Raw genomic sequence first — 52,673 nt, 5'->3', positions numbered from 1 at the left:
ACCACTTCCTCTGTTACCACACACCGCGCCACATTCTCTTCCGATGGCAAGGTAAACATCAGCTTGCGCAACAAGGTTTCCAGCACCCCGCGCAAACCGCGTGCCCCCGTGCCATGTGCAATCGCTTTCTGTGCAATTGCCCGCAGTGCATCGTTGGTGAATTCCAGCTCGGCATTATCCAGCGCGAACAGTTGCTGGTATTGCTTGGTCAGGGCGTTTTGCGGTTCGGTTAGGATGCGTACCAGCGCGTCTTCATCGAGTTCGTGCAGTGCGGTGATGACCGGAAAACGTCCGATGAATTCGGGGATCAGCCCGAAATGGCGCAAGTCTTCCGGTTGCACTTCGCTGAACAGGCGCAGCTTGTCGGCTTTGGGGTCATCCGGGGTGTGCGTGGAGTGGAAACCGATGCCTTTTGCGCCGGGTTTCAGGCGTTTTTCCAGCAGCTTTTCCAAACCGGAGAATGCGCCGCCGACGATGAACAGGATATTGCGTGTGTCGAGCATTACCGGAGCTTGGTCTTTGCGGCCTTTGGCGGGGACTTTGACGGTCGTGCCTTCCACCAGTTTGAGCAGGGCTTGTTGTACGCCTTCGCCGCCCACGTCGCGGGTTCCGTGCGAGTTTTCACCGCTGCGAGCAAGTTTGTCGATTTCGTCGATGTAGACGATGCCCCATTCCGCCAGTTCCTTATTGCCATCAGCACTGTCGAGCAGGCGGGCAATAATACTTTCCACATCTTCACCGACGTAACCCGCTTGCGTCAGGGTGGTGGCATCGGCGATGACGAACGGTACGCCGACGATCCGCGCCAAGGTGCTGGCCAGCAGGGTTTTGCCCGTGCCAGAAGGCCCCAGTAGCAGGATATTGGATTTGTCGAGTTCCACTACCGATTTGTCAGCACGAGTGCAGATGCGCGGCTTGTCGGTTTCCAGATTGAGGCGTTTGAAATGGTTGTAAACCGCGACGGCGAGGGTTTCTTTGGCGGTGTCTTGCCCGATTACGTAGCCGTCGAGGATGGCTTTGATTTGCAGCGGTTTCGGCGGGGTTTTGAGCGGTTCGCTCATGCTGCGCTTGCGGCTCCAGGTGCTGATGACTTGGTGGGCAAGGCGCACGCAGGCTTCGCAAATGTGTCCGTTCATCCCGGCAATCAGTGGAATGTGCGCGGTTTGCTCTTGTCCGCAGAAGGAACAGGCGGCTGTTTTATCGCTCATGAGGATACCTCCGGGGTAGTGGCTTGCAATTGCTTTAACCATTCTTTCTGGCAGTTGCGTTGGGCGCGTTCTTGCAACTGGGTACGGATTTGCGCTTTGGCTTTGGTCAGGGAAACTTGTTGCGCGGGGTAGATGTGTTCGCACAGCAATAGGTGGAAACCGAGTTCGGTTTCAATGGGGGCGCTGACTTGCCCCATGTTCAAAGCAAAGAGTGCCGCGTCGAGTTGTGGGTAGAGTTTGCCGTAGGGCAGGTTGCCGAGTTTGCCGCCTTCCATTGCGGTGGGGCATTCGGAATATTGGCGTGCCAGCTTGCCGAATTGTTTGGCATTGCCGGTGGCCTGTGCGGCAATGCTGCGGATGCGTTGCAGCACGGTATCGTACTGGTTTTCGGCGTAATCGTTGTTGACGGTGATGAGTATTTGCCGCACCAGCCGCGTTTCGGGCTGCATGAAACGTTCGCGGTTCATCTCGTAGTAAAGCTGTACGTCGATGTCGCCGATGGTGATGCTGCGAGCAGCGACTTTTTGCAGGATGCCGTCGAACAGTAATTCACGTTGCAAGGCTTGGCGCAGGGTGTCAGGCGTTAACCCGTTCTGGCTGAGGTCGATGGTGAAGTCTTCGTCGTTGGGGTAGCGGTCGGCGATTTCTTGCAGTGCCATGTCGACCCGTTCGGGTTGGATGATGATTTGGCTGGCTTCGGGGCTTTGTAAGGCGAGTGATTCGAGTTGGAAACTGCGGTCGGCACGTTGGCAGACACGGTTGAATTCCTTTTCGTCCAGATGCGGCAGGTTTTTCTGGAAGGCTTCCAGCGCGTTGCGCAGCAGGTGGTAGCGGTAGGCGGGCGGTTTGCCCATGATGGCGAAACTTAGGTTAGGCATCGGGGTCGTCCTCGCATGGAGAGAAACTCCCCCCCATCCCCAGCCCTAGGGGCGAAGAGGAGAGGTATTCATCTAACAGCTTTTCGGGGACTTGTAGCGTTCTACCGGGGAAGCGCACATGGTAGGCGAAGCCATTCGGCAAGCCACTGATCACTTTGAGGATTTCGCCGACATCGCCGGGGTTGGCGATGACTTCGCCCTCAATGGCGAGGGTGACTTTGGTGGTCACTTTGTCGCGGAATTCGTAGAGGCTGGGTTCCCACGGGTCGTCACCGCCGATCAGTTCTTCTTCGCGGCAACCGACGGTTTTTTGTTCGTCGAGGAAATGCACTGAGTAGATGATCTGGTCTTGCAGGAAGGTGCCGACATCGCGCACGTAGCCAACACTGCCGCGCCGCACCAGCATATTGCCGATGGCAGCGCCGTAAAATGTGCCGTCGTCACGCACGTTGCGGATCACGCGCACTTTCGCGCCGTATTCGTATTGGGGCATAGCGTTACCCCTTCCCGAACAGGCTTTCCAGCGTGACGAAAGCGGTTTGCGGTTCGTTCATACGGTAGACTTTCAGCACTTTTTCGGTCTTGGCATCGGAACCCACGAAGTCGGTATACGCTTTGCTCAGCAGGCGGGTGTATTGCTCGCGCAAGGCATCGTCGTCGCTGGCGACTGGCTCTTTCGTCAGGTAGTTGTGGAAGCGTTGCAGGATGTGCAGGCGGTTGACATGCACCACGGTCTGGTCAAACGCGATGTCGAAGTAGTTGAGGAAGTCTTCCGCGCTGACCAGTTCTTCGAGGTCGAGGGTGAGGTCGGTATCGGTCATGTCGTGCTCCTTGTGCCAAATGAGGAAGATCAAGCAAAGGGCGTGCCATGTTTTATAATTGCATATTATTCAATATATTGGGTGCTTGTTGTGTGGGGGTTGTAGGATTTGATACAGGAAAGACTAATGATGAATTGTGTGGAACGGGACATAATGAAACCGTCTCGCTTTTTACACTCACCTATACATTACCGAGCAAAAGCGTTAATATCTAACGGTCAGTAAGAATAGGGAAAAGCATGACTCCACAGCAGGCAAAAGCCATCTTGAAAGACCTTGCCAGCGATGGAAGCAGGGTGTTTTTTACCCGTCATGCCGAGGAGCGCATGGTAGAACGGGAGATTACACGGACACAAGTGTTGCGCTGCTTAGAACGTGGCAGTTTTGAGGAGAATCCGGCGCGGGATGTGCGGGGCAGTTGGGCAATGCGCTTGAAACTGTTTACAGCAGGCGAGTATATCCGCGTAGCTCTTGCCATTGACCAAGACAAGGACGGAAACCTTGCCGTGATTATTACCGTTATTTAGTGAGGTGTTTCATGTCTGATTTTTTCCATTACCAAAGCTGCGGGTTGGATAATGTTTGGCTGCGTAACGGCTTTGAAAGCCAGCAAACACCCTACGGTGAAGCGACTGCTATTGCCGATGTAAAGGGGCTGCACAAAACCATTGGCCTGTTCATCACCGACAATGAACCACTGTTAAGCGGAGTAGAAATCCGTTTTTTGCGAAAGGAACTCGACCTTTCCCAAACCATGCTGGCGGAAGTGGTCGGTGTCAGTGAACCTACGATCCGCAATTGGGAAACAGGGCGGCAACCTGTCACCGCGCCTGCGGATAGGTTCATTCGTCTGTTGTACCGGGAGCATGTAGATGGCAATGCTTATGTTAGGGCGATGGTTGATCGTTTGGCAAAACTGGATCATGCACGGCATATCCAACGGCTAGAGCTGGAGAGTACCGGACAGGGTTGGAAAGCCGCCGCGTGAGTGCTGATTAACCCGCCGCCTTGCGCAATACCGCTACCCCTTGCTGCTCATACAAATGCTCCTGCGCCAGTGTCAACAACGCCTTCGCGCCCAGCCGATCATTGCTATCAATGTCCACCAGCGTTTGCAGTCGCCCAACTGCATCCGCCAATTCACCCAGCCGCATTTCCAGATAGCCCGCGCCTTTGTGCGCCATCAGGTAGAAGCGCGTCAGGGTCATGGAAACCAGCACACCTTGCCCCAGATGCAAGCGGGTCAGATGCCGCCAATCTTCCGGCAGATGCAAACGTTTGCCGCTGACGGCAATGGCTTTGTGTGCCACGTTCAGCGCATCCGGCAGGCGATGTTGGTAGTAGAAATAGCGGTACAGCGCGACCAGTACGTTCAAATCTTCGGGGGCGAGGAAATAGGCGCGGAGTAGCAGGGTTTCGGCCTCCGGCTCTGGGTAGAGGCTAGAGGCTTCTTCTAACAGTGCGGCAACTTCGGGGTCGATTACGGCATTGAAGTAAAGGTCTTCGGCTTCAAAATCTTGTAAATCCATCGGGTTAAACTCCTCCTGTTTTGTAGAATGTGATTGGTTTTATGTTCAATTCTGGTTCGTCGTCGCACAGGTCGCGGGCATCGCAGTGATTGCATTCCGCGCTATCGTCGTCTTGTTCGGGTAAGCAGCCGCTCGTGCCCGTGGCTTCTTCGAGTAAACGGATGCGGTCAAGCAAGCACTGGATTGCGCCTGCTACGGGGTCGGGAATCAGGTGGTGGTTGAGGTCGATGCCTTCGGGGTTGTCGTTGCGGGCGACTTTGTTTTGCACGATTTTGCCGGGAATGCCCACCACGGTTTTGCCTGCCGGAATGTTTTTGACCACCACGGAATTGGAGCCAACCCGCACGTCATTGCCCAGCTCAATCGGGCCAAGGATTTTTGCGCCTGCCCCGACGACTACGCGATTGCCTAAGGTAGGGTGGCGTTTGCCCTTGTTCCAGGATACGCCGCCGAGGGTCACGCCGTGGTAGAGCGTTACATCGTCACCGATCTCGGCGGTTTCGCCTATCACTACGCAAGCCCCGTGGTCGATGAAAAAGCGCCTGCCGATTTTCGCACCGGGGTGGATGTCGATATTCGTCCAAAAGCGGGCAAAGTACGAAATGAAACGCGGGAAATAGCGCCAGTTGCGCTTCCACAGGCTATGGGCGATGCGTTGCAACATCACTGCATGGATGCCGGGGTAGAGCGTGGCGACTTCCAAGCGCGAACGCGCGGCGGGGTCGCGTTGGAACACACAGGTGATGTCTTCGCCAATTAATTGCCAAAGAGACCCCTCACCCCCCAGCCCCCTCTCCCTCAAGGGGCGAGGGGGAGCAAGAGAAGAGATTTCTTCGCCCCTCTCCCCTTGAGGGAGAGGGGTTGGGGTGAGGGGTACTCTTAATGACATATCCCCACCTCCGTCACACAAGTTTGTTGCAAAAACTGCTGCAAATCGTCCGCCGTCGGTGGGCGTTTGTGTTGGGTGGAAAAGCGCCGTACCAGCGCGAGAATCGCTTCCGCCTGTTCATGGTCAAGCTGTACGCCGAGCAGGGAATAAGCCCGTTGTACCCCGTGGCTGCCCGAATGTTTGCCCAGCACCAGTTGGTGATGCCGCCCCATCTCCGCCGGATCAACACCTTGGTAATTGCGTGAATCTTTCAGCAAACCGTCGACGTGAATGCCGGATTCGTGGGTGAACACGCCTTCGCCGACCAGACTTTTCTGCCAGCCGACCGAATGCCCCGAGGCTTTCTCAACCAGCAACGAGAGCTTGGGGAAGCGTTTCAGGTTGATGCCGCATTGCAGCCCGTAGAAGCGGCTCAATCCCATCGCCACTTCTTCCAGCGGGGCATTGCCAGCACGTTCGCCAAGGCCGTGGACGGTGGTATTGACGTGGGTAGCGCCTGCGCGGGCGGCGGCAAGCGAGTTGGCAGTGGCAAGACCGAGGTCGTCGTGCGCGTGCATTTCGATTTCCATGTCGGTATGCGCCCGCAATGAGGTCATCCAGTCGTGGGTGGCAAACGGTTCAAGAATTCCCACCGTGTCGGCGAAGCGGAAGCGTTGTGCGCCCGCCGCCTCTGCCGTTGCCAGCACTTGTAGCAGGAAATCGCGGTCAGCGCGGGAAGCGTCTTCCCCGCCAACACACACGCCAACGCCCAAGTCTTTGGCGATTTGTACGTGCGCCCAGATTTGCTGCAATACCCAAGCGCGGTCACGCTTGAGCTTGTGGGTGATTTGCTGGTCGGAAACCGAGATGGAAATGTCGATCATATCCACCCCCAAATCGCGGCACAGCAGGATGTCGTCGCGGCGCATCCTGCTCCACACCATCAGCCGCGCATTCAGACCGAGGCTGGCAACGGCGCGGATGGAATCACGCTCTTCCTCGCCCATCGCGGGGATGCCGACTTCGAGTTCGGGTACGCCCAACGCATCCAGCCCGCGTGCAATCGCCAGCTTTTCCGCGCGGGAAAAAGCCACCCCGGCGGACTGTTCGCCGTCGCGCAGGGTGGTGTCGTTGATGGTGATGAAACGCTTGCTGTGGTGCATGGTGTTCGCCTTGCTGATGATCTTTGCTTGATCTCAGCAAGACTTGTGCCATAGTTGTTAAGCCATTGTTTTTATTTGGCTATGTGCGGGTTTATGCGTTAGTTTTGTCGAGTTTGCGACACGCGCAAGCGGGTGGTGGCTTGTGTGGAAACCGACAGGCTTTACACCTGCTGTGATGGCGTCAAGGCCGCTTTCAACAGGAGTGCCAAGTGTTGCGCCCGTTCATCGCCATGCACCCGCATTTGGTGACGGCAGGAAAAGCCATTCGCTACCACCCGCGCCTGCGGTTTCTCGCGCAAGGCAGGGAGTAAGCCCTGTTCTGCCATTTCGCCCGCCATTGCCGCGTGTTCGGTTTCCAGCCCAAACGTACCTGCCATGCCGCAACACCCGGCTTCGATAATGGAAAACTCGTGGGCAGGAATCAGTTTCAGCACACGGCGCATGGCTTTCAACGCCCCGACCGCTTTTTGGTGGCAATGCCCGTGGATCAGGGTTTCGCCTCGTGGCAGGGCGTGCAGGGGCAGGTTCAGGCGTTTGGCGGTGCTTTCTTTGGCGAGGAATTCTTCCAGCAGCAAGATGCTTTTGCCCACGGTGGCAGCGGCTTCCCCCAAGCCCAGTGCTTGCGCATCATCACGTAAACCCAGTACGCACGAGGCTTCCAGCCCGACGATGACGCGCCCTGCTTGTACGTGCGGCAACAGGCTGTCGACTAGCCGTTGGGCTTCGGCGCGTGCTTGTTCGATCATGCCTTGCGCAAGGTAGGTGCGCCCGCAACACAAGGGACGTTCCGCATCCGGCACATCGGCGGCAGGTGCAGCAATGTGGACGCGATAGCCCGCTGCGTGCAATACGTCGATAGCGGCGGCAGGGATTTCCGGCTCGAAATAGCGGCTGAAGGTATCAACCAGCAACACCACTTCCGGCAAGCCAGCCATTGCTGTTGCTTCGGTTGTCGGTGTTTGGAAGGCTGTGGCGGCAGGTTGGGGCAAGGCATGTGCCGCACTTAAGCCGAGGAAGCGTTGCGATAAACCTGCCAGCAAAGGACTGGCGTTGCGCCATGTCACCAGCGTTTTGAGCCAGGGCGCACGGTGTAACCAACGCGGCGTATGCGCAAACAAGCGGCTACGCAGGCTCAAACCGTTACGGGCGGCGCGTTGGGCGAGGTATTCGGCTTTGATCAGCGGCATGTCCACGCTGGCCTCGCATTCGCGCTTGCAGCCTTTGCAACCTACGCACAAGTCCATCGCTTCTGCCAGCGTCGGGTCAGCCAGCGCGGCATCGACCAGTTCGCTGTTCAGCGCGGTTTTGAGCAAACGCACCCGCCCGCCCGTGGAAAAGTGGGTATTGCCACTAACACGGTAGCTGGGGCACATCACTTGCTTGCCGTCAGCTTCGCATTGGCGGCTATTGATGCACACTGCCACGGCTTTGGCGAAATCGCCGCCGGTTTTGGGGATGTCGGCGTAGGCATCGCCCATGCCTGCATCCTTGTAGGCTGACCAGTCGAGGAAGGTTTTCATGTTTGCTGCGCATCCCACAATTGTTTGAAACGCAAATCCAGCGCGGAGAGTTCCTCATCCACGCTTTCCAGTTCGCGGAAGCCTTGGCGAGGCGCGATATTGCCTGCATTCATGGCTTGTTTCAGTTGTTCGCGTTGGGCAAATACCGTTGCGATGCGGGCTTTCAGGTCGGCAAGTTCTTCGGCTGCGGTCATGGTTGGCGTTCTTCGGGTAGGTGGGAATAAGGGGGCAGCATTTCCAGCCGGGTGTCGATGGCGGGGCTGCCCACAGTGAAATGGTAGAGGCTTTGGAATTGCGTATCCTGCAAACCCAATACCTCGTGTACGCTGTCGTCGAAGAAGCAGCCGATGCCCGTGCCGCGTACTCCGGCGGCTTCGGCTTCAAGGTACAGCACTTGCCCGATTAAACCGGCTTCCCAGTAGAGGTGGCGGTAAACGTGTGCGCCTTCCGCCAAGCCTGCGTCGAATTCCGCCAACATACCGAGGCTGAAACTGCTGGTGGAGGCAATGTCCTGATGGCAGGAAAGCGTGCGGGCAGCTTTGCGGGCATCGGCTTCCAGCAGGTGGAACAGCGGCAATTCAGCGGGGCAATCTTCTGGTGTTTGCCAGAGGAAATCAGGGTTCATCGCCGTGCGCAAAGCTATTTCGGCTGCGGAATGGCGGGGCAGGGCATACAGGCCAGTGGGCAAACCTTCGACGCGATGCACGAATAATATCGGATGCAAGCGAATGGGCAGCGTCCACACATCCCACGGCACGGGATTGCTTGCAGGCAATAAGGCGGACAAGATCGCGTAGAACGTGTCGCGGGGCAGATTGCTGGTTTTACCGCTGAAGGCTTGGGCACTGCGGCGTTGGCGAATCAGCGGGATGAGGTCGGGTTGGGGTTCAGGAACGCCTGAAGAGGGCGTATGCGATACGCCCCTACGGGAATGGCAAATTGTGGCTTCGGTTACTTCGTCGATGACAGGCCATGTGTGTTTGGGGAGGCCGCCGAGGGCGTTGGCTGTGCCATACCATTGCGTGACTGCGGGGAGGCGGAAGGGAGCGGTTGAACCCGTGTGGATGCGTAGCAGCATGTCGGGGTCTTCAGCTTCTGCGCCCGTGAAATCGGCGATTCTGTCCAGCCCTAGCAAAGCGGCGATTTCAGCATCGGTGACAGGTAGCAACTCTACCTGCAAGCCTAGTGCGGCGGCTGTGTAACGGATTGCGCCAAGCGCGTGACCGGCATCGAGTTGCACGTAGCGGAAAGCGCGTTCGCCGTATTTCCAGGCTTCGCGCCACGCGATGCTACTCAGGCCAAGCAGGAGTTGCGGCGGGGAAGCGGTGGCTGCCAGTTTGCCGCGTAATTCCAGTGCGTGTTCGTGCGGGGCGTAGTGGTAAACACCATCGCCCAGCCCGTTGATACCGTTGGCGATAACGTAGCCTTCGGTGGGATGCAGGTTGCCGCTGGACGGGTTGCAACGCAATGCCCAGCGGTCAGGGCCGTATTGTTTCCACGCGGATAGGCCGAGCGAGAGTTCGAGCAGGGCGGCAATGCCTCCCTCCCCCTGCAACGGCAGCTCTACCACTTCCGCCCCCGCAAACCGCCGAAACGGGTTCGGCTGCTGATCCCAATCCAAATACTGCGGCCCTTGGGCGTAGGCATCCAGACGGTGTTTGGTGCGCTCGTGGTAGGCGCGGACTGTCAGACAGCACCCCAAACTTCACGTTTGACTTCGGTACGGTTGGAAATCGCCTCATCCAGCGTGGCGGCCTTGAATTTCGGCTTGTAGCTTTTCAGCGAATTGTAAGTTGTCACCACTTTGTCTTCGGTGGATTGCCCCTTGAGGTCGTGCTTGTCGAGGTAGCACAAATCCAGCAACTCGTTCCAAACCATGCCGGAAGGCAGCGGAATCAGGGTGTATTGGCGTCCATCCACATCTACCACCACGCTTTCTTTGAGGTTGTCGATGAAGAAAATCGGTTTGCACTCGGCAGCGAGGTCGGCGGTGAAACGGCTGATGAATTCCGGCAATTCGAGGATGTCGCTGAAGTTGCCGACCACCATCAACAGGCTGGTGTCATCGGCGAGGATTACCGCTTCCTTGATCACGGCTTCCGGCGGATTACGTTTGTTGGCGACTTCGTTGAATTCGCCGAGTTTGACGATCAGGTCGCCGCGAAACGCATTCATGCCATTCTTGGTTTTGCCATTGATAGTGGTGAGCCAGATGAGTTCTTGGGCTTTGTAGGTATCGAGCAGCATGGTGTCTCCTTGTCAGGTAAGCAAATGCCTACGTTACAGCAGGAAACGTGCCATTACCGTAAACCAATTTATTATCAAGCGCTTGCGGGATTTCCCAAAAAATCACAAAGCGACAAATGCAACACAGTTTGTCGGCTTTGTGACATTGGATTTGCGTGCTACGAATTAGTAGGGGACGCAGCTCACGACATTGTTTTCCGCTTCGGGTTTGAAATGCCAAGTGCAAGATTTAACGGGCGCTGCTGTTTTCTTGAATACGCCCATGTTGGAAGCTTCATAGTGGCAGACAATGTAGATCGGTTGTGTCTTTTGCGCATCCGCGTTGCTAAAAGACCACAATGCATCGCCTTCCTCTTCGCTCAGGGTATCGGCATTGTCCGGCACGAGGGCTGCTTGGTCTTTGGGTTCGCCGGAATAGAGCGAAACGTCTATCAATTTAACGGCGTCACTGATTTCAGTGCCATTGGTATAGGCAATTTCCCCCGATGCTTTCTCATACATGCCAAGCCACTCAGTTGATTCAGAAACCAATTTTTCCTTAATCTCCAGCGATGCTGGGCAGGTGTAGTCATCCGCAATAGCACCCTGTGAAAGTATTGATGCCACTACTAAAAAAAGCCATTTTGCTGTCATTTTCATAAACCTACAGTCAATATTATTTAAAAATAAAATGCATTTATTTTCTGCTCATAAGCTTTTTAACTAGCTTGGGATAATTATGACACACCCCGTTAGCACTATCTCGCCCAAATCATGCGTTTTACACAATTTTACATTTTAACCCTAACTTTATACGCTTAATGAACTAAGCTTGAAGAGAGGCTAAATATTTAATAATCAGTTAAAGGAGAATAATCATGAAAATACGTAATTTCATGGTAGCCGCAGTAGCGTCTGTATTTGTGGTCGCAACAATGGGGAATGCCGCTTTTGCGAAAGACCCTGACCCCATGCAGCAACAGCAACAGCAGCAAATGCAACAGCAAGTGCCTGTCAAAATGGCTCCACCGCCTCCGGGGATGCCGGGTATGGGGCAGCAAATGCCGGATAAGCCGGGGATGGGGATGCCATCTGCGCAGCACAAACCGGATCAGATGCAGCGGCAGCCACGGCATCATCAGAAAGCACGTTATATCCGCGTACACCGGGGTGACACGCTCAGCCGCATTGCTATCAGATACCACGTGCGGGTTATTCAGTTGAAACGGCTGAACCACCTGCGCGGTGACAAAATTTTTGTAGGCCAACGTTTGCGCGTCCGTTGAGCTACACTTAAAGCATAGGGAGAGGCAGGCTAATTCGGGTAAAACCGGGTTAGCCTGCTTTTTTTTTTGTGTTACATCCCCCATCCTGCTTTACCCATTGTCATGTTCCTTACAATCCAGTCATGCTGATAACCAATAAATAACAAATACTTAAGTGTCTGGCACAGCCTTTGCACTACCTCCCTTATAGACTGACCGAGGTACTGCCCCATGATGAAGTCCAAAGACATCGCCGCGCTGCTGGATGAACCAGCCTGTTCCCACAACAAAAAGGAAAAGTCCGGCTGCGCCCGCCCCAAACCCGGCGCATCAGCGGGTGGTTGCGCGTTTGATGGTGCACAAATCGCGCTGTTACCGATTGCGGATGTGGCGCACATTGTCCACGGCAGCATCGCTTGCGCAGGCAGTTCGTGGGATAACCGGGGAACCCGTTCCAGCGGTTCGCGCCTGTTCAAGATCGGCATGACTACCGACCTGACTGAGCAAGACGTGATCATGGGGCGTGGCGAAAAACGCCTGTTCCACTCCATCAAACAGGCCATCGACAACTATTCCCCGTCAGCCGTATTCGTTTACAACACTTGTATCCCCGCGCTGATCGGTGACGACATCGAAGCGGTCTGCAAATCCGCGCAAGAACGCTGGGGAACCCCGGTCGTGCCGATTGATTGCGCCGGATTTTACGGCACGAAAAACTTGGGCAACCGCATTGCTGGTGACGCGATGGTGAAACACGTGTGTGGAACCCGCGAACCCGACCCGCTGCCATACGGTGCTGAAAGTGACACTTTCAAAGTCCACGACGTAAATCTGGTCGGCGAATACAATATTGCGGGCGAACTCTGGCACGTATTGCCGCTGCTCGACCACCTCGGCATCCGTGTCCTTTGCACCTTGTCCGGCGATGCGCGTTTCCACGAAGTGCAGACCATGCACCGCGCCAAAGTGAACATGATGGTGTGTTCCAAAGCCATGCTCAATGTTGCCCGCAAGCTCGAAGACAGTTTCGGCAGCAAGTGGTTTGAAGGCAGCTTCTACGGCGTGGCGGATGTGAGCAAAGCCTTACGCGATTTCGCCCGCCTGATTGAAGACCCTTACCTCACCGCCCGTACCGAAGCCTTGATTGCCAGCGAAGAAACCCGCATCAATAAAGCCTTGGAGCCGTGGCGCAAACGTCTGCAAGGCAAGCGCGTGCTGCTGTATACCGGTGGGGTGAAGTCGTGGTCAATCGTTTCCGCCTTGCAAGATTTGGGCATGACCGTGGTCGCTACCGGCACGAAAAAATCCACCGAGGAAGACAAAGCCCGCATCCGCGAACTGATGGGTGAAAACACCAAGATGGTTGAAGACGGCAGCCCGCGTTCCTTGCTGAACATCGTGCGTGATTATAAGGCCGACATCCTGATCGCAGGTGGGCGCAATATGTACACCGCGCTCAAAGCCCGCATCCCCTTCCTCGACATCAATCAGGAGCGCGAATTCGGTTACGCGGGCTACGAAGGCATGTTGGAACTTGCCAAACAACTCGCCCTCACGGTCGAAAGCCCGATCTGGCAAGCCGTGCGTAAACCCGCACCGTGGGCAATATCCAAGGAGGCCGCTCATGGCTGAGATCACCAAACGCAACAAAGCCCTTTCGGTCAGCCCGCTGAAAGCTAGCCAAACTTTGGGTGCAGCACTCGCATTTCTCGGCTTCCACCGCGCCATCCCGATGTTGCACGGGGCGCAGGGTTGCACCGCTTTCGGCAAAGTATTTTTCGTGCGCCACTTCCGCGAACCGATCCCGCTGCAAACCAGCGCGATGGATCAAATCGCGGCAGTGATGGGTTCCGACGAAAATGTGGTGGAAGGGCTGAAAGCCATTTGCAGCAAAAACACCCCATCGCTGGTCGGCGTGCCCACTACCGGGCTTGCTGAAACACAGGGCAGCGATGTGGTCATGGCAGTGAAAGAATTCCGCCAGAAATACCCCGAATACAACGCCATTCCGGTCGTGCCGCTTTCCACGCCTGACTTCAGCGGTTGTTTGGAAAGCGGTTTCGCCAAAGCGGTGGAAGCGATCATTACCACGCTCGTGCCCGATGCGGAAAGCGCTGGCACGCAACCCGGCAAACGCCCGCGTCAGGTCAATGTGCTGGTCAATGCTTCGCTGACCCCCGGCGATTTGGAAGCCCTGAAAGACACTATTGAACTGTTCGGCCTGCGCCCAGTGGTGATCCCCGATTTGTCGGACTCGCTTGACGGGCATTTGCCGGATGAAGATTTCAGCCCGCTGACCATCGGCGGCACGCTGGTGTCTGAAATGGCAACGCTGGGGGATTCACTGGCAACGCTGGTTATCGGTGCATCGTTACACGCCGCTGCTGACGCTTTGCACAAGAAAACCGGCGTGCCGGATTACCGCTTCGAGCACCTGATGGGCTTGGAAGCCAACGACCAGTTCGTCCATACCCTGCACACGATTTCCGCTGAACCTGTGCCAGCCAAGCTGCAACGCCAGCGGGCGCAATTGCAGGATGCGATGCTGGATACGCACTTCATGCTCGGCCTGTCGCGCTTTGCGATTGCGGCTGACCCGGATTTGCTCAATGCCTTTTCGCAATTGCTGGCGGAAAACGGCGCGTATACCGTCGCGGCAGTTGCCCCTTCTAACGCTGCGGTGCTGGCGCGGGTAGCTACCGACAAGGTGCATATCGGCGACCTGGAAGATTTGGAAAAAGCCGCAGATGCCAACGAAGCCGAAGTGCTGATTTGCAATTCGCACGGGCAGGAAACGGCGTTGCGGCTGGGTATTCCGCTGTTACGTGCTGGCTTCCCACAATACGACTTGCTGGGCGGCTACCAACGCCAGTGGATTGGGTATACGGGAACGCGCCAGACCTTGTTTGATCTGGCGAATATTTTACTGTCGCTGGAGAAGGGCGAGATTCATCCGTATCAGTCGATTTATGCGCAGAAGCGGGATGGGGAAGTGACCCATACGCGGCATTAACTGCTTTTCATTTAGCAATTAACAGAACACGGCGGTGGGTTGTTTCCGGCAACCACCGCCGCTTTGTTGTGGTCAATGGCACTTAATGTCATCACCAAGATGGCAGATAGCAGCAAGCCAAAAGCGGGCAGTGACCAACGGTTTTTTTTCAGGTTCATCCTTTATCTCCTTATTGTAGTTATAAAAATTAGCAGTTCATGTCGCAGATCGCCCATACCTTTTGGGCTTTGTCGCATTGCCGACAATCACACCAGCATAACAAATCAACATTAACAACGACTTAGCAAACTGGCACAGGCATTGCAATACTCTTAAAAACTGGCGGGGATTCCCGCCCCCGATAAAGTCAGGATAACGAGGCAGGCAGATATGGCGGTTCTGACACGGCGGCTTACAGTACTCGGACAAGACACTGAGGAACATTGCATGGAAACAGCCATCAAGGTCGCGTTTGCGTCCACCGACATGAAACACATCGACCAGCATTTCGGCGCGGCGGAATCGTTTGCCATTTACGCCCTGACCCCGGAAGCCGTGCAACTGGTGGAAGCGACCCAGTTCGGCAAGCTGGCAATGGACGGCAATGAAGACAAGCTCGATACCAAGATTGCCGCGCTGGAAGGTTGCGTGGCGGTGTATTCGCAAGCGGTCGGTGCATCTGCTGTCGCCAAGCTCAAAGCTGCCAATATCCAGCCAGTGAAAGTCAGTGCGGGGGCGGAAATCAGCGGCCTGATCGAAGCCTTGCAGGAAGAGTTGCGCCAAGGCCCTAGCGCATGGCTGGCACAAGCGATCAAACGCCTGCAAGGCCCCAGTGCCCAACGCTTCGACAGTATGGAAGCCGAAGGCTGGGACGAATGAAGAACCCCCTCACCCCCAGCCCCTCTCCCTCAAGGGGCGAGGGGAGCAAGAATTTATTAAAGGAGATACCCCATGAGTGAAGCAAGCACGTTAATTGCCAGCGACGATCCCGTCCTTAACACCGATTTCGCCACCGAAATGTTGCGCCAGATGCGGGCGCTCGACAGCTACGGCGCGTATGACAATTACACCCCGGCTAAAATTCTGGAGCCTTTCGTTGTGACCAAGGCGATGAAACGCGAAATCCCGATCATTGGCGACCCGGATGAAATCATCGTTGCCCGCGTCAAAGTGTTTTACAACGCGATTGCTGCGCTGATCGAAAAAGAATGCGGGCTGATGGCAGTGCCGATGATGAATATTTCGCACGAAGGTTTCGGGCGGGTGCTGATCACGGTCGGTAAGCTGGTGGTGGTTGACCGCACTTTGCGTGACATTCACCGCTTTGGTTTCGAGTCGCTGTCCAAAATGAAGGATGAGGCTGACAAGCTGCTGTCTGTTGCCTTGAATCTGGTCGGGAAATATTCCGACGTTGCAGGCTTGTAAGGAGGCCGGAACATGACCCCGGAAGAACTCAAAGCCCTGCAAAAAGCGGTCAGCAAAGCCAAGCGGATTGCTACCGAACACGCCAGCGCCTTGCACGATCTGGTGGAAGACAAGCTGCCCGCTGGGTATCAAGAATTGCCTGCCATCGCGCAAGCTACCTACGACGCCTGCCTCGTGTGGGCAGAAGCCAACGCCAAATTACAGGCCGCTGAAGCTGCCAATTGAGGAACACACATGGAACCCATCACTGGCCTTACCCGTGGCGGCATCGCTTGGACACCCGCCTTCATCACCACCTTGAACCAAGGCAAATGCATCGGCTGCGGACGCTGCTATAAAGTTTGCCCGCGTGACGTATTTGAACTGGTGGAACGCGACGAACTGGAGCTGGAAGAAGACGATGACAGCGACGACAGTTACGACGATGACGACAACACGATGGTGATGAATTTGAAAAACGTGTTGGATTGCATCGGCTGCCAAGCCTGTTCAAAAGTCTGCCCGAAGAAGTGCATGAGCCACGCGCCGCAGACGCTGGAAGCCTGATACGTAGCCGAATGTAGTGGATATTTCTGTGTTGGTCGGTTAGCGTACCCGCATTAATTAAAACTTCGGTAGAAAATGTTATGGAATCTTCGCCTGCGATTGAGTTAGCCAAGCACATCCTGTTGTCGTTTGGTCTGATACTGGGGGTTGGCACGTTTTTCAGTATCGTCGCTAACAAGCTGAAAGTGCCCGATGTGGTGGTGTTTTTGTTGGTTGGGATGTGCTTGGGGCCTGCGATGCTGGGCTTGGTGGACATCAAGGCCGATTCGACCATGAACCAACTTATCCTGATTTTTGGTTCGTGCTACATCCTCTTCGATGGGGGCGCGTCGATCCGCCTTAAAGTGTTGAAAGAGGTGTGGATTACGCTGGTGGTGATTGCCACGGTCGGGGTGCTGATCACGGCGGCGATTACCGGCGTAGCGGCCTATTACATTCTGGGGCTTGCGCCGATGGTGGCCTTGCTGCTGGGGGCAACCATTGCTTCCACCGACCCTGCCACACTGGTTCCGGTGTTCCGTCAGGTCAAAATTAAAGATCGGGTGGCGCAGACGGTCATGAGCGAATCGGCTTTCAACGATGCGATGGGGGCGATCATCGTCTTCGTGATTTTGGGGTTGGCGACAGGGCAAAGCGAGTTTTCACTCAGCCACGTGCTGATGGAGCTGGCTTGGGAATCAGTCTTGGGCATTATGGTTGGCGGGGCGCTGGGCTATCTGGCGGCGCTGCTGATTGCGCATGAAAAAATGAACTTCCTGACTGAATATGCACCGATTGTCAGCCTAATGGCAGTGATTGGAGCGTACATGGGGGCGGATGGCGCACATGCCTCCGGCTTCATGGCGGTGTTCGTGTTCGGCATTATGCTGGGCAATAAGGAAATTTTCGGCTTCAAGATGGAAGAGCGTGAAGCTGAAAAGCTGGAAGATTACATCCTGACCACGGCGCTGATCATGCGCATGTTCATTTTCATCCTGCTGGGGGCGCAAGTGGATTTCGCGCTGATGAACCAGTATCTGGTTGGTGGCGCACTGGTGGTGGTGATTTTCATGTTCATTGCCCGCCCTGTAACCGTTTTCCTCTGCGCCTTGCCTGACCGTCGGGCGAAATGGGACATGAAAGAACTGCTGTTCATGTGCTGGACACGTGAAACCGGGGTCATTCCGGGCGCATTGGCAGGCATGTTGGTGGGGATGAAAGCACCGGGGGCGGAAATCATTGCTTCCGTCACTTTCATCGCCATCCTCATGACCATCCTGATCCAAGCCACCACCACCAAGTGGCTTGCCGGGAAACTGGGGCTGCTGGAAAACGCCTAACAGCTTGAAGCACGACGGGCCGAGTTTACAAGCGTTGCAGTAACTCGGCCTTTTTGCTGGCAAATTCTTCGTCGCTGAGGATGCCTTTTTGCTTCAGGTCTGCCAGCCGTTCGATCAGGGCGAAAATGTCGCCGTTGTCTGCGGGCGCGGCGGCGTTACTGACATTATTGTTATTCGGGTAGTAAGGCGCTGGTGCAGGCTGCATCGTATTCTGCATGGGCGCGGGCGGTGGTGGGGCAACGCCATTCACCGACACGATCGGCAGTTGGTCGACTTGCACCGTGCCGTATTGGCTGCTGAAGGTCATGGAGTTATTGCCACCTTGCTGTTGCGATACCCCGCCGATGTGGTGATCCAGCGTGTTATAGACAGTGACTTGCCCATTAATATCGACCGCCAAACGGCAGCTTGCCGGAAAATAAGCGTAATGGGTGTTGTTTTGTCCGCCCGTGGTCGAGGCAATGCCCAACTCGTCAGGCCACCAGTTACGGTTGCCGTGGAATTGCGGCGGGTTATTGACCGGCATGAACACCGCTTGCTGCCCCGCCCAGAGGTTGGACAATTCCGCACACAGTCCGTCAACTTTGGCTTTCAGGTTGTAGTTGAACATATCGCCGACCATTGTCATGCCACCTTGCATCCATTGCCCACCGCCGCCGAGTTCGGGGTGACTGAACTGCGCCATCGTGCCGTTGCCATTTATCACGGCGTAGAGCAGGGTAATGACGGCATCGTTGGACACGCCATAGCGTTGCGCGAGGTTATTGATCGCGTTTTGTCCGTAATCGGTGAAAGTTTGCATGGAATGTCTCCGAAAAACTGCTGAGGGCTGAAAGACGCTGCCAGCCCGCGTAGGGCGATGGTTGTTAACATTGGTTGGCAGGTTTATTGGGGTCTATCAGGCATTATCAGGTGTTCCTTGGGAATTGCAATGCTTTTACAATCCACGCATGAACATTAAAGATTATCTACCAAGGGCTGGCCTTGCTTACGGGGCGTGGCTGATTTTAGCTTCCGAGTTTTTTCTGGTTTGTGCGGGAATGGTGATCAAACACTTGAACGGCGCAGTCTCGACCGAGCAAACGGTATTTTTCCGCAACCTGTTTGGGCTGGTGCTGTTATTGCCGTGGTTGTGGCGCAATGGCGTGCAGGCGGTGAAAACCGATTGCTTGCACCTGCACTTTTTACGGGCGCTGATGGGCGTGAGCGCGATGACGTGCATGTTTTATGCGTGGGCGAATTTACCGCTGGCGGAAGCCGCCTTACTCAAACAAACCATGCCGCTGTTTGTGCCGATTGTGGCGTTTTTCTGGATGAGCGAACGCTTGTCTTGGCATAACTTGCTGGCCTTGGGGCTGGGTTTTGTCGGTATTGTGCTGGTGCTGAACCCGATGCAGGAAGCCGCGACCCTCAATCTGGCAGTGTTGGCGGGTTTGCTGGGGGCGGTGATGGGTGGCTCGACCAAGGTGAGTATCCGGCGGATGCGTTCCAGCGATGAACCAGCGCACCGGGTGGTGTTTTACTTTGCGCTATTCGCCAGCGTGTTGTCGGCGCTTCCGGCGGGCTTGGCTTGGCAACCGCTGACGTGGGTTTCGTTGGCGTGGTTGAGCGTGTTGGGGGTGTTTGCGACCTTGGCACAACTGCTGCTGACCGTGGCTTATGGTCATGCACCGGCGGGGCAATTGGGCGCGTTTACCTATGCGTCGGTAATTTTCGCGGCATTGCTGGGCTGGCTGTTGTGGGGTGAAGCCTTAACCCTGCTGGCGGTGTCGGGGATGGTCATCATCATCGCAGCGGGTTTGCTGGTGATGTTGGGGCAACCGCATTTGAAACCGGCGGTGGCGTGCTGAAGGGGAAATCCATGAGTCTTACGGTTACACCTGCGACATTGGCTGACATTCCGGCACTGCGCCGTTTGCTGGATATACTGTTCACGCAAGAAGCGGAATTCAAGCCCGATCCGGCGACGCAACAGCGTGGGCTGGAAAGCATCATTAGTCAGCCGCACGTTGGGCAAATTCTTGTTGCACGGATGGGTGGCGCAGAGGTGGGCATGGTGAATTTGCTGTATACGGTTTCTACCGCGCTGGGCGGGCGGGTTGCGCTGCTGGAAGATATGGTGGTTGCGCCGGAAGCTCGCGGTAGTGGTGTCGGGGCGCAACTGCTAACCCGTGCGATTGAAGTCGCCAAAGCCAGCGGTTGCTTGCGCATTACCCTGTTAACCGATGGGGTAAACGAGGCCGCGCAGCGGTTTTACCAGCGGCAAGGGTTTGTGGCTTCGCCGATGGTTCCGCTGCGTTTATTGTTGGCGTGAATAGCCCACAACGGGCTGATTAATCTCCACCGCCGCCGCCATCTCCGCCACCGGAATCACAGGAACCGCTGTCGCTGCTGTTCCCGCTGTCACAACTGGATTCGGTGGCGTAGGTGTCCACATCCGTAAATGAAAAGCTATCGGTGCTGCTAAAACAGGTTTGCGCGATTTCCGCCCGCATTGTGTCGTAATTGCCGCTCTCCCCGGTTTCGTCGTGGATGCGCTGGAACTCTTGCGGCGAACAATACATCGCGTAGGCATAGCCGTTGTCACTGATCCCATTATCGTTCCGGTTCAGGCGTTGGCGGGTGAGGGCGCGGTCTACCTGCCCTTTGGAATAGTACGGCTGTTGCCCGTATAGCGCGGTCAATTCGGCGGGCAGCTTGCGGGCGTATTGCTTGATCCGGCGTTTTTTGAAGAAGTTGGCGAACATAGGGTGATTCCTCACGTTTTCTCGGATTGTGGGCGAGGTGCGGGCAATCGGCTAGTTTTTCTGATGGGATGTTGATAGAAAATCATCACGGATAAACTGCTTAAAAATAGGTAGATGTGTATCTTGAATCTGCTTTGCTGTTGGTGCTAGTGTTGAAGGATAGACGTTTATCTGCTTATCCGTGCAGGAGGCTACACATGGCTGAGGCAATCCGTTGGACTATTACAGTTACCCCTGAAACCGACCTTTCCCTTCGCGGCTTTCTGGGTGCGCAAGGTATGAAAAAAGGCGACCTATCAAAATTCGTTGAAGATGCAGTACGTTGGCGAATGCTTGACCGTACCGTGCAAGTTGTCAAAGAGCGCAATCAGGATATTTCACCCGAAATGCTGGAAGCCATGATTGATGATGCGGTGCGTGAAGTACGTGCTGAACGCCGTAAACATGCGCGTGCTGCCTGATGCGCTTGGTACTCGACACCAATATTTTACTTTCCGCCTTGATGGTGCGCGGAACACCGCCCGATTACTTGTATAACGCATGGCGGCAAGGGCGTTTCGAGTTGGCATCCACTGAAGTGCAACTGGATGAACTGAACCGAGTATCGCGCCGTCCATTTTTTCAGGAACGCCTGAAACCTAGTGAAATCGGGCGCATGGTGAATGATATTCGTCGTCTTGCCATCATGTGCGATCCTTTGCCTACTGTCGAGCTTTCACCTGATCCTGATGATGATTACCTATTGGCAACGGCGCAGGTTGTAGCGGCGGATTATCTGGTGACAGGTGACAAAAGCGATTTGCTAGCACTGGAACGGCATGGTGGTACGCGCATTATCAGCGCCAGAAATATGATGCAGGTATTTGAAAAATGATTAGGCTGACATTGATTATATAAGGTTTTTGCATGGTTGATTATTTGATAAATTTTATAAAGAGTCCTGTTATACAGGGGATTCTTGCGATAATTGGACTTGTTCTTAGTGTTGCTTTTTTTATTGTTGATGAACCAAAAATCGTTCAGCCTCTATATGCAGTAAAGACACCTAAACTTATTGCAAGTGTTAAGGATAATGATCTTGGTCTTGAATTGATTTGGAAGGGTGTTAGAGTTGATAATGTATATTTTTCCGATATTTCAATATGGAATGGAGGGAGTGAATTTATAGATAAGGGAAGAATGTCAAAAACTGATCCTATCAGGATAACTTTTTCAAAAGACATTCAGGTTATTTCTGCGAAAGTCAATGCGGTTTCAAGAGGTTCTCTTAAATTAAAAACAATCATTGATGAAGAAAATAATAATATTTTGATTGATTTTGAAGGAGATGATGCATTGGAAAAAGAAGATGGTGGAAGTATATCTGTTTTCTATACTGGGTCAGCAGAACCAAGTTTTGACGTAAAGGGTAGAATAAAAGGCGTCCCTGAGGGTTTTAAGTCTGCAAGCTCAATAAAGGTAAACCTAGCGCAGGTAGTGCTAAATTCTTTGTTTTTTTTGATTTCATTATTTGTTCTCGGTTTTTCATTATGGGCTTTGTTTTATGCTTTTAGAGATAGGGCGACTGGTAGTTTTTTATCTTGGGTGTTTATTTTTTTATTAACAATGTTTAGTGTATATTCTTTGTTTATGATCCTGCAGCAAGAAGTTCAGTCATTGGTTGTATTGCCAAAATGGTATTCGTAGTAAAACGAGAAATACTAAATTTCAGATAAACACTAATGTCTTTATCTATTCAATAAAACAGATTTTCCATCTGCATCCGTAATCTTCGCCTGTCGGAGATTACCCTCAGCATCATAGGAGTATTGATGCTCCAACTCCACATCCCCATAAACAATTTTCTGGAATCCCAGTAACACGCCATCCGCATCGAAATACCCCCGGAAAAAAGTATTCCGATTATGGATTTCATGTTCTCCCAATTCGCCCACCAACTTAAACGGCAATTTCACGCCGCTGTAAGTGGTGAAATAACGGCAAACGGTATTCGTATCAGTCACGTCAATTTCGCCAGCAATGCAGGTTTAACCGCAGCCACCCAAGCACTCAGCCGCGCATCCGTCAGCAGGCTTTGCGAACGCTGATCCAACACCAGCCCGCAGAATTGCCCATCCACCACTGCTGGCGATTGGTCAAAGACATAGCCATCGGTAGGCCACTGCCCAATCACGGTCGCGCCGCCCGCCACGCACCAGCGGTACAAATGAATCAGCGAATGCGCAAAGCGGTCGGGGTATTTTTCCTGATCGCCCAGCCCGTACAGCGCAATGACCTTGCCGGACAAATCCTTGCCCGCCAGTTGCGGCATGAATTCTTCCCAACTGCCATCTTCGATCTTGGTGCTTTTGCCGGGAAGTTGGTCGACCCCGTAACTCGGTGTACCCAAAATCAGCGCGTCGTATTGCAGCATTTCATCCGCTGTGGTGCGGTTGACGTTGAGCGGTTTGGCGGCGACATCACCCAGCAGCTTCGCCATCTTTTTCGCCATCAAGCGCGTCGTGCCCGAATCCGTGCCGAAGAAAATCCCGATCTTATTCATGTGGAACGCCATGCCGCAGCTCGTGCAGGTTTTCCTTCAACATCTTGCGGTATTGCTCGGTGTAATACTCGATTGCCGCCGATTCCTTGTCCGCGTCACCCAAGGTTTCCATGAAGTGGAAAGCGTTGTAACGCGCCGCCGCGTACAGGATCGCCGCACTGAGGAAATTCGGTGCCCATTCGTCGCTCAACTTGTTCGCCAGATTGACGAATTCATCGGCGACCTCGTGAAAATCCAACTCTTGCATCGTCAATCTCCTGTTATTCCAATCCTTCCGGTTTGCTGCGCTCGCCCTTGTCCGCCAACCAGCCTTCGCTTGCCTGCGGAAAACAGTCGAAGCGTTTCACATACGGCTTGATGTCGAGCAGCGGCGTGCCATCCAGCATATCCACCCCGCGCACCGTCAGCACATTGCCTTCGACTGTCAGCAATTCCACCACCGTCAACCCCAGCGGATTAGGCCGCGCCGGATGGCGGATCGCAAACAAGCCACGCGGCACATCATCCAGAAATGGCGTGCGCACCAATTGCACCTCACCCGCCCGATGAAACTGGTACAGCAAAATCAGGTGCGAAAACCCTGCGACATCCTGCAAACCCGCCGCGAATTCGGCATCCACCACTACCGAGCCTTCCGCCCCCTTGGCATATTGCCCCTGCACGGGCGCATCCGGCTTATCCGCAAACGGCGTGCGGATGATGCCGATGGGTTGCAGGGTGAGGGCGTTCATACGCTGTAAGCCCGTTTTTCCCACTCGCGCAAAATTTTCAAATCCCGCACCGGCAGGTAGTCATACGCCTCCATCTGGTCGCGCAGCACCGCTTCCGCCACCTCGGTCGGCACGTCTTTGCGGTTGAGCATGAAGAAGAACCACGCAAACGGATACCCCACGCGCCGGTCAAACCCGTGGATCGCCTTTGCCAATTCCGCACCGTGCAATTGGTTCGCTCCGGCAAAGCCTTCCAACTTGCCGCTGAAAGCCGCCATCGGTTTGATGTTGTAATGGGTTTCCTTGTCGCTGCCCTGATACGCCTGCAACACCATCACCCAATGCTCGCAGAAAATTTCGCCCTGATTCCCGGCGCTGCTGTTTTGCCAGTCTTGCAGGAAGCGCCACAGGTTTTGGACATGGCGGCTGTGCGGGTTTTGCGCGGCGAAAACGTCTGCCATGCGGTGCAAGCGGCGGAAACGGTAATGCGGCAAGCCGACGGGTTGCGGTTCCAACGTCGGGCAGTCAAGGGGGTCGAGGAATTCTTCCAGATTGTCGGGGAAGACATCCGGGTCAAACAGCGGGCGGTGCAGCACTTCCTGCATGACTTCCACCTCAAGCTGGAGGAAATCTTGCGGGTATTCGCCCAATGAAGCGGTGAAATACAACGTGCTGCCTGCCCGTTTGGTGGCGAATAGCTGGCTGCCGTTGTATTTGTCCAGCAAGGTTTCGACATCGCCGCCGGATTCCGCTTCCGCCCATGTCCGCAAGTCGCTGGCAATCGGTTGCAAGTCGCCGTCCACTACACCGCCGAGATGATGCCAGCCGCCGCGTTCCAGCACTAAATTGAAGTGGATGTCTTGTGCGGCGAACAGCGCGTTGATGCTTTCCAGCAAACTTTCGCGGTCTGCCGTGACCTCAAGTTCGGGGCATTGGGCGCTGAGTTGTTGTTCTTGCCAATTGAATTCAATCATGGGTTTGCGTCTCCCGAAGCCGCTGGCGGGCGGCTTCTTTTACGTCGGGGTCAGGGTCATGCACCAGCACGTTCAGTATATCCGGTGCGGCGCGTTCAGCAATTTTCAGGCGCACGCCCCAATCGGGGTCATCTAACAGTGCGGCAAGTGCGTCGGGCTGGATGCGTTCGGCAACCGTGCGGCGGATTTCCACTTCCACATCGTGCAACATCAGCCCAAGGCTTTCTTCCGGCAAACGGCGGGCAACCGTCATGCGCACTTCGCGGTCGCTGTCGCAAATCATGCGGAACAAGCGCCCCGCAGGCATCCGCCGCGCTACGTATTTGCGCACCAAATAGTCGTTATCGTTAGCCAAGGCTTCGAGTTGTTCCGCAGGCAAGCGGTCAGCCACGGTAATACGCACTTCGCGGTCAATGTCGCCAATCAGGCGGTACAATTCATCCACAGGCAAGCGGTAAGCCAGTACGCGGCGCACCACTTCATCCGGGTCATCAATCAGTTCCAGCAGGCGTTGCTGGGAAATGTAACGTGCCGCAATCGCCCGCCGTTCCCAGAAATCATCCCCGGTGTAGCCTTGCGCCAGATCAGGGTTTTCACGAAAAAAACGCTCGATTTGCCGCCCGCTCATCGCCTGCACGCAGGTATCACCCGGTTTACAGCGGCCTTTTTCCAGCCTATCCGCATGGTGCGGGCAGGTGGCGCAATCACTCATCATCCGCACCGAGTTCAGCGATGACCACACCGCTGGCGGCTTCCAAACTGGGGGTGAAACACAGGCAATGGTTGCTGCTATCCACCAGATAGACGTTGAAACCTTTGCCCTGCGCGGCAGGTTGCGGGCCGCACACGTCATCGTCCATGCACCAAGTAAAGTGCAGTTCCGGGAAGTTCGCCCGCAGGTCGGTTAAGTTGCTGTCTGCCAAGCCTTGGCGTTCGACTGCCGTTACCACGCTGGCAAGTTGTTCCGGGGTCATCATCCTTCGGCCTCAAGCAGTTCGTCGTCTTCGTCATCGCCGGTGAAACGGGCGCGTGCTTGTGCGTCTTTACCCATGACTTTGCCCAGCCACGGCGAAGGGTTCGCCAGCGCCAGTTGCAACTTGTCCAGCAATTCGCTGCACGGCACAACCGTCGGTTGCTTGATCGGGTGGATGCCTTTCTTGATGATCTTGGCAGCCGCAGGGCCACCCACCGAAGCAATGAACAGCACTTGGCAATCTTTGATCAGGTCGGCGCGGTAAGCATTTTTGTCTTCGGCGGCTTCGTCATCGCCGATTTCGCGCACATCAATCAGGCGCTGTGCGGTTTGCGACACCTGATAAACCAGAAAGCGTTCGCATGAACCGAAATGCCCGTTCAGCAAGTCGCCGCTGTTGGAAGCGCAAGCGATGCGGATGGAATCAGGCATCTCGCCATCGGTATAAGGCAGGGGAGTCGGGATAGTGCTCATGTGCGGCCTCCTATAGTTGCACCCTCACCCCAACCCCTCTCCCGCGAAGCGGGCGAGGGGCTAAGAGAGAAGGATATTTCTCCCCCTCTACCGCTTGGCGGGAGAGGGGGCTGGGGGGTGAGGGTGGTTTAAACGTAATCAATACAGCCATCTTCCATGCATTTTTTCATGCACTGTGGCTCGTCGAACTGGCCTTCACACTCGGTGCAGGTTTCTTCGACAATTTTGTAAGCGCCTTTGAACGGCTTGATGGATTTGGTAGGGCAAACTGGCTCGCAGTCGCCACATGAGGTGCAGACGTTTCTGTCAATTTTCAAAGCCATGAGTATTCTCCTTTCACTTCACTTTGTTCAGCAAATCAGCCGCGTTTGAAACGCAGGGTAGTCGGGAACACGGGCGGCGGGCTGATCGGGTCGATGTACCACTTGGAACCATCGGTCAACTCGACCGTGCCACCCCATTCTTCCGCCGTATCCTTCTCGACGGTGGCAACCGTCTCTTCCATGTCTTGCTTGGCGACATAAAATTGCAAGTTGCCATCGGGCTTACGTCGGATCATCACGTTGGGCATAGGAATCTCCTTGGTTAAAGACCCTCACCCCAACCCCTCTCCCGCCAAGCGGGCGAAGGGCTAAGAGGGAAGAGCGTCTTTCTCCCCCTCGCCCGCTTGGCGGGAGAGGGGGCTGGGGGGGTGAGGGGGTCTTAACGAATCAAATCGTAGTTATAATCCGTAGTCCCCATCCCACGAGTTTCCTCGTCCAGACGCTCCAGCACTGCGTTAGTCAAGGTGCGCAACATATACATTGCACCCTCATAACCCAGCGTCGTGTCACGGTGCATGTGGTGGCGGTCGAAGATCGGGAAGCCGATACGGATCAGCGGAACCTCGAACTCTTTGCCTTTGTGCAGCGTGTCACGTTGGATGAACTTGCCGTAGCTGTTACCAATCATGAAATCAGGCTTGTTGGTGAACATCAGTGAACGGAAGTGCCACAAGTCCTTGCTGATGTGGACTTCGCTGTTCGCGCCGTAAGGGGAAGAGGCCAGCAGGGCTTCCACTTCTTTCTTCCAGCGCTTGTTAGCGTGGTTGCAGAGGATTTGGGTTGGTTCTGCACCGACTTCCAGCAGGAACTTGACCATGCCCAGTACGAAATCCGCATCGCCATAGACACCGAATTTCTTGCCATGCAACCAAGCGTGGGAGTCAGTCATCATGTCGACCAGACGACCGCGCTCAGTCAGCAGTGTGTTAGAAATTGGCTTGCCGGTGATTTCAGAGACTTTCATCAGGAAATCGTCAGTCCAGTCCAGACCCATCGGGATGTTGATTTTAGGCGCGGTGTGTTTCCACGTGCCTTGCACAAACTTCTTGGTCTTTTCCAACTGCCACGGTTGCAGCAACAGGGTGTCATACGCATTCGGTGCGTCTTTCACTTCGTCCATCGTTGTGCCGCCAGCGTACATGCGGAACGTGCCATCAGCCGGGGTATCCAGCACTTCAGTCGGGTCAGACATCAGCGTTGCGTCGACACCCATATCCGCCATCATGCGCTTGATGACGCGGAAGTTGCCCAAGTAAGTCTCGAAGCCGGGAACAAGGTTGATCTTGCCGTTGCTGCCGATTTCCTTGCCTTCCATGTGGTTCAGGGTGAAATAGCGGGCAATGCCTTCAAACATATTGTCCCAACCCGTGGTGTGTGAACCAACGAAGCTAGGGGTATGCGCGAATGGCACGGGGTAATCCTGCGGGATATGCCCTTCCTTCTTGGAGTTATTGATGAACGCATTCAAGTCGTCACCGATAACTTCCGCCATACAGGTGGTAGAAACCGCGATCATTGCCGGTTTGTACATCGCTTTGGCATTTTCCAAACCGTCGTACATGTTTTTCTGACCACCGAAAACCGCTGCATCTTCAGTCATGGAGTCAGAAACGCAAGACACTGGCTCTTTGAAATGGCGGTTGAAATAGCTGCGGAAGTACGCCACGCAACCTTGTGAACCGTGCACATACGGCAGGGTTTTCTCAAAGCCCAGTGCGCACAGTACCGCGCCCAATGGCTGGCAGGCTTTCGCCGGGTTGATGGTCAGGGCTTCACGGGCGAAGTTCAGCTTTTTGTACTCTTCGCTGGTAGACCACAGGAAAGTTTCCTGAATCTTGTCATCCGAGTGACGCTCTTCGTAGTTATCCTGCTTGTTTTTCAGGTTGGCCTTGTACTCGTCATTACGGAACAAGGGGTAGCTGGGTAGGATGTTTTCAACAGCTTGGCTCATGTCATTTCTCCTCCCGCGCCGCTAATCTGCGGACAACGGGTAGTAAATTTACAATCTGGGTCGTACCCCTCACCCCAACCCCTCTCCCTCAAGGGGAGAGGGGCTAAGAGGTTTCTTGTTCCCCCTCGCCCCTTGAGGGAGAGGGGGTTAGGGGGTGAGGGGTTCTTGGGTTACGCAGCAGCAGCTACCGCCGGTGCAGCTTCGTCCTTGATCCACGGCGCTTTCATCTTGCCCCAGCAAGGGTTGTTCAGCGTCATGTCCATGTCACGGGCGAAGATGGCAAAGCCGTCATAGCCGTGATAAGGGCCGGAGTAGTCCCAAGAGTGCATCTGGCGGAATGGGATACCCATTTTCTGGAAGATGTACTTTTCCTTGATCCCGGAGCCGATCAGGTCTGGCTTGATCTTCTTGACGAATTCTTCAAATTCGTAGCCAGTCACGTCGTCATAGATCAGGGTCGCGTTGCCCATGTCTTTGATAGTACGATCGTAGTCGTCGTTATGGGCGAACTCGTAACCCGTACCGACCACTTCCATGCCGAGGTCTTCGTATGCGCCGATAACGTGACGTGGGCGCAAGCCACCGACGTACAGCATGACGCGCTTGCCTTCCAGACGTGGACGGTATTTGGCAATGACTGCATCGTATTGCGCTTTGTAACGTTCAATTACACGCTCAGCACCGGCCTTGATGGTGTCGTCGAAGTAGCCCGCGATTTTGCGTAAGCTTTCGGCGATTTTGGTCGGGCCAAAGAAGTTGTATTCAACCCAAGGAATACCGTACTTCTCTTCCATGTGGCGGGAGATGTAGTTCATGGAACGGTAGCAGTGCAGCAGGTTCAGCTTCACTTTCGGGGTCAGTTCCATTTCAGCCAGTGTGCCGTCACCAGACCATTGGGAAACCACGCGCAGACCCATTTCTTCCAACAATGTCCGGGAAGACCAAGCGTCACCACCGATGTTGTAGTCGCCGATGATGGAAACGTCATACGGGGTGGTAACAAAGCTGTTATCGCCGTCGCGCTTGTCCAGCACCCAGTCACGGATCGCGTCATTGGCGATGTGGTGGCCTAAGGACTGGGAAACACCCCGGAAACCTTCGCAACGTACCGGCACAACCGGCTTGTTGAGTTCCTTGGAAGCTTTCTTGGAAACCGCTTCGATGTCGTCACCGATCAGACCAATTGGGCATTCAGACTGCACGGAAATGCCTTTCGCCAGTGGGAACAGGCTTTCGATTTCGGTCATGATCTTGGAGAGCTTTTTGTCGCCGCCGAATACGATGTCTTTTTCTTGGAAGTCAGAGGTGAAGTTCATCGTGCCGAAGGTGTTAATGCCGGTCGTACCCACGTAATAGTTACGGCGACCAGCGCGGGAATATTGTCCGCAACCGACCGGGCCGTGGGAAATGTGGATCATGTCCTTGATCGGCCCCCAAACTACGCCCTTGGAACCGGCGTAAGCGCAACCACGCACGGTCATGACACCGGGCAGGGATTTACGGTTGGAAGTAATGCATTTCTTGGACTGTTCGACGCTTTGGTCGTTAACGGTCAAATGCTTGGCGCGGTCTTTTTTCGCCTTTTCGGGGTAAATCTCAAGCACCTCGGCAATGAGGGCTTCCGTTTCTTCGCGGGTCAGATTCGTCATGTCTAGTCTCCTGATTCACTGCCACTAATCTGTGGACGGGTGAGGGAAGGATGGGGAAGATGGTGGGTCACGGCTTTGCCTAACCCACCCCACATACCCGGTTTTTGCTTAAGCTTTTGCTTCTTCAGCAGCAGTCTTACCAACGATGGATTCGTCTTCTTCGTCCATCAGGCCGAATTGCATCAACAGGTCTTCCAACGCATCCATAGTGATTGGGGTTGGGATGACGAAGTTTTTGTTGTTGATGATTTTGTTAGCCAGATCGCGGTATTCCTGCGCTTGCTTAGCTGCTGGCTCATACTCGATAACGGTCATACGGCGGATTTCTGCACGTTGTACAACGTTGTCACGCGGTACGAAGTGGATCATTTGTGTGCCGAGCTGGCGAGCTAGTTCCATGATCAGTTCGTCTTCACGTGCGGTGTTACGGGAGTTGCAGATCAGGCCAGCCAAACGCACGCCGCCGGAGTTTGCGTATTTCACGATACCTTTAGCGATGTTGTTCGCTGCGTACATCGCCATCATTTCGCCGGAGCAAACGATGTAGATTTCTTGCGCTTTGTTTTCACGGATAGGCATCGCGAAACCACCGCACACAACGTCACCGAGTACGTCATAGAATACGAAGTCGAGGTCTTCTTCATACGCGCCTTCTTCTTCCAAGAAGTTGATGGCGGTAATTACCCCACGGCCTGCGCAGCCAACACCTGGCTCTGGGCCACCGGATTCAACGCATTTGATGTCGCGGTAGCCAACTTTCAGCACGTCTTCGAGTTCGAGGTCTTCCACCGAACCTGCTTCAGCCGCCATTTGCATGATGGAGTTTTGCGCTTTTGCGTGCAGGATCAAACGGGTGGAGTCTGCTTTAGGGTCACAGCCAACGATCATGACTTTCTTACCTGCTTCAGCCAGACCTGCAACCAGATTCTGGGTTGTGGTAGACTTGCCGATGCCGCCTTTGCCGTAGATTGCACATTGACGTAGTGCCATATCTTGGTCTCCTTGTGTGAGTGTGATAACAGATGATGTAACGATCCTGTTACTGCAAGCTGCGTGCCAAAGGCGGTTTTTTGTGATTAGTAATTTGATTTCAAACGGAATTTATTCTTTACCCATGAAAACGGCAGAGGCTGGTTCAAGTCGTGTTCCCGACAATTCAGGGCTGTTTTGTACGGGTAAAGACAGTGCATTCCTGCCGTTTAACCGTTGCAACCTGCCTGCCCGCATCATTGGCAGCTTGAGTTTCCAGCAACATCCCGTGCCGCTGCTGTTGGATGGGGTGGAAACCCTGCACCGTTCCTTATTTACCCACTTAAACGGCTTGCCGGATGCTGCGGCGCGGGCGCAACGCTTCATGGATTACATGACCGTGCATTTCTGCTTGGAAACGCTGGAAGAAGCGGGCTTGGAAGTCGGGCGCAAGAAAAAACGCGCCAATGCCAATTACCTGCGGGTGTTACGCGGCTGGGCGTTTGATTCCAGCGGGCGCGAAGGCGCGGTGCTGAAAGGCTGGGTGGAGTCGCGTTTCGGCTTGGCGGTGCAATACCATCAGGGCGCATACCTTTCCGACCGTAGCAGCGGGCTGTACGGCACGAATGCGCTGGAAAGCCAGCTCGACCTTGTTTATACGTATTGTCAGTACGAACTGGCCTTGTCGCATTCCCGACAATCGCACATCACCTTGTACCGGGGCGTGAATGCACTGGATGAATACCGCATCTTGCAACGCAATGGCAAGCAAGCGGTGGTGCTGCTGAATAATGTCAGTTCCTTTTCCACCAGCCGCGAGCGGGCGGATGAGTTCGGCGATTACATCATGGAAGTGCAGGTTCCGCTGAGTAAGGTGCTGGCGTATGATGTGCTGCTGCCGAAGCTGCTGCGGGGGGAGGGGGAGTATTTGGTGGTGGGGGGAGTGTATGAGGTGAAGTATGGTACGTAACTACGACGCCAGCCGCCAATCCCTTTACCAGCCCGGTGCGGCAACCGATTTCTTTGAGCACGGCATCCCCCCAACCGAAGTTGCCTTATGTGCGGAAATGTCGCGTCTGGCCTATGTCAAAGAACCCGCACGCTTGGAAACCTACCTTGCGCGGGCAGGTTTTGCTTTGCAGCAAACGCTGGGTTACGGTACTGGCGGGACACAGGTGTTTATGGCGACCGCGACCGATGCCAGTGGGCAGGAAACGCTGTTGGTCGCGTTTCGCGGAACCGAAGGCGATGATTGGGATGATTTGCAGACCGATGCGAATTGCCGGATGGTGGCGTGGCAGGCGGGGATGGGCAAGGTTCATGCAGGTTTCGCCGCTGCATTACAGGACAACGGGGTGCTGGATGTTGTCCGCGATTATGTGGCGAGCAAACCCGCAGCCCGCGTTCTGCTGACGGGGCACAGTTTGGGGGCGGCATTGGCGACGCTGGCAGCGAGCATTATCCATCCCGCGTATTTGTACACCTTTGGTTGTCCGCGTGTGGGTGACAAGGTGTTTGCGGAAGCGCTGCGCAGTGTCAGGCATCAACGTTACGTGGATTGCTGTGATCTGGTGACGGATGTTCCGCCCGAATGGCTGGGTTATGTGCATGTGGGCGAATTGCATTACATCGCCCGCAATGGGCAAGTGCTGGATTCCCCGGATGCGGCGCTCATTGCCCACGACCGGCGGCAGGCAACGCTAGCATATTGGCTGCATTACGCGCTGCTGCCGCACAATGTTTGGGTGCGGCGTTTGGCAGACCATGCCCCGATCAATTACGTGACGGCGCTCAGATAATCCCCAGGTTTTTGTACCAGCGGGCAATCTTGTTCACCGCGATGACGTAAGCGGCGGTGCGCAAGTCCTTGATCCTACTTTCGTTTGCCATCGCTGTTTTCATGTCGTTGTAAGCCTGCCGCATGGTGTCATCCAGCCCGGAACGTACCAGCGCCAGTTCATTGACCCCGTTCATGCGTCCGAAACGCATGTGTGACAGGTTTTTCGTCCACTCGAAATAGGAAACCACCACGCCCCCAGCATTGGCAAAAATGTCCGGCAGGATGGTGATGTCGTTTTGTTGTAGGATGCTTTCGCCCTCGCAAGTGATTGGGCCGTTTGCGCCTTCCACGATTAAGCGGGCGCGGACGTGGGCGGCATTAGCGGCGTGGATTTGGCGTTCCATCGCGGCAAGGATCAGGATGTCGCAATCACTTTCCAACGCCAGCGCGGGGTTTTCGACGAAATCCGCATCCGGGAAACCGCGTACCGTGCCGTGCTGATCCATGTATTCGCGCACTTTGGCAACGGGTAAGCCATCCGGGTTCAGCAACGCCCCATCTTTTTCGGCGATGGCAATGATTTTCGCACCATCTTCTTCTGCCAGAAAACGTGCGGCGTGGAAACCGACATTGCCCAAACCTTGCACCACAATCCGTTGCCCCGCCAGATCGCCTTGCAACCCGGCAGCAGCAAGGTCTTCCGGGTGACGGAAAAATTCCCGCAAAGCGTATTGGATGCCGCGCCCAGTCGCTTCGGTACGCCCGGCGATGCCGCCGTAATCTAGCGGTTTGCCGGTCACGCAAGCGCTGGCATTGAGGTCTTCGGGGTAAAGCTGGCGGTAAGCATCGGCAATCCACGCCATTTCCCGCGCCCCGCAACCCATATCCGGTGCGGGCACATTGGTTGCAGGGTGGATGAAACCTTTGGACGCGAGGCTGCGGGTAAAGCGCGTAACGATTTTGCGCAAGTCGTCTTCCGCGTATTGTTGCGGGTCAATTACCAACGCGCCTTTCGCCCCACCAAACGGCACATCGACCAGCGCACATTTGTAAGTCATCAGGGCGGCAAGCGCTTCAACCTCATCTTGGCAAACGTGCGGGGCAAAACGGATGCCACCTTTTGCGGGTAATAAATGTTCGCTGTGGGTTGCCCGCCAGCCCGTGAAGACTTGTATCTGTCCTTGAATCCTGACCGGAAATTTGACTTGCAAAACCGCGTGGCAGGCTTTGATGGCTTCTGCAAGCAGCGGCTCGATGTCCAGTACCGCCATCGCGCGGTTAACCATTTGTTCGACGTTGTGACGGAAAGCGTGACCGTTATCAGCATTATTTGTTGTTGGCATCGCGTTTACCCCTTGAGGTTTTTACGTAGCGTGATTGTTGCACTCATTATAGGCTGAAGGTGTCGGCTTTCCCACAATCCCGCCTTATGGCATTCTTATCCGACTGATTAACAAGCTGAAATTATCTTGGCCTCAAAATTGCACCGTTACCTTAATGTATTGCAATACCAAAGGAATAGCCATGTCAGACACGACACTTAAAACCCTGCTTGCCGGGGTCGCCAACAACACGATTGTCCCTTACCTCGGCGCAGGTGCGCTCGCGGGTTCGGTGGATAAACTGAGCGGCGTTGCCATTCCTGCTGACAGCGACAGCCTGATTCTGGCAATGAATGGCGGCAAACCGATGTCGAAACGCTTGATGTGGGAATTTCCGCGTGCGGCGATGGATGTGGAACTGAAACGCGGGCGCAAAGCCGTACACAATTTCCTCGAAGAAACTTACGGCAAACGCCAGTGGACACGCGCCCCATTGCACGATTGGCTTGCCAGCATCGAGCCGCATTACGTGATCGACAGCAACCGCGACACCCAGTTGCAGGATACTTACGCTGACCAGCCGCATACGCTGATTCGGGGAACAGCGCGGATTTCGGGAACCAATTACCGTTTCGTGCTGAACGAATACGTGGGCAGCGGCGGCTACCGTGAAATTACGCAGGAAGAGGTGAATCCCGCACTGCCGATCCTGTTCAAACCAATGGGTAGCCCGCGCCCGGATGCCAATTACATTGCCTCCGATGCGGATTATGTGGATTACATCACCGAGTTGATGGGTGGGTTTGCGATTCCTGATTTCCTCAAGGAATACCGCAAGGGCAAGCAATATTTGTTCATCGGGATGCGTTTGCAACGCGACACCGACCGCATGGTGATGTCGGACATTACCTACGCAGCAAGTGAACCGAAAGGCTGGGCATTGATTCCGCAACCGACCGACAAGGAAGTGCGTTTCTGTGCGCGTCAGGGGATAGAAATTATCACGGCGGATGTTGAGAATTTGTTGGCAGCGGCTGGCTTCGCAGCAGCAAAGGCCGCGTAGCCATGCGCGAGTTCAACCCTTGCAAAGGCAAAGACGCTTGCCGCGATGACGGTGAGCATTGCCTGACTTGCGGGCGCAAGCTGACGGAAGTGGCGCGGCTGGTGTTCCTGATGAACGAGTTAAGTGATTTCGTCGTGGAGCAGGAATACAGCAATGTAGACGAATTTGCCGCCTACATTGCCCGCAAGTTGGTGAAAAAGGTCAAACACCGCAGCGAAACTTAGGCGGCGTAAGCTTCCTCGTCGTGCTTGAGGAAGTGGTCGAATTGCGTGTAGGCATTTTCCAACCACACGCGCGTCCGCTGGCGTTCTGGCGTGCTCATCAGCTCGCGGTTGTTTGCCGCCGCCCAGAAACTCAAGTTGTTGAAATCGACTTTTTGCACCAATTTGGCGTGCAGTTTGCCCAGCGTCATGCAATATGCATTACGTTGTTGCGCTTTTTGGAAAACGGGTGATTGCTCGAAGGTCTCGAAGTCTTCGCCGCGCCCCATGTTTTGCACCACAATGAACTGGATGTCTTGCTGTGGATAGTTATCCAGCGTTTTGTCCAGCAAGCTCATGGCGTCTGCGCCGTCATCCATCACGTGCCAGATGAAAACTTTATGCCCCATTTCGGTGAAAATGCCGAATACGTCGCTTTCCTCAATCCATTGCCCCAAGCGTGCAGAGGTTTGTGCAGCGAGGTCGATGATGAGGTCGTGTTCTGGCTGGGTTTCCGCGATGGCGATGATATTGTCCAGACTGTCGTAATCATCCACCCGCAACGGTGACGCGAACTCATTGTAAAATCGGGAAAATGTGCCATGTGACTGGTCAGAGTCGAAACCCGTAAATGGTGTCGCGCTGTCGATGAAATACTGTGCCAGCAGGCGTGCGGTCAGCGACTTGCCGACGCCGCCTTTTTCGCCGCCGATGAAATGTACCCTACCCATTATTTTCTCCATGATTGCTTAGTAGTTTAAGATGCGCATTATGCAACATTCAAGCCAGCCTAAACTAACTCTCCCCATTGATGCCGTCCTCGACGACCTCAAACAAGCCTTGCGCGAACGCCACGAAGTCGTGCTGGAAGCCCCGCCGGGCGCGGGCAAAACCACCCGCGTTCCCTTGGCCTTACTCGATGAGTCGTGGCTTTTGGGCAAAAAAATCCTCATGCTGGAACCGCGTCGTATTGCCGCCCGTTCGTCCGCGCATCGTATGGCGAGTCTGTTGGGGGAAAGTGTTGGGCAAACCGTTGGCTATCGGATGCGCCTCGACAACAAAATCAGCCGCCAGACCCGCATTGAAGTCATTACCGAAGGCATCCTCACCCGCCAGTTGCAGCAAGACCCCTCACTGGACGGCGTTGGTCTGGTCATTTTCGACGAATTCCACGAACGCAATCTGGATTCCGACCTCGCCCTCAGCTTGTGTTTGAAAGGGCGCGAACTCTTCCGCGACGACAGCAATCCGCTGAAACTGCTGGTTATGTCCGCCACTTTGGATAGCATTGCGATTGCCAGCCTGTTGGATGATGCGCCAGTAGTACGCAGCGAAGGCCGCACTTACCCGGTCAACATCCGCTACGGGCAAGCCGCCAAACCCGGCGAACGCATTGTCGAGCGCATGGTTGCTACTTTGCGCCAAGCGTTGAACGAAAATCCTGACAGCAGCATCCTCGCTTTCCTGCCCGGTCAAGGCGAAATTCACCGCACCACCGAAGCCCTCGGCGAATGGTTGGTGGAACGCCGCATCAGTGGTGTGCATTTGCGCCCGATGTACGGCAACCTCACGCTGGACGAACAGCAACAAGCCATTGCCCCGTTAACCGCTGCCCATGCGGGTGAACGTAAAGTCGTACTGGCAACCAATATCGCCGAAACCAGCCTGACCATCGAAGGCGTGGATGTAGTGGTCGATTCGGGGCTGGTACGCGAAGCCCGTTTCGACCCCGGAACCGGCATGACTGGCTTGCACACCACGCGCATTTCCCGCGCCTCCAGCACCCAACGTGCCGGACGAGCAGGGCGGCTTGCTCCCGGTGTGTGTTACCGGCTATGGACGGAAAGCCAGCAAGAACAACTCGCTGCGCACAATACGCCCGAAATCTTACGCGCCGACCTCGCCCCGCTTGCCCTACAACTGCTGCAATGGGGCGTGGATGATCCGACGGAACTGCGCTGGCTGGATGTGCCACCCTCCGGCTTATGGCAACAAGCGTTGGACTTGCTGGAAACACTCGGCGCGATTCAACGCAAGGGCAAAGCCACGGTGCTGACTGCACACGGGCAGGTCATGTGCAATCTGCCGGTACATCCGCGCCTCGCCCACCTGCTGATTTGCGGCGCACAGGCCGGACACCTACAAGCTGCTGCTAACCTTGCCAGCCTGCTTTCCGAGCGTAATCCGCTCAGTCAGGATAATCCCGACATTAGCCAGCCGCTGGAAATACTGGCAGGCAAAACCAAATGTCCGTACCAGCAGCAGGGTTGGTTACAACGCACCCGCCAACTGGCAAATCAGTTCGTGGAACAAATCCGCAACCAGAAATTGCCGGAAAGTGGCGTGAGCTTTTTGCTCCCCGCCACGCAAATCAATGGCTATTTGCTGGCCTGCGCCTACCCCGATCGTATTGCACGGCGGCGGCATTCCGGCGGCTACCAGCTTGCCAACGGTCGCAGTGCGGATTTGCCCGACAAACATGCGCTCGGCAATCAGGCATGGCTGGCGATTGCGGAAGTCAGCAGCATGGTGGGCAAAAGCAGCGACACCATCCGCTCCGCCGCCGCGCTGGATGACAAGCTGTTTGCGAGTGCATTGGCGGATCAGGTGCGCGAGCAAACCGTGGTGGAATGGGATAACAAAGCGGGGCGTTTCATCGCCGAACAACAGCACAAAATCGGCGCGTTGGTGTTACAGCGCAAAGCCCTGCAAGCCGTGCCGGGTGAAGCCAAAAGCACCGCGCTGATTGGTTTCATCCGCAAGCAAGGGCTGGATGTATTGCCTTGGCAGGCGGAGCAGGAACAATGGTGCGCAAGAATCAATCTTTTGCATGGTGTCGAAGCGGAACGAGCATGGCCTGATGTCAGCCGCGCCAACTTGCTGGCAACACTGGAAGATTGGCTTGCCCCGTATCTGAATGCAGTTAATGTGCTGGGTGATTTCAAAAAGCTCGATTTGACCACCATTCTCAGCGGTCTATTGCCGTGGGACATGCAACAACGCCTCGAACAGCTTGCCCCCAAACGCTTGGAAGTGCCTTCCGGTCATGACATCGCTATCGACTACAGCCAGTCGCCGCCGGTACTCGCGGTGAAATTGCAGGAAATGTTTGGTTGCCAACAAACCCCGACCATTGCCAATGGCAGGGTTGCGTTGCTGGTGCATTTGCTGTCTCCGGCGGGCAGGCCGTTGCAGATTACGCAGGATTTGGCGGGGTTTTGGCGCACGTCCTACCATGAGGTGAAAAAGGATATGAAGGGGCGGTATCCCAAGCATCCGTGGCCGGATGATCCCTTGCAGGCGATGGCGACGCGCAAGGTCAAGCGGTTAATGTGAGGCTTGCCGAGACATGCAGGGCAGCAATAAACGCCGGATCGTGTGAAACCACCAGCAATGCACCGGGGTAATCTGCCAGTGTTTGCTCCAGCAAGAGTCGGGAATCCAAATCGAGATGGTTATCGGGTTCATCCAGCAATAGCAAGGTCGGAGCATTCTCACCCACCAGCACTGCCAGCAAGGCTACTTTTAAACGTTCGCCACCGCTCAGTTCCTTCAGCGGTTGCAATGCCTTGTCGCCGCGCAGGCGCAAGCCTGCCAGTTCGGTACGTAGTAGGGTTTCACTGATGTCAGGGTGCAGGCGTTGCAGGTTAGCCAGCGCGGATTCGTGTTCATCCAGCAGGCTGAAGTGCTGATCCAGATACACACAGCGTCCATGCACTTCGCAAACACCTGAAATGGGCTGCTCCAGTCCGGCAATGACGCGCAGCAGGGTAGATTTGCCAGAACCATTCCTGCCTTGGATGTGCCAGCGTTCGCCCTGCTGTACGGTGAGGGTCAGCGGCGCATGGTGTACGTAAGGCAACACCAGTTCGGACAGATGCAGGCACAGGCTGTGATGTGCCGCTTCGGGGGCAGAGCGTAAGGTTTGCGGTTTAATGATTTCCAGCCGGGTTTGGGTTGTGCCTAATTCGGTTGCCAACTGTTCAGCACGTTGCTGGTGTTGTTGCTTGAGTTTGGAAAGCGTGTTTTCTGAGCGATCTTGTTGCGCATCCATCAGCAGTTTGCTTTGCGAACCGGAATGGCGTTGGCGTTCACCCTGTTTGCGGCGATGGGCGGATTTTTCCAACGCAGCCTGTTGTTCCAGTTTCTGTTGCTGGCGGTTGCGTTTGAGCGTTGCCACTTGCTGCTCCGTGGCGGCAACTTGGGCATCGCGGATGGTGTGGTAGATGGCGTAATTGCCGCCGTATTCGTTCAAGCCATGCTGATCCAGCTCCAGAATCCGTTCCACTTGTTGCAGCAATTCGCGGTCATGGGTGGCGACCAATGCGCCTGCCGGGTGTTGGGTTAGCTTCGCCAATAGCCACTGGCGACCTGCGGTATCCAGATGGTTGCTGGGTTCATCCAGTAGCAGGTAGTGATCAGGTTGCAGGAACGCTCGGCACAGTGCCAGCCGGGTTTGTTCACCGCCGCTGAGATGTTGGACGGGTGTCGACAGGGGTAAATCCAGACCTGCTTCATGTAGTTCCTGCTCCCACAAGGCGGGCAGATGCCAACGGTCTTCGACCTGTGCAAAATCTTCCGGGCTGGCTTCGCCGGACTGGATGCGCTCGAAACTGTCATACAACACGCCAACACCGAGGGCATCCGCCAGATTCAAACCTTGCAGGCGTTGCAGTTGCCGCACCCAATAGAACGGCACAAGCCAGCGGATGCTGCCGCTGGTGGGTGGGAAATCTTGCGCGAGTAGGGCAAGTAAGACTGATTTGCCTTGCCCGTTGCGTCCGACCAATCCAGTCAAGCCGTCGGTCAGGGTTGAGGAAAGCGCGGAAAATACCGTTTTGGTATCAAACTGTTGGGTTAGCTGGGAAAATTGGCAGACCACTTGGGTCATAAGGAACTCCTGACTGTATGTCAGGAAGCCTACAGCAGGTGAATTGGCATGGCAATCATGCCAGATTTTTGTTATGAATCTATGGAAACGCTCAACTCCTCCGCCCAACACCCCAACGAAAGTCCCAACGTCCCGCTCTCATCCTCAAACTGCACCAGATAAAACTCCACATCCGGGTATTCCTCATAATGCCCGGTATTGATCAGTACGCCGCGAGTACCCGCTTTGACGACCAGCGCACCTTCGGCGTAGCCCGGAATTTCGCCGTCACTGAACAAGTCAGCAGCAGCAAACACCATGTCACCGGGTTGAATTTGAGCAATATCCATGTCATCTCCGATACAAAAACAAACTCTTACTCCCCCTCTACCGCTTGGCGGGAGAGGGGGCTAGGGGGTGAGGGTCTTCAGGCATACGCCGGAGCAAACGCCTTTTCCGGTTCTTCCACTGGCACGTTATTGGCAGCATCCCAATACGGCGACAGCTTGCGCAGTTGCGCAATAATCGGCGGAACAGCGACGATGACTTTTTCGATTTCGGGCATATTGTTATAACGCGACAGCGAGAAGCGGATCGTGCCATGCGCAGCCGTATAAGGAATGCCCATTGCCCGCATCACGTGCGACGGTTCCAGTGAACCAGACGTACACGCCGAACCGCTCGAAGCCGCAATGCCTTGCTTGTTGAGCATCAGCAAAATCGCTTCACCTTCGATGTATTCAAACGCGATATTGAGCGTATTCGGCAAACAATTGTCCGGGTCGCCAGTCACGAAACAGTTGGGGATCGCAGCCAGCAAGCCTTCCTTGAGGCGGTCACGCATGGCACGCACGCAAATGTTTTCATGCTCCATATGCTCCAGCGCCATTTCCGCCGCCTTACCCAGCGCAACGATGGAAGCCGCATTTTCCGTACCCGCACGCCGACCACGTTCCTGATGCCCACCGCGCAACAGCGGACGGAAACGCGTACCCCGGCGCAAATACAGCACACCAATTCCCTTAGGCGCGTGCAATTTATGCCCAGACACCGACAGCATGTCGATTTTGGTGTCTTTCAAACTCATCGGAATTTTGCCGACGGCTTGTACCGCATCGGTGTGGAACATAATGCCCGCCGCGTTCGCCATTGCAGCCATTTCCACCACCGGGAAATACGTGCCGCTTTCGTTGTTCGCCCACATCGCGGACACAATCGCCACGTTGTCGGTGAGCAATTTGGCGTATTCATCCAGATCCAGCCGCCCTTTGCCGTCTACCTTGAGGTAATGCACGGTGTAGCCGTCTTTTTCCAGATTTTCGCACAGGGTCAGGATGGCAGGATGCTCAACCACAGTGGTGATGATTTCCTTGCGTTCTGGCTGCGCCTTGAGGGCGGAGAGGATCGCGGTGGAATCGGATTCAGTGCCGCACGAGGTGAAAACGATCTCGGAATCGTGTTCCGCACCCAGCAGCTTTTGCACTTGCTTGCGGGCGGCTTTAATCGCCAGCCCGACCTTGTTGCCGAACTGATGGATGGAAGACGGGTTGCCGAACTGCTCGGTGAAATACGGCAGCATGGCTTGCACGACTTCCGGCGACACCATCGTAGTCGCATTGTTATCGAGATAAATACCTTCACTCATAACACCACTCCTTAAAACTTGCCCATTTCAGTGGCAGGCAGCACACGGATGAATTCACCCAAATCTTCCATGACACGCTGTTGCACGCCACCCAAAGTAGCCGCAGCCATTTGGCAACCAGAACACGCGCCACTCAGGTTAACGAAGGCGATTTTCTTGTCGAAATCGACTTCTACCAGTTCGATGTCGCCCCGGTCGGCTTGCAGTTGCGGGCGGATCGCTTCCAAGGTGTGTTCGATGCGGCGCATCCGTTGCAGGTTGGTCAGCGGTGCTTTGGCAGGCTTGACGGGTTCGGGCGGTGGCGGAGGTGCTGCCGCTTCAGTTTCGGCGCGTTCTGCCAACACTTTGTTGAGGATGTTTTCAATGCCTTCAAAACAGGCGGAACAGCCACCACCAGCTTTTGTGTAGAAAGTGACTTCCTGCACGCTGCTGAGGTTGTTGGCGCGAATGGTTTCTTCGATCAACACCGCATCGACCGCGAAACATTTGCAGATTAATGCACCTTCTTCGTGGTCGTCTTTCCATTCCACGCCCCGGAAGTTGGCAACGGCGGCTTGCAAGGCTTCACGACCCATTACCGAGCAGTGCATCTTTTCGGGTGGCAAGCCATCCAAGTAATCGGCAATGTCTTGGTTGGAAATTTTCAACGCCTGATCAACCGTCATGCCTTTGATCATTTCGGTCAGTGCGGAACTGGAAGCAACCGCTGAACCGCAACCGAAAGTCTGGAAACCCGCCGCCTCAATCACTTCCGTTTCGGGGTTGACCTTGAGGGTCAGGCGCAGCGCGTCGCCGCAACTGAGTGAACCTACGTCACCCACGGCATTTGCGCCTGCCGCTGCCCCGGCATTGCGCGGGTTGAAGAAATGGTCTTGCACCTTTTCGGAATAATCCCACATGGCTTGGCTCTCCTGTTCCGGGTTATGCGCTTAGGCTGAGAATGATTTGCCGCAGCCGCAACTGTTAGTGGCATTAGGGTTGTCGAAGCGGAAACCGCTTTCGGTCATGGTGTCGATGAAGTCCACGGTCAGGCCGTCGAGTTTGGGGGCGCTCGCTGGGTCGATGAACAGCGACAGGTTGCCGATGTTGACTTCAAGGTCGTCGGCGGCTTTGGCTTCCACGAGGTTCATGGAATATTGCAGGCCCGAACAGCCACCGCCAGATACGCCAATGCGCAACCCAGCGACTGGGGTTTCAGAATTTTTGATGAAACGCCCCAAGGCTTTCTGGGCTTTTTCTGTCAGTGTGATCATGCGTTATCTCCCGTTGTATGCGTGTTAAGGGAAATATTGCAAACCCTGTGCCAAGTTTATTTGTTATTGATTGTTAAAGGTTTTATTGAAAAGTTGTGCGCGTATGTCGGATTTGGCACAGGCTATCCCGGCGATGTTGTCATCAAGCCGACATTCCGCTGCGGATGGCGTGTGGCGGGAACATGCTGGCAATGTAGCCACTGACCGAATCGCCACGGTGTTTCCAGCGGTTATCGGGTTTGCGGGTAGTGAAATCTGCCAGCGTCAGCCCGCCGAGGAAGTCGCGGATACGGCGGCTCAATTCCGCCCATGCTTGTGCCGCTTCCAGTCCGCGTGTATCCGGGGCATCTGGCGCGATATTTCCGCTCTCATCGCTCAGCGCATCGGTGGCGTAAAGGATGTCGGCAATGCTGATCTGCGCTGCCGGACGTGTCAGCCGATAGCCGCCGCCGACGCCGCGCAAGCCCTCCACCAAACCGTGTTTGCGCAGCCCGCTGAACAGGTGTTCGAGGTAAGAGGTGGAAATGCCCAAATCCTCCGACAATTCGCTGAGGCTGATGGGGGCGGTGTAACGGTCGTGTGCCGCCAGCGACAGCATCGCGGTGATTGAATGTTCGTCTTTGCGGGAAAGTCTCATTGGAGGTGTCCTTGTTGTGCCAATTGGTAAAGGGCGCGTGCCTGTTGGGTGCATTGGGTGCGGATGTTGTCGTCGAGCCGATCCAGCCAGCGGGTGGGGATGTTTTCCAGACCGTACAGTGCTCCGGCAACCATGCCGAGGATTGCGCCCGTGGTATCAGCATCGCCGCCCCGATTGACCACTTCCACCAGTGCCGTTTCAAAACTGTTAGTGGAAAACAGTGCCTGAAACACCGCTTGCAGGGTATCGACGATGTAGCCGCTGGGGTTGTCGCGGCGGCGTTGGCGGTATTCAAACACGGGGTAACGCGCGACCAGTTCGTGCGCCAGTAATTCCAGTTCTGCCAGCGGCTCGCCCAAGATTGCGGCTTGCACCATTTGCAGGATGCATTCCGTGCCCGCATCCGACACGAGGTTGTTGTGCGTGGTGTGGGCTTGTAGGCGCGAGGCGCTTTGCACGTCTGTCCATGACGAATGCAGGGTGGAAAGGGCAACGGGCAGGCAGCGCATACACGCGCCATTGCCTGCGTCGTGTTCACTTTCTGGCATTGCCGTTTGCCGGGTGCGGCGGAATTGCACGATGCCGCGCCGCACGGTGTTGCCGATGTCTTTGGGTTTACCGCGCATCCATTGGCTGAAAGCTTCCGCCACGCTGGTGGGTTCGACTTTGCCCGCAGCAAGGATGGCGTTGCCCAAAGCAAGGCTCATTTCGGTGTCGTCGGTAATTTCGCCCGCTTTGAGTTTCAGCCAGCCGCCGCCGATCATGTTTTTGTGCGTGTCGTACTCGTGACGGATTTCTGCCGGGGTCATGAACTCGACGGTTGCGCCCAAAGCATCGCCGACAGCGAGACCGAGGTAGGCGGCTATGGCGCGTTGCAAGTGTCATCCTCCGGGGCGAAACAGGCAGCGTAATCCACGCACACTTTGCAGGAAGGGGCGCGGCAAACGTAAACACCTTCGCCTTCGCACATCTGTTTGTAGAGGAATTTTTTCCACTTCATGTCTTTAGTATTGCGTTCTGCCAGTGGGCGGAAATTGTCGTGCATCAGCGCGGAAAGTTCCTTGCGCGACCACAGGCCAAGGTCTTGCCACAAATGATCGTTGCCCGTGCAGCCCGCACAGAGGATTTCGGTCATCCAGCCGGAATCGGGGGGAACTTGGCTGACGTTTTGCTGCAATAAGGTGCGCAGGTCGTCGAGTTCCGGCATTCGTGCCGCTTCTAGGTGTTGGGTGACAGTAGGCAGGGGAAGTTGCGGCAGGGTAGGGAAGTGGTAGTCCATCATGCTGCGGAAAATGTCCAACGGCAGGCCGAGGTAGAGCGGCATTGTGCCTTGCCCGCAGAGGGCAGTGGCGTACATCTGCGCTAGCAGGTGCTCGTTAGTGTTGCCCCGACGGTGTTGCATCAGGTAGTCGTAATGATTTTGTTGGTAAGTATGCAATGTTGGCATGGTAGTCATGAGTTACACGTCCGGTATTGGTGCAATCATGAAATATGCAATAAATATGCCACGTATTCGAGGAATGGATGTTGTTCTAGTTTATTGTTTTGTAAAGGTTTCTATTAGATTGAATTGTGGGCGGTGCGGACAGTTTTGCGGCTTTATGTCAGAAGCCGCACAAAACAGCCTGTCTGGTGGTGCGCAGTTTAGCGTAAGGCGTTACGCAACGCAGCGGATGCAACCGGCATACCCCGCAAGTCGACATTGACCGCAAACAGCGGATAACCGCTACGGTCACGCAATACTGCGCTGGTCATGTGCTTGCCCCCTCTCATGGAATCGGTTATTTGTACCGCAGTATGCCTCGGCATGGATTCCCGCTGTTGACGGAACATCCCCGCAATTTCGTTCACCATTTGGTTTACATCAGAGATTTTCATGGTAGCCCCTCTTACTAACTAGTCCCTGTGCCTATCATCAGGCTATGTGCCTGAATTGCCACTGAATAAAAGTTGCTCAGTAGGATGCTGCGACGAACGGTGCTTGGGTGCGGTGAAGGTTTCGATGGTGTGTTTTTTAGAAAGGGATGAATTAGCGCGGGCGCACTTTATTATTTGATGCGGAGTGCGCATCAGGCTGGATATATTACAGAGGGTATTTGCTAATTATTTGCCGGAGCAACTGACGGGTAATCAGTTGCTCTGCGTAAGGCCATATCCTGATTAAATCAGGCAGTCCTGTAAGTCGCCGCCAGCAGCAATCAGCGCTTCAACCCAACCCGGCTTTCTACCACGACCACTCCATGTTTGTTCATGGTTATCTGGGTTGCGGTATTTTGGCAGGACAGCAGCACGTTTTTTGGTAGGGGCTGCTTGCATAACTTCTTCAAGGGTGAAGCCTGCTTTTTCAGCCATGTCTTCAAACGTTTGGCGCAGATCCAATAACTCGGATTCACGGCGACCTTCGATAATGCTTTCAATGCTACCTTTCAGGGCGGCAAGTTCGGCAACGCTTAAACTTGAAATATCAATATTGCTCATAGAGAGACTCCCTAATCTTCAAAAGAACCAACTAACGGCTTAATATCTCAATATTTAAAGAGGTCTGTCAACTGTTTTTACATTCCTGATGATTAAAATAATAAGGCGCTATGGAAATAACCTTGTTTGATTTAGGCACAAGTTATGGGGAATATCGCTTTGCGCTAACGCGGCTCTCGTTTTGGTGCTGACGTTTTACATAGGCGTGTTCGTGTAGAATAGGGCAGGCATGGGTTGCGTTGGGGATTGGCTAAGGTGAGGCAGATTTAGGCATAAAAAAAGCCCAAACACGAATGTTTAGGCTTTTAGATTTGGTGCCGGCACCAAGAGTCGAACTCGGGACCTACTGATTACAAGTCAGTTGCTCTGAATCTGATATGTAATACTCGTTATTGCCTACCTTATATATGAGGTAGTTGTCAAGATGAAACAAGTAATAATAACCATCTGTTCCACCAAGGGTGGGGTCGGAAAAACCACATTGACTGCCAATCTTGGCGGTTTCCTTGCCAGCCTTGGCAACCGTGTCCTTCTCGTGGATGCTGATGTACAACCCGCCTTATCCAGCTACTACGAACTGACCAAGGATACTGGTCATGGGTTAGTGAGGTTACTGACTGCGGGGGATTTGGTCAACACCATCAACACCACATCTGCTGGTTGTGACCTGATCTATTCCGATGACCCGGAAGGGCAGCTACAGGGCTGGATATTAAAAACGGCGGATGGCTGGAGGTACATCAGTTATCGGTTAAACAAACTCAGACCTTCCTATGATTTCATCCTGATCGACACCCAAGGTGCGGTTGGCCCCTTGCAGGATGCAGCCATCTTCGCGGCAGACCTGCTGCTGTCCCCCATCCCCACTGAAACCATGTCAGCACGCGAATTTTTGCGTGGGCTGGTTGGTATGCTGATGCGGCTACGCACGTCATTCTGCAATGCAGGCTTACCAACCCCGCCATTATATGGGGTGTTATACCGGGTTGACCGTACCCGCGATGCTGCAAATGTGGTCAAAGAGATGCGTGGAGCCATGACGGGTGAGTTAGCTGCTGCCATCCAACAGGATGACGGTTGCCCTAACCTAGACATCACCATTATGGATGCAATGATCCCCTCTTTGGTCGCATGGCGGGAGGCTGCGACCCAACAAGTGCCAGTCCATACCCTAGCTAAACACCCTATGGCAAAGCTGTCGCTGATGGCAGTTATTGCTGAACTGGGTTTGCTGCATGAACCCGGCGCAGAGGAGGGGAAAGCATGAGCAGAATTCCTATTTATGGGCTGAAGCAAATCGACTTGGGCGGTACTGTTGTTGAAGCCTTCTTGATGGATGTGCGTGGGTTCTGTGGTAAGCCAGATACCCGCGAATGGTGTGCCGAAATCAATACAAAGAAGAATTGCTGCACTGGTTGGGGGAATACACCAGAGAACGCAGCAGCTAAGGCATTGGCGTGGGAAATAGCCAAAATGGAAGCGGCATTAGCGGAACTTAAGCAGTTACAGCAATCGTTAGGGGAATCCCATGACACAAGCCACTGATGACGCAAGCCTGTTGGAATCTTTGGGCAGGTTGTGCTCGTCGCTGGAGAGTGCGGCAGGCATAGCTGCCGAGGCACACTTTGCCAAGGAGAATGGCTCCAATGACCTAGCCCGCACCCGCCTGAATGCAATCAAAACCAGCCTACAGGATTTGCCAGCCGATATTGAACGGCTGCTATCTGCCATGCCAACGGACATGAACACGTACACCGACTTGGGTGGTAGCTCCCGCACCGCTGGAAAAATGGTATGGCGGGAAAATGGGCGCTACTGGAAGCCATCCGACCCCGCTGATGACGCAGCGGGTGAATGGCTGCCCTGTAGCCTGTATTCGGTCGGCACGGATGAAGATGGCGACGACATCACCGTTTGGTTGGATGGCAACAGGCAGGAGGTCAAGGCATGAACGGAGCAAAAACCCCCAAACGCACATGCACCCCACATCCTGTCATCCGCCTGACCAAAAAGCAAAAGCAAGACATTGCTGGGCAACTCAAAGGCATGACGCTGGCTGGGGCAATGGCCTTGGCCTTAAAAGATGAAGGCCGCTTTAAGGCCATCAATGACCGCCAGCAAGCCATCATCCAAGCATTAGGGGTGTTAGGGATAGACGTGAAAGAGTGGAAATCATGAATGAAGCAAAAGAAGTGGCACTGACCATTGAAATCCCGGAATGGGCAATTGGCTGGTTCCAAACCTTTGTTGACCGTTCCTATTTTGACACTTTCAAGGACTTGGCTGAGAACTTTGATGAGGAAGAGGCATACCAGTTGCGTAATGCCGTTTATGCGGTCAATGCCGCAATTATAAAAGCAAGGGGGCACAAAGCATGACAGAGGAAGCCAAAAAGAAAAGCAGCTTGTTCGCAGGGCATTTCGGCAAACCCGGAAACATCCCGCCACCCGGCGACCCGATACAGGTCACGACGATGGTGGTAGATGTTGACCGGATTTCATTTTTTACTGGGAACCCCCGGCGTTCCCCCAATGAGAAATACGCAGAAATCAAGGAATCCATCCGGGACACTGGCTTGGATAACCCGCTGCCAATCAGCCGCAGACCCGATGACCCGGTAGGCCACTACATTATCTATAAGGGTGGCAACACCCGCTTGCGGGCATTGAAAGAACTGTGGGAGGAAACCAAAGACCAACAGTTCCTAAAAGTCCGCTGTGAGTTCCATCCCTTCGTTTCCGACACCGACGCGCTGATTGCGCACCTGCGGGAAAATGACCTGAGGGGCGGGATGACATTTATTGATAGGGCATTGGCAGTACAGGATGCCAAAACAAGGTTGGAGGCAGAGTTGGGGGAAGTGCTGTCACAGCGGAAGTTGGAAGCCGCTCTCAAGGAACGTGGTTTTCCCATTAGCCACGGCATGATTGTTAAGTTGGATTATGCGGCAAAGCTAAATGCGTTCATCCCAACAGCATTGAAGTCTGGGGCAGGGAAACTCCAAATTGAGCGGTTGCAGAAACTTGAAAAAGCCGCTTTGGCGGTTTGGCGTTTCCACGGCAATCATGGCAATCGTCATGGCATTGAACAGCAGTTCCGCGACACAGTATTTGCCCCAGCATTGTCTGGCGGGGACAGCGAGTCGTGGACATACGAGATTGCCGAAGCGGCGGTACGGCTGCGGGTATTGGCGGCACTGCCACAAGGTACAGACCGTGACGCCGTGCAGGCCAGCTTCAAGCTGGCGCTGGATGGCAAGGAACTGAAATTGCCAGAGCCAACCCCTGAACCAGAACCAGCCCCCGCACCAGCACATACCTTTGCCCCGCAGCCAGAACCCGCCTATGCGCCGTTAGACCAGTACAGTTTGTTGGATAGGGGTGGGACATCAGGCAAGCCAGCCGCCACCCAAGCCCCCGAACCTGCCGATGATGGCGGAATCCGTATCGAAGGTGGTGGGGACAATATGCCGTGGGGCAGCAACCTTGACGATGATAATGAACTTGAGGAATGGATGCCCCACGCGCCGCAGCGGAAAGAAGTGGTGGTTGAGGGGAATGGGCGTTGGATGGACAAGGTTGGCAGGTTGCGGGAGCGCAACTACCAGCTTGCCTGTCAATTGGCGGATGGCTACGTGCCACAGGGGAGCCAGTCCATTAGCCAACTGAACGTTGGCTACGGCTTCATTCTCCATGACGTGTTCAGCCCAGAATACACAGCACCACTGTGGGAACGCCTGAATGGTGCAGACAACGAAAAATATAGCAATGAAGAAAAGCATGAAGCCAACTTAGTGCTAATGCACGCAGCCAACCTCTGGTGGTTCCTAGTTGAGGTCAGTGCCACCTTCGTTGATGACCATGCACCGAGGAGCAGTTGCCCGACTGAACTGCTGGAGCAACACGTCCCAGCGGATAGCGTGTTGCGCAATCCCGCCATACTGCAAAAAGTCCATCCGATCCTCCATCCCAAGTTCCGGGGTTGGGGCTGGTGGCAAAAACTACCCGACAAACAACTCGAATGGGCATTTGAACTGATCCGCAACACCAACAGCATCATTGCTGCCGTACTGGGACACAGCAAAGAAACAGGTAATGCCAGTACATGGGAGCTTATCGCATGAACACTGAGGTGGATACTGGGGATACCGCCGCCATCCGCCAAGTGTTGGCGGCTGTCTTGGATGTCACCCAGAAGCGGTTGGATACTGCCCAACGGCAACGGCTGGGCGGTTTGCCCCACCCCCTACAAGACCGTATCTACAACAAAATAAAAGAATTACTGAAAGTTTCGGCACTCAAACAACTGGACTACTGTTTCCAAGTGAACATCAACCCAATAGCCTTTGAGCGGCTAGTGTTGGCAGAACAGGAGGCATGGGAGGCTGAAACAGGGCAGGGTGCACTGGTACGGCAGCTTATCCAAGGTGGTGCATCATTATCCATGCTCAAGACACTGTTGGGCATCAGCAGCCAGACGTTTAGCGACATCCGCAAAGCATTGGGCATGGACGGCACTGCCAATACCAGCCCACCGATGGATGAGCTTGGTGCTGCCAACCTGTACCGGGAATGGGAAATGATCGGCAAGCCAGTCACTGTTGAAGGTTTCCTGCATTTGCACCAAACCAGCGGGCAACCCTACCGGGTACTGTGGGGGTTGGTGCAGGATTGGCAGCACGCCATCCAACAGCGCGGCACTGCCAAGCGTAAGGCCAAGGGGTAGCCGCCGATGCAAGGGATGCAGGCTTATCTGCAACAGATGGTGGAACGCAGCAGTTCCACCCTGCTAGACCGGGACGGCAAACCATCGGTTGAGGGGTTGCTATTCTTGGGAAACCCGCAATTGGTGTTCCCGCGCCTGCTGTTTGAAGACCCTGTACTGGAACCTGTAGACCGCAACGTATGGGCAGCGGTCAAGCTGGCAGCAGCCAGCGGTGATTCCATCACTGCCTTTCCCAGTTACAGGGAGTTGATGTTACGTTGCAATGTCGGCTCTAAAGCCACCATTGCCCGCAGCATATCCATCTTGCGTTCCACCCGTTGGCTGACCGTCTGCAAGGCAAGGCTACGTGATGCCAATGGGCGGGTCAGGGGCAACATTTACGCCTTACATGACGAACCGCTGCAATTGGCGGAAACCTTGGAATTGGATGACCACTATATCGACTGGCTGGAAGGGAGTGCTGACGGCAAGCACACCCCCCACCGCCGTGCCATCGCCATTGCAGATCGGGTGTTGGTAGATATACGGGCGCAATTGCGGGCGGGTGAGGACATCACCCGGCTGGAAATGCCAATTCCGCGCCGCATCCAAGCAATGGAGAGTGCCGCCCTGACGGCAAACGGTGAAAATCCAGTCGGCCCATTCTTTGCTTTGAGCGCTGAGAGCATCATGGAAATCGCTGATAGATGTTACTTGAAAGCGGGAATCCTAGTGGGAAACACCCAAGAAACACTAAGTACAGTTACTGTACCCGGTGTACCCAGTGGTGAACCTGCCGAAAATCGCGGAAATCAGGGGGGTGGGTACAGTAACTGTACCGGGGGGGTGAGTACAGTTACTGTACCGCGTAGTAGTAAGTATTTAAAGAAAGAAGAAAATACTACTACCTACCCTGTAGTAACTACGGAGGTAGGGGGCAGTACAGTTACTGGACTGACATGGCCTACCAACCTGACCCGCAACGACAAAGGAGTGGTCAGGTTGCAACTGGGGACAATCCCCCAGCAACACCACCAACCCGTACTGGATGCGCTGGCAGCCAAATTGTCATCCGTTGCCAATGGCAAATCCCAACCGTTCACTTCTAACATTCTGGCCTACACCCGCAAGCTCTGCGAACTGGTGGTGGTTGGCAAGCTGAACCCTGTACCAACCATTGCACCCATCGCACCTACCCCACCGGATAACCCCGATACCCCGCCACAAACGCCAGAGACGGTTGACCGCGCAGTGAAAGCACTCGCGTGCCAATTGTCCAATGCCAGCGCAGAAGCCAAACGTATGAAGCAGTTGGCAGCAGCGGACAGCCGTTTGGCTGGGGCAGCGCTGGAGGCTGAGGAACTGTGGAAAGGACTGAGTCAGCGCTACACGGAACTGAAGCAGGTGCAGATACAAATGCAGGGGCGGGTATTGCACTGATGCAGCCGACTGTTCTTGCAAGACCAGATGGCAGGATACTGGAAGTAGAAATTAGGCAGGTGGTTCCCTAGGAACCAGTTGGGTAGAAATTAGGCAGGTGGTTCCCTAGGAACCAGTTGGGTAGAAATTAGGCAGGTGGTTCCCTAGGAACCAGTTGGGTAGAAATTAGGCAGGTGGTTCCCTAGGAACCAGTTGGGTAGAAATTAGGC

General features: G+C 54.8%; 68 protein-coding genes (1 of these 68 running past the window's edge). 28 read left to right on the top strand and 40 right to left on the bottom strand.

Going from position 1 to position 52,673, the window contains the following annotated elements:
• The 4 genes in view from clpX to PHE17_RS15365 are tightly spaced (at most 4 nt apart) and all read right to left on the bottom strand, a layout consistent with a single transcriptional unit that may run on beyond the window.
• Window positions 1–1,208, bottom strand: partial view of an ATP-dependent Clp protease ATP-binding subunit ClpX gene (gene clpX / locus PHE17_RS15380; protein ID WP_301016782.1) — the 5' portion only. Its footprint begins 70 nt before the window's first position; 1,208 of the gene's 1,278 nt are visible here — the first part of the coding sequence; its start codon is at window positions 1,206–1,208; its stop codon lies beyond the left edge, outside the window.
• Window positions 1,205–2,086, bottom strand: a complete 882-nt coding sequence (nifM, locus tag PHE17_RS15375; protein WP_301016781.1) for a nitrogen fixation protein NifM — start codon at window positions 2,084–2,086, stop codon at window positions 1,205–1,207. The genes clpX and nifM overlap by 4 nt, the downstream gene beginning before the upstream one ends.
• Complete coding sequence (locus PHE17_RS15370; protein WP_301016780.1) at window positions 2,079–2,579, bottom strand: nitrogen fixation protein NifZ; 501 nt, start codon at window positions 2,577–2,579, stop codon at window positions 2,079–2,081. The genes nifM and PHE17_RS15370 overlap by 8 nt, the downstream gene beginning before the upstream one ends.
• Window positions 2,580–2,583: 4 nt before the next feature.
• On the bottom strand, window positions 2,584–2,907 hold the full coding sequence (locus PHE17_RS15365) for a nitrogenase-stabilizing/protective protein NifW (protein ID WP_301016779.1): 324 nt from the start codon (window positions 2,905–2,907) through the stop codon (window positions 2,584–2,586).
• Window positions 2,908–3,146: 239 nt separating this feature from the next.
• Between PHE17_RS15365 and PHE17_RS15360 the strand changes: the two genes are divergently transcribed.
• Both PHE17_RS15360 and PHE17_RS15355 read left to right on the top strand, forming a co-directional pair.
• Window positions 3,147–3,434 carry a DUF4258 domain-containing protein gene (locus tag PHE17_RS15360; protein WP_301016778.1) on the top strand — a complete coding sequence of 96 codons (288 nt, stop codon included), beginning with the start codon at window positions 3,147–3,149 and terminating at the stop codon, window positions 3,432–3,434.
• Window positions 3,435–3,445: 11 nt separating this feature from the next.
• Window positions 3,446–3,895: a helix-turn-helix domain-containing protein gene (locus PHE17_RS15355; protein WP_301016777.1), complete on the top strand. Its 450-nt coding sequence runs from the start codon at window positions 3,446–3,448 to the stop codon at window positions 3,893–3,895.
• Window positions 3,896–3,902: 7 nt separating this feature from the next.
• Here the strand turns inward: PHE17_RS15355 and PHE17_RS15350 are convergent, their stop codons facing one another.
• From PHE17_RS15350 to PHE17_RS15315, 8 genes are all read right to left on the bottom strand, one after another.
• Window positions 3,903–4,436, bottom strand: a complete 534-nt coding sequence (locus PHE17_RS15350) for a hypothetical protein (RefSeq protein WP_301016776.1) — start codon at window positions 4,434–4,436, stop codon at window positions 3,903–3,905.
• A 4-nt stretch (window positions 4,437–4,440) separates the two neighbouring features.
• Window positions 4,441–5,238, bottom strand: coding sequence for a serine O-acetyltransferase (gene cysE, locus PHE17_RS15345; RefSeq protein ID WP_363320129.1), 798 nt, complete (start codon window positions 5,236–5,238; stop codon window positions 4,441–4,443).
• Window positions 5,239–5,315: 77 nt separating this feature from the next.
• The gene (gene nifV, locus PHE17_RS15340; protein WP_301016775.1) at window positions 5,316–6,467 is read right to left on the bottom strand and encodes a homocitrate synthase; all 1,152 of its coding nucleotides are present in this window, start codon (window positions 6,465–6,467) and stop codon (window positions 5,316–5,318) included.
• A 161-nt stretch (window positions 6,468–6,628) separates the two neighbouring features.
• Window positions 6,629–7,987 carry a (Fe-S)-binding protein gene (locus PHE17_RS15335; protein WP_301016774.1) on the bottom strand — a complete coding sequence of 453 codons (1,359 nt, stop codon included), beginning with the start codon at window positions 7,985–7,987 and terminating at the stop codon, window positions 6,629–6,631.
• Window positions 7,984–8,181, bottom strand: a complete 198-nt coding sequence (locus PHE17_RS15330; RefSeq protein WP_301016773.1) for a hypothetical protein — start codon at window positions 8,179–8,181, stop codon at window positions 7,984–7,986. Before PHE17_RS15330 ends, PHE17_RS15335 begins: the two co-directional genes overlap by 4 nt.
• Window positions 8,178–9,689 (bottom strand): SagB/ThcOx family dehydrogenase, encoded by a 1,512-nt coding sequence (locus PHE17_RS15325; protein ID WP_301016772.1) that lies wholly within the window; start codon window positions 9,687–9,689, stop codon window positions 8,178–8,180. The genes PHE17_RS15330 and PHE17_RS15325 overlap by 4 nt, the downstream gene beginning before the upstream one ends.
• On the bottom strand, window positions 9,674–10,234 hold the full coding sequence (locus PHE17_RS15320; protein ID WP_301016771.1) for a hypothetical protein: 561 nt from the start codon (window positions 10,232–10,234) through the stop codon (window positions 9,674–9,676). The genes PHE17_RS15325 and PHE17_RS15320 overlap by 16 nt, the downstream gene beginning before the upstream one ends.
• A 165-nt stretch (window positions 10,235–10,399) precedes the next feature.
• A complete protein-coding gene (locus PHE17_RS15315; RefSeq protein WP_301016770.1) occupies window positions 10,400–10,867 on the bottom strand; it encodes an STY0301 family protein in 468 nt (155 codons plus the stop codon).
• Between the two features lie 224 nt (window positions 10,868–11,091).
• Here PHE17_RS15315 and PHE17_RS15310 point away from each other — a divergent pair, with 224 nt between their 5' ends.
• From PHE17_RS15310 to nifN, 3 genes are all read left to right on the top strand, one after another.
• Window positions 11,092–11,499, top strand: coding sequence for a LysM peptidoglycan-binding domain-containing protein (locus PHE17_RS15310; RefSeq protein ID WP_301016769.1), 408 nt, complete (start codon window positions 11,092–11,094; stop codon window positions 11,497–11,499).
• A 210-nt stretch (window positions 11,500–11,709) separates the two neighbouring features.
• Window positions 11,710–13,110, top strand: a complete 1,401-nt coding sequence (gene nifE / locus PHE17_RS15305) for a nitrogenase iron-molybdenum cofactor biosynthesis protein NifE (RefSeq protein WP_301016768.1) — start codon at window positions 11,710–11,712, stop codon at window positions 13,108–13,110.
• A complete protein-coding gene (gene nifN, locus PHE17_RS15300) occupies window positions 13,103–14,491 on the top strand; it encodes a nitrogenase iron-molybdenum cofactor biosynthesis protein NifN (protein ID WP_301016767.1) in 1,389 nt (462 codons plus the stop codon). Before nifE ends, nifN begins: the two co-directional genes overlap by 8 nt.
• Before the next feature lie 11 nt (window positions 14,492–14,502).
• Here the strand turns inward: nifN and PHE17_RS15295 are convergent, their stop codons facing one another.
• The gene (locus PHE17_RS15295) at window positions 14,503–14,649 is read right to left on the bottom strand and encodes a hypothetical protein (RefSeq protein WP_301016766.1); all 147 of its coding nucleotides are present in this window, start codon (window positions 14,647–14,649) and stop codon (window positions 14,503–14,505) included.
• 268 nt (window positions 14,650–14,917) lie between these two features.
• On the opposite strand from PHE17_RS15295, the gene PHE17_RS15290 reads away from it, so the two are divergent.
• From PHE17_RS15290 to PHE17_RS15270, 5 genes are all read left to right on the top strand, one after another.
• Complete coding sequence (locus PHE17_RS15290) at window positions 14,918–15,349, top strand: NifB/NifX family molybdenum-iron cluster-binding protein (RefSeq protein ID WP_301016765.1); 432 nt, start codon at window positions 14,918–14,920, stop codon at window positions 15,347–15,349.
• Between the two features lie 72 nt (window positions 15,350–15,421).
• Window positions 15,422–15,895 (top strand): NifX-associated nitrogen fixation protein, encoded by a 474-nt coding sequence (locus tag PHE17_RS15285; protein ID WP_301016764.1) that lies wholly within the window; start codon window positions 15,422–15,424, stop codon window positions 15,893–15,895.
• A gap of 12 nt (window positions 15,896–15,907) precedes the next feature.
• On the top strand, window positions 15,908–16,120 hold the full coding sequence (locus PHE17_RS15280) for a CCE_0567 family metalloprotein (RefSeq protein WP_301016763.1): 213 nt from the start codon (window positions 15,908–15,910) through the stop codon (window positions 16,118–16,120).
• Between the two features lie 9 nt (window positions 16,121–16,129).
• Window positions 16,130–16,441 carry a ferredoxin III, nif-specific gene (fdxB, locus tag PHE17_RS15275; protein WP_301016762.1) on the top strand — a complete coding sequence of 104 codons (312 nt, stop codon included), beginning with the start codon at window positions 16,130–16,132 and terminating at the stop codon, window positions 16,439–16,441.
• Between the two features lie 80 nt (window positions 16,442–16,521).
• Window positions 16,522–17,760, top strand: a complete 1,239-nt coding sequence (locus PHE17_RS15270; RefSeq protein WP_301016761.1) for a cation:proton antiporter — start codon at window positions 16,522–16,524, stop codon at window positions 17,758–17,760.
• 25 nt (window positions 17,761–17,785) lie between these two features.
• Here PHE17_RS15270 and PHE17_RS15265 read toward each other — a convergent pair whose 3' ends face one another.
• Window positions 17,786–18,562: an SHOCT domain-containing protein gene (locus PHE17_RS15265; RefSeq protein ID WP_301016760.1), complete on the bottom strand. Its 777-nt coding sequence runs from the start codon at window positions 18,560–18,562 to the stop codon at window positions 17,786–17,788.
• A gap of 148 nt (window positions 18,563–18,710) precedes the next feature.
• On the opposite strand from PHE17_RS15265, the gene PHE17_RS15260 reads away from it, so the two are divergent.
• Together PHE17_RS15260 and PHE17_RS15255 are read left to right on the top strand one after the other, a co-directional pair.
• The gene (locus PHE17_RS15260) at window positions 18,711–19,610 is read left to right on the top strand and encodes a DMT family transporter (protein ID WP_301016759.1); all 900 of its coding nucleotides are present in this window, start codon (window positions 18,711–18,713) and stop codon (window positions 19,608–19,610) included.
• Between the two features lie 11 nt (window positions 19,611–19,621).
• Window positions 19,622–20,074 carry a GNAT family N-acetyltransferase gene (locus tag PHE17_RS15255; RefSeq protein ID WP_301016758.1) on the top strand — a complete coding sequence of 151 codons (453 nt, stop codon included), beginning with the start codon at window positions 19,622–19,624 and terminating at the stop codon, window positions 20,072–20,074.
• 19 nt (window positions 20,075–20,093) lie between these two features.
• Here the strand turns inward: PHE17_RS15255 and PHE17_RS15250 are convergent, their stop codons facing one another.
• A complete protein-coding gene (locus PHE17_RS15250) occupies window positions 20,094–20,507 on the bottom strand; it encodes a DUF6559 family protein (RefSeq protein ID WP_301016757.1) in 414 nt (137 codons plus the stop codon).
• A gap of 197 nt (window positions 20,508–20,704) precedes the next feature.
• Between PHE17_RS15250 and PHE17_RS15245 the strand changes: the two genes are divergently transcribed.
• Genes PHE17_RS15245 through PHE17_RS15235 form a run of 3 tightly spaced genes read left to right on the top strand, consistent with a single transcriptional unit; the run spans window position 20,705 to window position 22,193 of the window.
• The gene (locus tag PHE17_RS15245) at window positions 20,705–20,968 is read left to right on the top strand and encodes a ribbon-helix-helix domain-containing protein (RefSeq protein WP_301016756.1); all 264 of its coding nucleotides are present in this window, start codon (window positions 20,705–20,707) and stop codon (window positions 20,966–20,968) included.
• Window positions 20,968–21,381, top strand: a complete 414-nt coding sequence (locus PHE17_RS15240; protein WP_301016755.1) for a putative toxin-antitoxin system toxin component, PIN family — start codon at window positions 20,968–20,970, stop codon at window positions 21,379–21,381. The genes PHE17_RS15245 and PHE17_RS15240 overlap by 1 nt, the downstream gene beginning before the upstream one ends.
• Before the next feature lie 32 nt (window positions 21,382–21,413).
• On the top strand, window positions 21,414–22,193 hold the full coding sequence (locus PHE17_RS15235) for a hypothetical protein (protein ID WP_301016754.1): 780 nt from the start codon (window positions 21,414–21,416) through the stop codon (window positions 22,191–22,193).
• A 41-nt stretch (window positions 22,194–22,234) separates the two neighbouring features.
• On the opposite strand, the gene PHE17_RS15230 is transcribed toward PHE17_RS15235, so the two are convergent.
• The 13 genes from PHE17_RS15230 to nifH all read right to left on the bottom strand — a co-directional run bounded on the left by PHE17_RS15230 (window position 22,235) and on the right by nifH (window position 31,093).
• Window positions 22,235–22,510 (bottom strand): DUF6156 family protein, encoded by a 276-nt coding sequence (locus PHE17_RS15230; RefSeq protein WP_301016753.1) that lies wholly within the window; start codon window positions 22,508–22,510, stop codon window positions 22,235–22,237.
• The gene (locus tag PHE17_RS15225; protein ID WP_301016752.1) at window positions 22,507–23,049 is read right to left on the bottom strand and encodes a flavodoxin; all 543 of its coding nucleotides are present in this window, start codon (window positions 23,047–23,049) and stop codon (window positions 22,507–22,509) included. The genes PHE17_RS15230 and PHE17_RS15225 overlap by 4 nt, the downstream gene beginning before the upstream one ends.
• A complete protein-coding gene (locus tag PHE17_RS15220; RefSeq protein WP_301016751.1) occupies window positions 23,042–23,296 on the bottom strand; it encodes a DUF3144 domain-containing protein in 255 nt (84 codons plus the stop codon). The genes PHE17_RS15225 and PHE17_RS15220 overlap by 8 nt, the downstream gene beginning before the upstream one ends.
• 13 nt (window positions 23,297–23,309) lie before the next feature.
• Window positions 23,310–23,780, bottom strand: a complete 471-nt coding sequence (tsaA, locus tag PHE17_RS15215) for a tRNA (N6-threonylcarbamoyladenosine(37)-N6)-methyltransferase TrmO (protein ID WP_301016750.1) — start codon at window positions 23,778–23,780, stop codon at window positions 23,310–23,312.
• Complete coding sequence (locus tag PHE17_RS15210; RefSeq protein WP_301016749.1) at window positions 23,777–24,733, bottom strand: hypothetical protein; 957 nt, start codon at window positions 24,731–24,733, stop codon at window positions 23,777–23,779. The genes tsaA and PHE17_RS15210 overlap by 4 nt, the downstream gene beginning before the upstream one ends.
• Window positions 24,726–25,445 carry a 4Fe4S-binding leucine-rich repeat protein gene (locus tag PHE17_RS15205; RefSeq protein WP_301016748.1) on the bottom strand — a complete coding sequence of 240 codons (720 nt, stop codon included), beginning with the start codon at window positions 25,443–25,445 and terminating at the stop codon, window positions 24,726–24,728. The genes PHE17_RS15210 and PHE17_RS15205 overlap by 8 nt, the downstream gene beginning before the upstream one ends.
• A complete protein-coding gene (locus PHE17_RS15200) occupies window positions 25,438–25,710 on the bottom strand; it encodes a DUF6129 family protein (RefSeq protein WP_301016747.1) in 273 nt (90 codons plus the stop codon). Before PHE17_RS15200 ends, PHE17_RS15205 begins: the two co-directional genes overlap by 8 nt.
• Window positions 25,707–26,180, bottom strand: coding sequence for a NifB/NifX family molybdenum-iron cluster-binding protein (locus PHE17_RS15195; protein WP_301016746.1), 474 nt, complete (start codon window positions 26,178–26,180; stop codon window positions 25,707–25,709). Before PHE17_RS15195 ends, PHE17_RS15200 begins: the two co-directional genes overlap by 4 nt.
• Before the next feature lie 128 nt (window positions 26,181–26,308).
• Window positions 26,309–26,503, bottom strand: coding sequence for a 4Fe-4S binding protein (locus tag PHE17_RS15190; protein WP_301016745.1), 195 nt, complete (start codon window positions 26,501–26,503; stop codon window positions 26,309–26,311).
• A gap of 35 nt (window positions 26,504–26,538) precedes the next feature.
• On the bottom strand, window positions 26,539–26,751 hold the full coding sequence (gene nifT / locus PHE17_RS15185; RefSeq protein WP_287600791.1) for a putative nitrogen fixation protein NifT: 213 nt from the start codon (window positions 26,749–26,751) through the stop codon (window positions 26,539–26,541).
• A 131-nt stretch (window positions 26,752–26,882) separates the two neighbouring features.
• Complete coding sequence (gene nifK / locus PHE17_RS15180) at window positions 26,883–28,454, bottom strand: nitrogenase molybdenum-iron protein subunit beta (protein ID WP_301016744.1); 1,572 nt, start codon at window positions 28,452–28,454, stop codon at window positions 26,883–26,885.
• Window positions 28,455–28,624: 170 nt separating this feature from the next.
• Window positions 28,625–30,103 carry a nitrogenase molybdenum-iron protein alpha chain gene (gene nifD, locus PHE17_RS15175; protein ID WP_301016743.1) on the bottom strand — a complete coding sequence of 493 codons (1,479 nt, stop codon included), beginning with the start codon at window positions 30,101–30,103 and terminating at the stop codon, window positions 28,625–28,627.
• 108 nt (window positions 30,104–30,211) lie between these two features.
• A complete protein-coding gene (nifH, locus tag PHE17_RS15170; protein ID WP_301016742.1) occupies window positions 30,212–31,093 on the bottom strand; it encodes a nitrogenase iron protein in 882 nt (293 codons plus the stop codon).
• Between the two features lie 124 nt (window positions 31,094–31,217).
• Here nifH and PHE17_RS15165 point away from each other — a divergent pair, with 124 nt between their 5' ends.
• A complete protein-coding gene (locus PHE17_RS15165) occupies window positions 31,218–32,042 on the top strand; it encodes an NAD(+)--dinitrogen-reductase ADP-D-ribosyltransferase (protein ID WP_301016741.1) in 825 nt (274 codons plus the stop codon).
• On the top strand, window positions 32,032–32,871 hold the full coding sequence (locus tag PHE17_RS15160) for a lipase family protein (RefSeq protein WP_301016740.1): 840 nt from the start codon (window positions 32,032–32,034) through the stop codon (window positions 32,869–32,871). The genes PHE17_RS15165 and PHE17_RS15160 overlap by 11 nt, the downstream gene beginning before the upstream one ends.
• Here PHE17_RS15160 and PHE17_RS15155 read toward each other — a convergent pair.
• Entirely contained in the window at window positions 32,864–34,195 is a 1,332-nt protein-coding gene (locus PHE17_RS15155; RefSeq protein ID WP_301016739.1) for a Glu/Leu/Phe/Val dehydrogenase, read from the bottom strand. The two genes, PHE17_RS15160 and PHE17_RS15155, sit on opposite strands and share 8 nt — an antisense overlap.
• A 181-nt stretch (window positions 34,196–34,376) precedes the next feature.
• Here PHE17_RS15155 and PHE17_RS15150 point away from each other — a divergent pair, with 181 nt between their 5' ends.
• Both PHE17_RS15150 and PHE17_RS15145 read left to right on the top strand, forming a co-directional pair.
• Complete coding sequence (locus PHE17_RS15150) at window positions 34,377–35,237, top strand: SIR2 family protein (RefSeq protein WP_301016738.1); 861 nt, start codon at window positions 34,377–34,379, stop codon at window positions 35,235–35,237.
• Between the two features lie 2 nt (window positions 35,238–35,239).
• Window positions 35,240–35,461, top strand: coding sequence for a hypothetical protein (locus PHE17_RS15145; RefSeq protein ID WP_301016737.1), 222 nt, complete (start codon window positions 35,240–35,242; stop codon window positions 35,459–35,461).
• Here the strand turns inward: PHE17_RS15145 and PHE17_RS15140 are convergent.
• Window positions 35,458–36,168 carry a mobilization protein gene (locus tag PHE17_RS15140; RefSeq protein ID WP_301016736.1) on the bottom strand — a complete coding sequence of 237 codons (711 nt, stop codon included), beginning with the start codon at window positions 36,166–36,168 and terminating at the stop codon, window positions 35,458–35,460. The genes PHE17_RS15145 and PHE17_RS15140 overlap by 4 nt on opposite strands.
• 40 nt (window positions 36,169–36,208) lie before the next feature.
• Between PHE17_RS15140 and hrpB the strand changes: the two genes are divergently transcribed.
• Window positions 36,209–38,773 carry an ATP-dependent helicase HrpB gene (gene hrpB, locus PHE17_RS15135; RefSeq protein ID WP_301016735.1) on the top strand — a complete coding sequence of 855 codons (2,565 nt, stop codon included), beginning with the start codon at window positions 36,209–36,211 and terminating at the stop codon, window positions 38,771–38,773.
• Here hrpB and PHE17_RS15130 read toward each other — a convergent pair.
• The 10 genes from PHE17_RS15130 to PHE17_RS15085 all read right to left on the bottom strand — a co-directional run bounded on the left by PHE17_RS15130 (window position 38,757) and on the right by PHE17_RS15085 (window position 46,320).
• Window positions 38,757–40,328, bottom strand: a complete 1,572-nt coding sequence (locus PHE17_RS15130; protein WP_301016734.1) for an ATP-binding cassette domain-containing protein — start codon at window positions 40,326–40,328, stop codon at window positions 38,757–38,759. The genes hrpB and PHE17_RS15130 overlap by 17 nt on opposite strands.
• Before the next feature lie 71 nt (window positions 40,329–40,399).
• Entirely contained in the window at window positions 40,400–40,657 is a 258-nt protein-coding gene (locus tag PHE17_RS15125; protein WP_301016733.1) for a nitrogen fixation protein NifZ, read from the bottom strand.
• A 77-nt stretch (window positions 40,658–40,734) separates the two neighbouring features.
• Window positions 40,735–41,952, bottom strand: coding sequence for a cysteine desulfurase NifS (nifS, locus tag PHE17_RS15120; protein WP_301016732.1), 1,218 nt, complete (start codon window positions 41,950–41,952; stop codon window positions 40,735–40,737).
• An 11-nt stretch (window positions 41,953–41,963) separates the two neighbouring features.
• Window positions 41,964–42,851 (bottom strand): Fe-S cluster assembly protein NifU, encoded by an 888-nt coding sequence (gene nifU, locus PHE17_RS15115; protein WP_301016731.1) that lies wholly within the window; start codon window positions 42,849–42,851, stop codon window positions 41,964–41,966.
• Window positions 42,852–42,881: 30 nt separating this feature from the next.
• On the bottom strand, window positions 42,882–43,205 hold the full coding sequence (locus PHE17_RS15110) for an iron-sulfur cluster assembly accessory protein (protein WP_301016730.1): 324 nt from the start codon (window positions 43,203–43,205) through the stop codon (window positions 42,882–42,884).
• Window positions 43,206–43,347: 142 nt separating this feature from the next.
• Entirely contained in the window at window positions 43,348–43,842 is a 495-nt protein-coding gene (locus PHE17_RS15105; RefSeq protein WP_301016729.1) for an Rrf2 family transcriptional regulator, read from the bottom strand.
• Complete coding sequence (draG, locus tag PHE17_RS15100) at window positions 43,839–44,720, bottom strand: ADP-ribosyl-[dinitrogen reductase] hydrolase (RefSeq protein WP_301016728.1); 882 nt, start codon at window positions 44,718–44,720, stop codon at window positions 43,839–43,841. The genes PHE17_RS15105 and draG overlap by 4 nt, the downstream gene beginning before the upstream one ends.
• The gene (locus tag PHE17_RS15095) at window positions 44,705–45,298 is read right to left on the bottom strand and encodes a nitrogen fixation protein NifQ (protein ID WP_301016727.1); all 594 of its coding nucleotides are present in this window, start codon (window positions 45,296–45,298) and stop codon (window positions 44,705–44,707) included. The genes draG and PHE17_RS15095 overlap by 16 nt, the downstream gene beginning before the upstream one ends.
• A 188-nt stretch (window positions 45,299–45,486) precedes the next feature.
• A complete protein-coding gene (locus PHE17_RS15090) occupies window positions 45,487–45,720 on the bottom strand; it encodes a hypothetical protein (RefSeq protein WP_301016726.1) in 234 nt (77 codons plus the stop codon).
• 282 nt (window positions 45,721–46,002) lie between these two features.
• On the bottom strand, window positions 46,003–46,320 hold the full coding sequence (locus tag PHE17_RS15085) for an H-NS histone family protein (protein ID WP_301016725.1): 318 nt from the start codon (window positions 46,318–46,320) through the stop codon (window positions 46,003–46,005).
• Between the two features lie 424 nt (window positions 46,321–46,744).
• Here PHE17_RS15085 and PHE17_RS15080 point away from each other — a divergent pair, with 424 nt between their 5' ends.
• Genes PHE17_RS15080 through PHE17_RS15045 form a run of 8 tightly spaced genes read left to right on the top strand, consistent with a single transcriptional unit; the run spans window position 46,745 to window position 52,464 of the window.
• The gene (locus tag PHE17_RS15080) at window positions 46,745–47,587 is read left to right on the top strand and encodes a ParA family protein (RefSeq protein WP_301016724.1); all 843 of its coding nucleotides are present in this window, start codon (window positions 46,745–46,747) and stop codon (window positions 47,585–47,587) included.
• On the top strand, window positions 47,584–47,865 hold the full coding sequence (locus PHE17_RS15075) for a hypothetical protein (RefSeq protein WP_301016723.1): 282 nt from the start codon (window positions 47,584–47,586) through the stop codon (window positions 47,863–47,865). Before PHE17_RS15080 ends, PHE17_RS15075 begins: the two co-directional genes overlap by 4 nt.
• Window positions 47,849–48,271: a hypothetical protein gene (locus PHE17_RS15070; RefSeq protein WP_301016722.1), complete on the top strand. Its 423-nt coding sequence runs from the start codon at window positions 47,849–47,851 to the stop codon at window positions 48,269–48,271. Before PHE17_RS15075 ends, PHE17_RS15070 begins: the two co-directional genes overlap by 17 nt.
• On the top strand, window positions 48,268–48,498 hold the full coding sequence (locus PHE17_RS15065) for a hypothetical protein (protein ID WP_301016721.1): 231 nt from the start codon (window positions 48,268–48,270) through the stop codon (window positions 48,496–48,498). Before PHE17_RS15070 ends, PHE17_RS15065 begins: the two co-directional genes overlap by 4 nt.
• A complete protein-coding gene (locus PHE17_RS15060) occupies window positions 48,495–48,698 on the top strand; it encodes a hypothetical protein (RefSeq protein WP_301016720.1) in 204 nt (67 codons plus the stop codon). The genes PHE17_RS15065 and PHE17_RS15060 overlap by 4 nt, the downstream gene beginning before the upstream one ends.
• Window positions 48,695–50,443 (top strand): ParB family protein, encoded by a 1,749-nt coding sequence (locus PHE17_RS15055; protein WP_301016719.1) that lies wholly within the window; start codon window positions 48,695–48,697, stop codon window positions 50,441–50,443. The genes PHE17_RS15060 and PHE17_RS15055 overlap by 4 nt, the downstream gene beginning before the upstream one ends.
• Window positions 50,440–51,045 (top strand): STY4526/YPO1902 family pathogenicity island replication protein, encoded by a 606-nt coding sequence (locus PHE17_RS15050; protein ID WP_301016718.1) that lies wholly within the window; start codon window positions 50,440–50,442, stop codon window positions 51,043–51,045. Before PHE17_RS15055 ends, PHE17_RS15050 begins: the two co-directional genes overlap by 4 nt.
• 6 nt (window positions 51,046–51,051) lie before the next feature.
• Window positions 51,052–52,464 carry an STY4528 family pathogenicity island replication protein gene (locus PHE17_RS15045; RefSeq protein WP_301016717.1) on the top strand — a complete coding sequence of 471 codons (1,413 nt, stop codon included), beginning with the start codon at window positions 51,052–51,054 and terminating at the stop codon, window positions 52,462–52,464.
• The last annotated feature ends 209 nt before the right edge of the window (window positions 52,465–52,673 follow it).

The sequence above is a fragment of the Thiothrix sp. genome (genome assembly GCF_028714775.1).
Lineage (GTDB): Bacteria > Pseudomonadota > Gammaproteobacteria > Thiotrichales > Thiotrichaceae > Thiothrix.
The sequence above is the reverse complement of the archived record's forward strand: the minus strand, read 5'-3'. Positions and strand labels throughout refer to the sequence as shown.

Excerpts from the sequence above, each read along its gene's own strand:
- PHE17_RS15060 (WP_301016720.1), top strand. The coding sequence starts at position 48,495 with ATGAATGAAGCAAAAGAAGTGGCACTGACCATTGAAATCCCGGAATGG.
- PHE17_RS15095 (WP_301016727.1), bottom strand. The coding sequence starts at position 45,298 with ATGACTACCATGCCAACATTGCATACTTACCAACAAAATCATTACGAC.
- PHE17_RS15240 (WP_301016755.1), top strand. The coding sequence starts at position 20,968 with ATGCGCTTGGTACTCGACACCAATATTTTACTTTCCGCCTTGATGGTG.
- PHE17_RS15090 (WP_301016726.1), bottom strand. The coding sequence starts at position 45,720 with ATGAAAATCTCTGATGTAAACCAAATGGTGAACGAAATTGCGGGGATG.
- PHE17_RS15140 (WP_301016736.1), bottom strand. The coding sequence starts at position 36,168 with ATGGGTAGGGTACATTTCATCGGCGGCGAAAAAGGCGGCGTCGGCAAG.
- PHE17_RS15370 (WP_301016780.1), bottom strand. The coding sequence starts at position 2,579 with ATGCCCCAATACGAATACGGCGCGAAAGTGCGCGTGATCCGCAACGTG.
- PHE17_RS15220 (WP_301016751.1), bottom strand. The coding sequence starts at position 23,296 with ATGCAAGAGTTGGATTTTCACGAGGTCGCCGATGAATTCGTCAATCTG.
- nifS (WP_301016732.1), bottom strand. The coding sequence starts at position 41,952 with ATGAGTGAAGGTATTTATCTCGATAACAATGCGACTACGATGGTGTCG.
- PHE17_RS15335 (WP_301016774.1), bottom strand. The coding sequence starts at position 7,987 with ATGAAAACCTTCCTCGACTGGTCAGCCTACAAGGATGCAGGCATGGGC.
- PHE17_RS15290 (WP_301016765.1), top strand. The coding sequence starts at position 14,918 with ATGGAAACAGCCATCAAGGTCGCGTTTGCGTCCACCGACATGAAACAC.
- PHE17_RS15200 (WP_301016747.1), bottom strand. The coding sequence starts at position 25,710 with ATGATGACCCCGGAACAACTTGCCAGCGTGGTAACGGCAGTCGAACGC.
- hrpB (WP_301016735.1), top strand. The coding sequence starts at position 36,209 with ATGCAACATTCAAGCCAGCCTAAACTAACTCTCCCCATTGATGCCGTC.
- fdxB (WP_301016762.1), top strand. The coding sequence starts at position 16,130 with ATGGAACCCATCACTGGCCTTACCCGTGGCGGCATCGCTTGGACACCC.
- PHE17_RS15355 (WP_301016777.1), top strand. The coding sequence starts at position 3,446 with ATGTCTGATTTTTTCCATTACCAAAGCTGCGGGTTGGATAATGTTTGG.
- PHE17_RS15065 (WP_301016721.1), top strand. The coding sequence starts at position 48,268 with ATGAACGGAGCAAAAACCCCCAAACGCACATGCACCCCACATCCTGTC.
- PHE17_RS15260 (WP_301016759.1), top strand. The coding sequence starts at position 18,711 with ATGAACATTAAAGATTATCTACCAAGGGCTGGCCTTGCTTACGGGGCG.
- PHE17_RS15085 (WP_301016725.1), bottom strand. The coding sequence starts at position 46,320 with ATGAGCAATATTGATATTTCAAGTTTAAGCGTTGCCGAACTTGCCGCC.
- PHE17_RS15195 (WP_301016746.1), bottom strand. The coding sequence starts at position 26,180 with ATGAGCACTATCCCGACTCCCCTGCCTTATACCGATGGCGAGATGCCT.
- PHE17_RS15165 (WP_301016741.1), top strand. The coding sequence starts at position 31,218 with ATGAAAACGGCAGAGGCTGGTTCAAGTCGTGTTCCCGACAATTCAGGG.
- tsaA (WP_301016750.1), bottom strand. The coding sequence starts at position 23,780 with ATGAACGCCCTCACCCTGCAACCCATCGGCATCATCCGCACGCCGTTT.
- nifV (WP_301016775.1), bottom strand. The coding sequence starts at position 6,467 with ATGCACCACAGCAAGCGTTTCATCACCATCAACGACACCACCCTGCGC.
- nifE (WP_301016768.1), top strand. The coding sequence starts at position 11,710 with ATGATGAAGTCCAAAGACATCGCCGCGCTGCTGGATGAACCAGCCTGT.
- PHE17_RS15280 (WP_301016763.1), top strand. The coding sequence starts at position 15,908 with ATGACCCCGGAAGAACTCAAAGCCCTGCAAAAAGCGGTCAGCAAAGCC.
- PHE17_RS15070 (WP_301016722.1), top strand. The coding sequence starts at position 47,849 with ATGACACAAGCCACTGATGACGCAAGCCTGTTGGAATCTTTGGGCAGG.
- PHE17_RS15210 (WP_301016749.1), bottom strand. The coding sequence starts at position 24,733 with ATGATTGAATTCAATTGGCAAGAACAACAACTCAGCGCCCAATGCCCC.
- PHE17_RS15205 (WP_301016748.1), bottom strand. The coding sequence starts at position 25,445 with ATGAGTGATTGCGCCACCTGCCCGCACCATGCGGATAGGCTGGAAAAA.
- PHE17_RS15130 (WP_301016734.1), bottom strand. The coding sequence starts at position 40,328 with ATGACCCAAGTGGTCTGCCAATTTTCCCAGCTAACCCAACAGTTTGAT.
- PHE17_RS15160 (WP_301016740.1), top strand. The coding sequence starts at position 32,032 with ATGGTACGTAACTACGACGCCAGCCGCCAATCCCTTTACCAGCCCGGT.
- PHE17_RS15365 (WP_301016779.1), bottom strand. The coding sequence starts at position 2,907 with ATGACCGATACCGACCTCACCCTCGACCTCGAAGAACTGGTCAGCGCG.
- nifD (WP_301016743.1), bottom strand. The coding sequence starts at position 30,103 with ATGACGAATCTGACCCGCGAAGAAACGGAAGCCCTCATTGCCGAGGTG.
- PHE17_RS15265 (WP_301016760.1), bottom strand. The coding sequence starts at position 18,562 with ATGCAAACTTTCACCGATTACGGACAAAACGCGATCAATAACCTCGCG.
- nifM (WP_301016781.1), bottom strand. The coding sequence starts at position 2,086 with ATGCCTAACCTAAGTTTCGCCATCATGGGCAAACCGCCCGCCTACCGC.
- PHE17_RS15285 (WP_301016764.1), top strand. The coding sequence starts at position 15,422 with ATGAGTGAAGCAAGCACGTTAATTGCCAGCGACGATCCCGTCCTTAAC.
- PHE17_RS15235 (WP_301016754.1), top strand. The coding sequence starts at position 21,414 with ATGGTTGATTATTTGATAAATTTTATAAAGAGTCCTGTTATACAGGGG.
- PHE17_RS15150 (WP_301016738.1), top strand. The coding sequence starts at position 34,377 with ATGTCAGACACGACACTTAAAACCCTGCTTGCCGGGGTCGCCAACAAC.
- PHE17_RS15360 (WP_301016778.1), top strand. The coding sequence starts at position 3,147 with ATGACTCCACAGCAGGCAAAAGCCATCTTGAAAGACCTTGCCAGCGAT.
- PHE17_RS15045 (WP_301016717.1), top strand. The coding sequence starts at position 51,052 with ATGCAAGGGATGCAGGCTTATCTGCAACAGATGGTGGAACGCAGCAGT.
- PHE17_RS15190 (WP_301016745.1), bottom strand. The coding sequence starts at position 26,503 with ATGGCTTTGAAAATTGACAGAAACGTCTGCACCTCATGTGGCGACTGC.
- PHE17_RS15245 (WP_301016756.1), top strand. The coding sequence starts at position 20,705 with ATGGCTGAGGCAATCCGTTGGACTATTACAGTTACCCCTGAAACCGAC.
- PHE17_RS15050 (WP_301016718.1), top strand. The coding sequence starts at position 50,440 with ATGAACACTGAGGTGGATACTGGGGATACCGCCGCCATCCGCCAAGTG.
- PHE17_RS15110 (WP_301016730.1), bottom strand. The coding sequence starts at position 43,205 with ATGATCACACTGACAGAAAAAGCCCAGAAAGCCTTGGGGCGTTTCATC.
- PHE17_RS15310 (WP_301016769.1), top strand. The coding sequence starts at position 11,092 with ATGAAAATACGTAATTTCATGGTAGCCGCAGTAGCGTCTGTATTTGTG.
- PHE17_RS15320 (WP_301016771.1), bottom strand. The coding sequence starts at position 10,234 with ATGCTGCTCGATACCTACAAAGCCCAAGAACTCATCTGGCTCACCACT.
- nifN (WP_301016767.1), top strand. The coding sequence starts at position 13,103 with ATGGCTGAGATCACCAAACGCAACAAAGCCCTTTCGGTCAGCCCGCTG.
- PHE17_RS15155 (WP_301016739.1), bottom strand. The coding sequence starts at position 34,195 with ATGCCAACAACAAATAATGCTGATAACGGTCACGCTTTCCGTCACAAC.
- PHE17_RS15125 (WP_301016733.1), bottom strand. The coding sequence starts at position 40,657 with ATGGATATTGCTCAAATTCAACCCGGTGACATGGTGTTTGCTGCTGCT.
- nifT (WP_287600791.1), bottom strand. The coding sequence starts at position 26,751 with ATGCCCAACGTGATGATCCGACGTAAGCCCGATGGCAACTTGCAATTT.
- PHE17_RS15145 (WP_301016737.1), top strand. The coding sequence starts at position 35,240 with ATGCGCGAGTTCAACCCTTGCAAAGGCAAAGACGCTTGCCGCGATGAC.
- PHE17_RS15250 (WP_301016757.1), bottom strand. The coding sequence starts at position 20,507 with ATGTTCGCCAACTTCTTCAAAAAACGCCGGATCAAGCAATACGCCCGC.
- PHE17_RS15330 (WP_301016773.1), bottom strand. The coding sequence starts at position 8,181 with ATGACCGCAGCCGAAGAACTTGCCGACCTGAAAGCCCGCATCGCAACG.
- PHE17_RS15350 (WP_301016776.1), bottom strand. The coding sequence starts at position 4,436 with ATGGATTTACAAGATTTTGAAGCCGAAGACCTTTACTTCAATGCCGTA.
- PHE17_RS15080 (WP_301016724.1), top strand. The coding sequence starts at position 46,745 with ATGAAACAAGTAATAATAACCATCTGTTCCACCAAGGGTGGGGTCGGA.
- PHE17_RS15295 (WP_301016766.1), bottom strand. The coding sequence starts at position 14,649 with ATGAACCTGAAAAAAAACCGTTGGTCACTGCCCGCTTTTGGCTTGCTG.
- nifU (WP_301016731.1), bottom strand. The coding sequence starts at position 42,851 with ATGTGGGATTATTCCGAAAAGGTGCAAGACCATTTCTTCAACCCGCGC.
- PHE17_RS15270 (WP_301016761.1), top strand. The coding sequence starts at position 16,522 with ATGGAATCTTCGCCTGCGATTGAGTTAGCCAAGCACATCCTGTTGTCG.
- nifK (WP_301016744.1), bottom strand. The coding sequence starts at position 28,454 with ATGAGCCAAGCTGTTGAAAACATCCTACCCAGCTACCCCTTGTTCCGT.
- PHE17_RS15315 (WP_301016770.1), bottom strand. The coding sequence starts at position 10,867 with ATGACAGCAAAATGGCTTTTTTTAGTAGTGGCATCAATACTTTCACAG.
- PHE17_RS15055 (WP_301016719.1), top strand. The coding sequence starts at position 48,695 with ATGACAGAGGAAGCCAAAAAGAAAAGCAGCTTGTTCGCAGGGCATTTC.
- PHE17_RS15255 (WP_301016758.1), top strand. The coding sequence starts at position 19,622 with ATGAGTCTTACGGTTACACCTGCGACATTGGCTGACATTCCGGCACTG.
- PHE17_RS15105 (WP_301016729.1), bottom strand. The coding sequence starts at position 43,842 with ATGAGACTTTCCCGCAAAGACGAACATTCAATCACCGCGATGCTGTCG.
- PHE17_RS15075 (WP_301016723.1), top strand. The coding sequence starts at position 47,584 with ATGAGCAGAATTCCTATTTATGGGCTGAAGCAAATCGACTTGGGCGGT.
- PHE17_RS15225 (WP_301016752.1), bottom strand. The coding sequence starts at position 23,049 with ATGAATAAGATCGGGATTTTCTTCGGCACGGATTCGGGCACGACGCGC.
- nifH (WP_301016742.1), bottom strand. The coding sequence starts at position 31,093 with ATGGCACTACGTCAATGTGCAATCTACGGCAAAGGCGGCATCGGCAAG.